We start from the raw sequence: 44,755 nt of genomic DNA, 5'->3' as shown, positions 1-44,755 counted from the left end.
CAAATGTATGTGCTTTTTTATATTTTAATTGATTTTAAGAAATGTCATTAAATTGAAATTATTAAATATGTTTAAAACTAATTAAATATATCATTCCCAACCAATAAGCACGTTTTATATATCAATATAATGTGCTATAATAATAGTGTTGATTAATCTAAATGGAGATATTATGTGTGATATTGAAATAAAAATTAAAAATTTAATAGAGCGTATTAAGGAGCTTAATTATCATTATTATACACTTGATGAACCTTTAATTTCTGATAAGGAATATGATAAATTGTATGATGAACTTAAGAAATTGGAAGAGGAAAGTGGGCTAATTTTTGAAGATTCACCAACTCAGATTGTTGGGGATAAGGTTCTGGAAAAATTTGTAAAACATGAGCATTTGGGAAGATTGTATTCACTAGATAAGGCTCAATCTTTTGAAGAAATTGAAGATTGGATGAATAGAGCTGAAAAGTTGAGATTACAATATAATGCCGGGGCAAATGATATTCTTCCTGAAATTGAGTATATTGTAGAGCTAAAATTTGATGGACTTACAATAAATTTAACATATAAAGATGGGAAACTTGAAAATGCAGCAACTAGAGGAACTGGAGTAATTGGGGAGGAAATTTTACCACAGGTTTTAACAATTGATTCAATTCCTAGAACTATTGATTTTAAAGGAGTTGTTGAGGTTTCTGGTGAAGGAGTTATGCCTTTGTCATCTCTTGAAAAATACAATCAAACACATGATGATAAGCTTAAAAATGCAAGAAATGCCGCAGCTGGAGCTTTAAGAAATCTTGATCCAGCAGTTACTAGAAGTAGAAATTTAGAGTGCTACTTATATAATATTGGATTTATCGATCAAAATGTTATAAATTCACAGGACGAAGTGTTTGAATTTCTTGTAGATAACAAATTTAATACATTTCCATTTAGAAAAAAGGTTCATACTTTTCAAGAACTGGTTCAGGTAATTACAGAGATTGGAGAATATAGAAAGACGATTGATGTATTAACTGATGGAGTTGTTATTAAGATTAATGATTTTAGAACTAGGGATGTTTTGGGATATACAAATAAGTTTCCAAGATGGGCTATAGCATATAAGTTTGAAGCTGAACAGTATGTGACAAAAATTAAAGAAGTAATATGGAATGTAGGTCGTACAGGGAAAGTTACACCTGTCGCAATTTTAGAGCCTGTTGATATTGAGGGAGTTACTGTTTCAAGGGCAACATTGAATAATTTTGATGATATTCAGAGAAAAAAAGTAAAAATCGGGTCTGATGTATTGATTAGAAGATCTAATGATGTAATTCCGGAAATATTAACTGCAATAGATGAAGATAACAGCAATACTGTAGATATTGAAAAACCTTTATTTTGTCCGTATTGTCATTCAGAATTATTTTATGATAATGTTCATATATATTGTCAAAATTCATTAAATTGTAAACCACAGTTAAATGCCAGACTTACTCATTTTGCTTCAAGAGAAGCTATGAATATTGAGGGATTGTCTGAAAAGACCATTGACAAAATGATTGAAGTGCTTGATATTAGTGAAATTGACGAACTTTATGACATTACAAAAGATGATTTGTTTAAGTTGGAAGGATTTAAGGATAAGAAGGCTGATAATGTTTTGGAATCAATTGAAAAATCTAAAGAAGTTAAACTAAAATCATTCATATTTGCACTTGGAATCCCAAATGTTGGAGTGAAGACGGCATCTGATTTGGCAGATCAATTTGTAACTTTAGATAAGCTAAAAGAAGCTAAATTTGATGATTTGATTAATGTTTCAGATATAGGGGAAATTACAGCGAATGCTATTGTTGAGTTTTTTCATGATGAAAGGATAAAAAAAGGATTGGATGATTTAATTTCAAAAGGAATTAAATTTATTGAAATAAATGAGTCAAAAACTGATGAATTAAAAGATTTAGTAATGGTTGTAACGGGTACAATTGAAGGCTATAATCGAAAAGAAATAGAAGAAAAATTAAAGTTAAAAGGTGCTAAAGTTACATCATCCGTATCAAAGAGTACAGATATTTTACTTGCTGGAGAAAAAGCTGGTTCAAAATTGGCTAAGGCACAGCAAAATAATGTGAAAATTTATCAAGGTGAAGAATTAATAAAATTTTTAGAAGGATTAGAATAATGAATGTAGAAAGATATTATAAAAAAGCATATTTAGATTTACCAAGTGATGAATCTGAAAGAAAAATTGAAATTGAAAAATTTGAAAAAGTTGTGAAAATGGCAGATAAATTGCTAGACGTTGATACATCAGAAATGGAAACTTATGAAATTACATCAGAATTAGTTTCTCCACTTAGAGATGATGAAATTAAGGAATCAACGGATAGAGAGTTGATATTTGCAAATACACAACATAGAGAATATGGATATTTTAAATTAGACAATATTATGGAAGATTAGGTGAAGCATGGATATTAAGACATTACACAAAAAATATAGAGATGGTGAATTTACAGTTGAATCATATATTTTAAGTATTTATGATTTAATTGAAAAAAATAATTATAATACTTATCTTACATTAAATAAGGAAAAAGCATTAGAACAAGCTAAAGAATTAGATGAAAAGATTAAGAATGGAGCTGAAATAAAAGGGCTTTTTGGAGTTCCTGTAGCTATTAAAGATAATATTCTTACTAAAGATTTGAGAACAACAGCATCTTCAAAATCATTAAAAGATTTTGTACCATTTTTTGACGCTGTAATAATGGAAAGACTTAAAAGTACAGATGCAATTATAATTGGTAAGACAAATATGGACGAATATGCAATGGGTGGCTCATCAGAAACTTCGTATTTTGGGGCGACAATAAATCCATTTGACAACACCGTAACTCCCGGTGGTTCATCATCAGGCTCAGGTGCAGCACTTGCAGCTGAAGAAGCAGTAGTAGCTTTCGGTAGTGATACTGGAGGTTCTGTGAGAAATCCGGCTGACTTTTGTCACGTTATGGGATTTGCACCTACATACGGAGCAATTCCAAGATATGGAGTAATCTCAATGTCAAATAGTTTGGATAGAGTAGGAGTAATGGGTACTACAGTTTCAGATATTAGAGAATTATTTAATATTGCAAGAGGAAAATCAGAGCTTGATTTTACTTCATTAGATATTGAAGAATTTAATGGAAAAGTTGAACTTAATGATTTAAAAATAGCCGTTATAGAATTAAAGGATGAATATAATGTAAATCCACAAATTAAAGAATTATTTGATGAAACAATTGAAAAATTGAAATCCTTAGGGGCAAACATTGATATCGTGTCATTAAATTATTTGGATTTAATTAATGATGTATATACTGTAATCATGTCGATTGAAGTAGAATCAAACATTGCTAAGATTGATGGATTGAGATATGGACAAACTGTAGAAAAATACAATTCAACAGAAGATTTTTATGTGAAAAATAGAACAGATAATTTTGGGGAAGAAGTTAGAAGAAGGATTGCACTTGGTAATTTCTTTGCGTCAAAAGATAATGACCAAAAATACTATAAACAAGCTATGAAAATAAGAGGTGCTGTAAGAAGTCAAATTGATAAATTATTTGAAAATTACGATGCATTAATTACACCTACAACAATTGATTTACCTAAAAAAGTTGGAGAATCAAGTGCTGATTCGTACGCATCATTTGATGTAGGAATGTTTAATATGCTAACAAACTTATCTGATATTCCAGCAATATCCATTCCTATGAAAGAAGGGGTTTTAGGCTCAATTCAAATTTCAGGTAAGAGATATGATGATATGAGATTATTGGCAATTGCAGAGAAAGTAGAAGGAGGCTTAAAATGAGAACAATTGTAGGTTTAGAAATACATACAGAACTTTTAACAAAAACAAAAATGTTCTGTTCATGTAAAAATGAATTCGGACAAGCTCCAAATACTTTAGTATGTCCTACATGTCTTGGCGTTGTAGGTACATTCCCAAGAATTAACAAAAAAGCATTAGAATTAGCTATTAGGGCTGGTATCGCATTTGATTGTGACATCAGACAAGTTATGAAATTTGATAGAAAAAAATATTTCTATCCAGATTTAACAAAAGGTTTTCAAATTACTCAGCAAGATGAGCCATTTGCAGAACATGGATTTTTAGAAATTGAATCAGGTGAAGAATTAAAGAAAATTAGAATCCAAAGAATCCACGTTGAAGAAGATACAGGTAAATCAACACATACAGATGATGGAAAGACACTTTTAGACTTTAACAGAGCAGGTGTTCCACTTATAGAAATAGTTACTGAACCTGACATTTCAAGTGCTGAAGAAGCAAGAGCTTTCTTGGAAAATCTAAGACAAAGACTTAGATATATCGAAGCATCCGATGGGAAAATGGAAGAAGGTTCATTGAGATGTGATGTTAATGTAAATATTAAAGATGATGAAGGAAATAGACATGCAATCGTAGAAGTTAAGAATCTTAACTCATTTAGATCTGTTGAAAGAGCTATTCAATATGAAGAAAAAAGACAAGCCGAAAACTTGAAAAATGGAATTACATCTTCAAAAGAAACAAGAAGATGGGATGAAGCATCAGGTACAACAATACTAATGAGAAAGAAAGATGAAGAAAATGATTATAGATTTACTGTTGAGTCTGACATGCCAAGAGTAAGCCTATCAGATGAATTTATCAAGGATATTAGAGATAATTTACCAGAATTGCCAAGAGCTAAGAAGGAAAGATTTATTAGAGAATACAAATTGACAGAATATGATGCAAATGTTCTATCTAAAGATAAAGAACTTTCAATGTATTTTGAAGATTTAATTTCTAAATTTAATGAGCCAACATTAGTTTCATCATGGATATTAACTGAGATGATGAGAAGACTTAAAGAATATGAAATTGAAATATCTGAAGTAAAACTATCTAAAGAAAATTTTGTGAAATTACTACAATTAGTAAAAGATGGAAAAGTTTCAAATAACTCAGGTAAAAAGATATTTAGAGAAATATTTGAATCAAATGAAGATCCGGAAAAAGTTATGATTGAATTGGGATTAGAGCAAAATAATGATTCTGATTTCTTAGTAAATTTAGTTAATGAAGTACTTAATGCAAATCCACAATCAATCGAAGATTTTAAGGCTGGTAAAGATAGAGCATTAGGATTCTTAATGGGGCAAGTTATGAAGAAATCAAAAGGAAAAGCTAACCCACAAGAAGCAAGCAAGATGATTAAAGAGGAGTTAGAAAAACGATGAAATTAATTCTTTCAAGTTCAAACAAAGATAAAATTAAAGAAATAAAAAAAATAATTGGAGATAATCACGAACTTCTTTTGAAGTCAGATCTTAATTTAGAAGATTTTGATGTTGAGGAAACTGGTGAAACTTTAAGAGAAAATGCATACATCAAGGCAAAAGCGTTATTTGATTTAACTCATGAAAATGTAATTGCTGATGATACAGGACTATTTGTAGAAGCATTGGACTGGAATCCAGGCGTTTATACAGCTAGATTTGCAGGAGAAAATGCAACATATGATGATAATAACGAAAAAATGCTTAAAGAATTAAGTCATTTGGAAGACTTAAATGATAGAAGAGCATATTTTATGACAACAATTTGCTTGATTACAAAGGATGAAGAAGTATATTATGTTGAAGGAAAGTTAGAAGGATTTATTTCCCCGGAAAAAAGAGGAGATAATAAATTTGGCTATAATCCAATATTCATCGTAAAAGATTTTAATAGAACTTTAGCTGAAATGAGTGATGAGGAAAGAACGACTATAAATCACAGAAGACGAGCAATTGAAAATCTTAAAGTAATTCTTGAAGAATTGGAAGCGTAATATGAAAGTCATAATTGTTTCAGATACACATGGGAGAGTAGATTCATTTATAAATGAACTTGAAAAACATGAAGATGCTGAACTAATAATTCATTTAGGTGACATGGTTGATGATGCAAGATATATTAAAAATCATACTGATATACCAGTTGAGATGATTAGAGGTAACAACGATTATAATGCAACATCTGTTCCTTATCATAATTTAATAAGATTAAAAGGTCATAGAATTCTTTTAACTCATGGACATCTAGAAAAAGTATATTTTGGACATACACATTTATTGTACAAAGCGATGGAATGTGAAGCGGATATCGTAATATATGGGCATACGCATGTATTTACCAACAAAATTGTAGATGGAATAAGAATTCTAAATCCCGGCTCTGCAGGATATGACAGAGGCGGCGAATATGAATCATATGTCGTTATGAATATTAGTGAAGAAAATATAGAATTTGAAAGAGTAAAATTATAATTATGATCCAGATTAGGCTTGACCTTTTCTGGATTTTTACATAGGAGATATTATGTCAGAAATAAAAAAATTTACTATTAAAAGTGACAGGTTAAAACTAACTGTTTTGAATATTGGGGCAAGTATTTACGAACTAGAATACAACAAAGTTAATTGTGTATTAAGCTATGAAAATATAGAACAATATATTGAAAATCCAATATGTTTAGGGGCAATGGTTGGTAGAGTTGCAGGTAGAATTTCAAATGCAAAATTTGAACTTAATGGAAAAACATATCAATTAGACAATAATGAGAGTGATTACAGTATTCATGGAGGATATATTAATTTAACTAAAAAATATTGGGATTTAGTAGAAATTAATGAAAAAGAAGTAAATCCATACATTATCTTAAAAACAACGCTTAAAGATGGAGATTCAGGATATCCTGGAAATGTTGATATAAAAGTAAAATACATAATTGTAAATGCAACACTTAGAATAGAAATATTTGCAGTATCAGATAAAGATACAATATTAAACATTACAAATCACGCATATTTCAATTTAAATGCAGATAAAACAAAGAGTATTAAAAATCATGAATTAAGAATAAATTCAAATAAATTCTTAGCTGCAGCTGATAATTGTGTACCGATTTCAATCGAAGACACAAAAGATACAGATTTTGATTTATTACAATCTAAATCTTTAAGTCTTTTAGACAATTTAAAACATGAACAAACATTAAAATTTGGAGGATACGATCATACATTCATATTAAATGGTAATCTTCCATATGTTACACTAAAAAATCCATCTCAAAAAATTTCCATGGAAGTATACACATCATACCCCTCAGTAGTAGTATATTCCGGAAATGCAATAGGAAATAACATTAATATGATTGGCTCAAAATCCTTTAATCATCAAGGAATTTGTTTCGAAGCACAATACGAACCGGATTTTATAAACAAAGACTTTTTACCAAATTACATTTTAAGAAAAGATGAAGAATATATGAATGTGATTGAGTTTAAATTTAATTAAAAAATCAAAAACTTCTTCTTACGTCACTAGTCCTCGGATTTTATCCTGCAAAGGTGGCTACTAAGAAGTTTTTGATTTTTGTATTTATATAGTAGGTATTCATGTATATAACAATATATTTACATAAAAAATAAAAAGATCCACTTAGGCACCTCCGCAGCTCCATAGGAGCGAGGACTAGTGCCGCAAGTGGATTCTCTTTATTTTTTATTTTCTTACTCTATTTGAGTTTTTAGTATATCTGTATAATCTATCTTTTAATTCGTTTGAAGGCAATTCTTTAGCTCTCCATTGCCAGTTTGTGCCTAATGTTCCTGGTAGATTCATTCTTGCCCAGTTTCCTAAGTCTAATAAATCTTGTAATTGAAATATTGCTGTATCTGCAACAGATGTCATACAAAGTCTAATTATACCCCAGTTGTAACCTTCTTCTTCGGTTAAACCTGCGTATTCTTTAGCTCTTTGTAATAGAGCTGGATCTTGATTATCAATCCATCCACGAAGTGTTTCATTATCGTGTGTGCCAGCGTACACTACATAGTCTGTTGTGTAGTTGTGAGGCATGTGTTCGCTGTTCATTTCTTCGTTGAATGCGAATTGGATGATTTTCATTCCTGGGAATGCTGTTTGTTGTCTAAATTCATAAACTTCTTTAGTCATGTAACCTAGATCTTCGGCAATGATTGGTAAATCGCCTAAAACTTCTTTAATTTGTCTGAATAGGTCATAAGCTGGACCTTTTTGCCATGAACCATTTTTAGCTGTATCATCACCAGCGGGTATTTGCCAAAATGATTCAAAACCTCTAAAGTGGTCAATTCTTACACAGTCAAACATTTTGAATGATGATCTGATTCTTTCAATCCACCATCTGTAGTTTTCTTTTTTGTTTTCAGCCCAGTTATATACAGGATTTCCCCATAATTGACCTGCATCAGAAAATGCATCCGGAGGACATCCTCCTACAAATGCAGGTGTTAAATCAGGTTTTAGTAAGAATAATTGTGGATTTGCCCATACATCTGAGCTATCTTCAGCAACATAAATTGGAATATCACCAATTATTTTTATTCCTCTTGAATTTGCATATTCTTTTAATGCTTCCCATTGTTTATAGAAAATGTATTGAATAAATAGGTGGAAGAATACATCTTCTTTATTTGATTCTTCAAATTCAGCAATAGCTTCTTTATTTCTTGATTTATATTTTTCATCCCATTGCGTCCATGAATTTCCACCATTGGCATCTTTTAATGCCATGAATAATGAGAAATCATTTAACCAAAATGATTCTTGTTTACAAAAACTTGTAAAATCAATTGAAGATAAGTCAAATCTTTCAAAAGCTTTTCTTAAGATAGCATATCTTTCATGATATAGTCTGCCGTAGTCAATTCTTTCTATATCTACATTTTCATTTAATGGATTTAATTCTTCTTGAGTGATTAACCCATCATTTTTTAGGTATTCTAAATCTATAAAATATGGATTACCTGCAAATGTTGAAAAAGATTGATAAGGACTGTCTCCATAACTTGTAGGGCCAATTGGAAGTACTTGCCAATAAGTTTGCCCTGCGTCAACCAAAAAGTCAACAAATCTTCTTGCGTTTTCTCCCATTGCACCGATTCCATAAGGACCAGGTAGGGAAGATATGTGCATTAAAACACCAGAAGTACGATTTTCGTTTACTTTTTGAAAATTGTATTTTTCATCTAACATATTTAACTCCTAACTATTAATTTTGTATCTACTAGAGTGTGTTTCTTTGAATATTCTGGATTCATCATTAAATCAACAGCTTCTTTACCTAGTAGTTTAGCGTTTATGTCTACGCTTGAAAATGGTAAATTTGATATCTTTGATAAATAAGTATTGTTGAAACTTATTATTTTGATAAACCTACCTAATTCATTATATCTTTTTGCAATACCATATGCAATTAAATCATCAGTACAAGCAACTGAGTCGTAATTTTTTTCTATTAATTTATCTGCAATTTCATATCCTGCATCAATAGAAAAATCTGTGTAAAATATATCTTTAAGAGTATATTTTATCATGTGCTTTTTCAATGCTGTTTCAAAACCTTCTTGTCTATCTATTGTAACTATATATTCTTTGTTACCACCTACAAATGCTGTTTTTTTAGCACCTTTTTTTATTAAAAAGTTTACAGCGTTTTGCATCGCTTTTGAATTATCATTATTTACACTTAAAATATTTTTACTATCTGGACGGCCAACTACAACAGTTGGCTTTCCAGATTCTTTCAAATATTCAATAGTTTTATCATTTTTTTGAACTGACAATTTTATTACACCATCAATTTTATTTGATTGGATTAATGATTTAACTTTGCTATATTCTGTTGAATTTTTACCATCAGAAAAGACTAAAAGCATATCTTTACTATAAAAATTTAGTCTAGTTGCAATCGCATCAAGTATATCAAGAAAAAATGAATTACCAAAACCTTTACTTGGTGTTCTATCTATTATAACGGCGATAGTATCAGTATTTTTAGTTGCAAGAGCTCTAGCTGTATAGTTTGGTTCATAACCTGTTTTATCAATTGCTCGTTGAACTTTTTGTCTTGTAGCTTCATTTACATTTACCTTATTTGAAACTACTCTAGATACTGTAGAAATACTAACTCCAGCTAGATACGCTACATCTCTAATTGTAACTTTTCTTGTCATATATTTTTCCTTTAATTAATTCTATTTGTTGTTTCTCCATCAAAGAAATGTAAAGCATCTAAATCAAATGTAAAATTGTGAATTTCATCAACTTCATATTTGAAGTGACCTGGTTGAGAAATAACAACTTCTGTACCATCATTTAATTTTACATAAAGAATTTTTTCTTTACCTAAGTTTTCAACAACATCAACTCTACCATTTAAGGCATTATCAGAATCTTTTGCTAAAAATCTCTCTGCTCTGATTCCTAAATAAACTTTTTTATCATTATGAGATTTTAATTTTTCTTGATCTCCAGCTTTAGGAGTAACTTTAATCAAACCATTTTCTGAAACAAATTGACCATTTTCATATTTTCCTTTGAAAATATTCATTGTTGGAGAACCGATAAATCCTGCAACGAATAAGTTTGCTGGTTCATTATAAAATTCTTCAGGTTTACCAAATTGTTGGATTTTACCTTTATCTAAAAGAATAATTTTGTCGGCCATTGTCATAGCTTCTGTTTGGTCGTGTGTTACGTAAATTGATGTTGTACCTAATTGTTTGTGTAATCTTACAAGCTCAACTCTCATGTGTTCACGTAGTTTTGCGTCTAAGTTTGATAATGGTTCGTCCATTAGGAATACTCCTGGTTTTCTTACCATAGCTCTACCTAAAGCAACTCTTTGTCTTTGTCCACCGGAAATATCAGATGGTTTAGAATATAGATATTCTTTTAATTGTAATATTTCTGCTGCTTCCATAACTCTCTTATGGATAACTTCTTTTCTTTCATTTTTCATTTGTAAAGAAAATGCCATATTATCATATACAGTTAAGTGAGGATATAGGGCATATGATTGGAATACCATAGCGATATCTCTGTCTTTTGGAGCAACTTTATTCATTAGTTTATCACCAAAAATTAATTCACCTTCTGTTATTGAGTTTAGTCCAGCAATCATTCTTAATAATGTAGATTTACCACATCCTGAAGGACCTAAAATAGCGCAAAATTCTTTATCTTCGATTGTTAAATCGATATGTCTAATTGTAAATTTATCTCTACCTTCGTATTTTTTACCTAAATTATTTAATGTAACTTTCATTTTCATCTCCTAACCTTTTACTGAACCTTTACTTAATCCAGATACTAATTGATTTTGTAAACTTATAAATAATACTACGATTGGAATCGCTGTTAATAGTCCACCTGCAGCAAAAGCAGGAGCATTCATTGTTCTCATATCTTGTATTAATGTAAATAGACCTGTAGCCAATGTGTATTCTTCATTACTTGTTAATAATACAGCTGGCAACATATAATCCATAAATGGACCTATAAATGACCATAATGCTATTATAGCTAACATTGGTTTTGCAATAGGCATAATGATTAATCTATATACTTGGAAGTTTGAACATCCGTCAATTCTTGCAGCTTCGTCTAATTCACTTGAAATAGAGTCGATATATCCTTTTAGTATAAAGGTGTTACCTGCAATACCACCAGCAGAATAAATTAAGATTAGCATAGCAGTTCTACTAAATACTGGTACAATACCTGAAATTATAGAATGTATTGCATAATATGCTGTTATACCAGCGAAAGCTGGGATTGTTTGAATAAGCATAATCCCCATTAAACTAGCTTTTTTACCTTTGAATCTATATCTTGAATACGCATATCCTGTGAATGATACAATTAATAAAGTAAATAAAGCTGTTGCAATTGCGATAAGTATTGTATTTTTTGTCCAAATTAAAAAGTTTGTTTTTTCAAATAAGTATGTGAAATTTTTAAGTGAGAAGGAGAATGCACCTGAAAGTGAGATGTATTGTCCTTGATTACCGTTAAAGCTTGATATTACCATTACTGCTAAAGGCCAAATAATAGCTATTGCCCAAGCAATTAAAATTGCATAGGAAAGCACAAGAAGTATTTTACCAACAGTGTTTAATGGCTGTTTATCAGATAAATATAAACCGTTATTTTTATTTTTTTTCTTAAACATATTAGTTCCCCTTAAATGCTTTTGTATTTCTAAATCCTAACCATGAGAAGAACATGATTACAAGTGAAATTACAATTGTTACAGCAGCTCCTAGAGCTTGATAGTTACTTGTTATAGTTAATTTATATATATATGAAATTAGTAAGTCTGTTGAACCAGCAACATTTCCATATACTGAAGGGTTAAATGGACCACCACCATTAAACAAGTGAATAATTGAAAAGTTATTAAAGTTAAATGTGTATTGTCCAATTAGAAGTGGGGCAGTTTGGAATAACACTAGAGGAATAGTAATTCTCCATGTTTTCTTAAATCCAGTTGCACCATCAATTTCAGCAGCTTCATATAAATCTGAAGGAATTCCTTGTAAAATACCTGTTGATAATAAGAATACATATGCTGAACCTAACCAACCTTGTAATAAGATTAATACTAATCTTGTTTGGAATGCATTATTTTTAACATCTAATGCTATTCCGAAAGTTTTTTGAAACATTTCAGTTATTGGTCCGCCTTTTGCAAACATTTGTGAGAAGAACATTATTGTTATAAATGCTGGAACAGCCCATGGTAACAAGTAAATTGTTCTAAATAATCCCTTAAATTTAATTCTTTCTTGATTTGCAATTAATGATAAAATAAATCCTATTGCTATAGCTAGTGTAGTTGCAGCAAATGTCCATATTAATGTCCATAATACAATTGGCCAGAATGCTTTACCAGCTACACCTTGTCCTAATGCAAGTAATTTATAATTTTGTAATCCAATCCAAGTAAATTTAGCTTGATTGTTTGGATCATAATTTGTAAATGAAATTAAAATTGTTGTAAATATTGGTACTAAAACTATGAATATGATTGCAATTGAAGCAGGGGATATTACTAAATAAGGGAATCCATCTGTTAAAATTGATTCTTTAGTTTCAAACCAAACACTTCTTCTTACACCTTGAATTTCTTTTTTTTCTACATTATATACATCTGAAAATGAAGTATAGTAGATTAAAATGGATATTAGTAGTAAGAATATCGAAATTATACCTTCAATCATAAATATAATTGATTTATCTAATCTTTTCCCACCTTCTGCAAGACTTATAAGTCCAGATATACCTTCACCTTGATAATTTCCAAAACCAAGAGCATATGGTATTGCAATAAAGTAAATAAACAAGGTACCGATAAAGAACAACAAAGATTTTACATATTGTTTATTTATCAACTGACCTAATCCCGGAATAGGTAATGTTAAATAAGATAAAATAGGATGTTTCTTTTCTACTTCTATAGGAGTTTTTCTTCTTACATCAGATATATCAGAATTTAATACATTCATTTTTGATTTATAATCAATATTTAGATGATGTTTAATATTTTTTATGTCTTCTTCTGTAGCTTTTTTCTTATCGATATAAGAAAGAGCTGTTATATCTTCTTTTGCTGATCTTTTCCTAATTTTTTCTTCAGTTGCTAATGCTTTTTTAGAAATTAATCCATCAGAATATTTTTTCTTTAATTCTACAAGTTCGGCTTGTAGTTGTTTGTTTCTTTCTTCTGTTTTTTCTTGAATTATTTTTTTAGCTTCCTTAGTTTCCTTTTGAGTAATATTAGCTAATTTTTGTTCTTTTGATTTTAATTCCTTCTTTAGATTTTTATCATTTTTGATCATGTCTGGAATATGGCGAAGTTCTCTTTCTGCAAAATGATAATTAAATTCTGCATCATATGAAAAATCAACATATTTTTTGTAAAAATCTAATTTTTGATTTGCCTTAAATTCTCTTTCTTGTAGGTCTGCAATTTTTTTATCTTTTACATCTTTGAATCTGTTTTTAGCGTCGCTTTCAATTTTTGATAGAAAAGCTTTTTCTTTTTTTAAATATTCATCTAATTTTTTAATATATGGATGATTTTTTCTATTAGATTCAATTTTCTTTCTTTCAGAAGGAGATGCATTTAGTAAATCAATTATGTATTGATTTTTTCTTGGGTATTCACGTCCTACACTATCTTTAATGGTTTTTGAATAATCCATAGTTTACCTTCCTTTTTGTTATTGGTGCTTGTATTAAAACTAGAAGATAGGTTATATATAATAAAACTATCAAATAGTAAAAAATAGAATTTGTTTTAAAAGAAATAATAATATTAATAGTTTTGATTAAAATTATTAAAGAAAATATTATCTTAAATAATTTTGATATGCCATATTTTTTATATGAGAAAAATGTGAAAAGTGTTATTAAAATTACTTCAAATATATTAAAAAAGTAATTTGTGATAATTATTCCCATATAATCGGATGGGGTATTATTCTTATTTAAATCTAAAAAAACTTTTAATAAATCTTGATTTTTACCAAGAGTAAATGCTTCTAGAGAAGCTATAAAAATTATTAGTGCAGTTATTATTAATAGTCTATTAACCGTCTTTTTTTCTTTTATATATTTAATATTTTTATTTTCCATAGTTACCTGTAAATATAGGAATAGCCAAAACTTAAGTTTTGGCTATTAACTATATTTTATTTGCTTTTAATTACTTAAGTTGTTCTAACATTGATGTAAATGCTGCGTTTAATTCTTTGTATGCTGCAGCTGGATCAGCTGGTTTTACAGAGTTCCATGATAATACTGCATTTTTCCATGTATCCCAAACTTGTCCGTATTCTTTGAATAATGGTCTTGCAGGAGATACGTTGTATGATTCGATTACGTTTGTTACAACTTTCTTATCGATTTCTGATAAATCAGATGCTTTATAAACATCAGCTTTTACATTTCCTAAAATCTTACCTGTTGATTTATATAAATCAATAGCATTTGCTGGGTTAACAACTTCTTTAATAACTGCTGTTGCCAAAGCTACTTTATCTTTGTTTTCTTCAATTCTAGAGTTTATTGCTAATGCCCAACCACCTTTCCAGTGTGCAAATGGTTTGCCAGCTACAGTAATGTGGTTAATTGGATAAACTTCAACATTTCCAGCTTTGATTTCTTTAGCTATAACGCCGTTACCTGCTGTTGACCAAGGTCCGTCTAATCTGATAACACCTTTCCCGCCTGTTGTAAATTCTTTATCAATATATCCCCAACCTGCTTCAGTATCAAATAATGGGGTGCCAGCATCTTTGTTTAATTTCCAGTATCCATAAATTCCATCAAATACAGCTTTTTGATCTGCATTTAATTTATCATAAGGATTTGCATATGTTGAAGCAAATTTTCCTTCATTTTTTGCTAATAAATCTAAACCACCAGCATTATTTGGTGCTACACCAAACCATGCATCAAAGAATGGTAATAAAACTGTAGCAGCATCTTTTTGAGCAGTCATTTCAAATGGTTTTGTATGATCAATTTTTAATGCTTCAGCGTTTTTTGTGTTTACAAATGTAACTAATGATTCAATATTGAATGGGAATGCTAGATAATCTTTATCTTTTTTGAATTGTCCACCTAATCCGTTATCAAAATCATCAAATCCACCTAATTCTTTTGCCATTTCAGCTGCAGGAATTGCACCTAAAACATTGTTATCTGCTAATTCTGTAAATTTATCAGCAGGAATTGCAAATACGTCAGCAACATCTTTATTTGTTGCATCTGTTTTTGTAATTACTTCTAGATGTTCAAAAGCACCTGTTTCTTTTAAAGTAATTTTTGCATCTGGATTTGCTTTTGTGATTTTATCTACTGCTTTTTTGTAGTATTCCATCCAACCTTTTTCAGCTTGAACTGTTATTTCACCTTTTAGTTTTCCATCTGCTGGTTTGTCAGCATCTTTTTGAGCTGGTTTAGAAGTACCACAAGCACTTAAAACCAATGTAAATGCTAGCATTGAAGCTACTAGACTTTTTAAATTTTTTTTCATGTTTCCTCCTATATTTTTTGCAACCGAATGAAAACGGTTGCGTTTATACCTATAGTATATATATTAATTTTGAAAGTGTCAAATTTTATTTGATTAATTTTTAAAATATAAAAAACTAAATATTAATAATTTATCATGCAAATGTTTGCTGTGCTGAAATGGAATAATAGAACAATATAGCTTAAAATCAATATTTAGAAATGAAAGATTTTATTTTGTTTTTATTTATTTAGATAATAAATTCATAAACATGTAATAATATTTAAAACTACATTTTCAAATATTAAGAAAAAGTAACAATTAACAAATTAAACCTTTAATATTTAATTAAATATTAAAATTTTAATTTGTAATATTATATTAAATTTAATAAAAATATTACAAATAAACAAATATGTGGTAAAGTATTAATGTATAAAATTATATAGGAGCAATTATGTTTTTTAAGAGAAAAGATGGTTACAAGATAGAAGTTGATCCGTTTTCAAGATTTATACCTTTAATAATGAAAGAAAGAAATGATGCATTGGTAGCATTAAATCAAGAAATTTCTTTAGAGCCATTTGATATTTATATTAGAAAAGTATATGAGAAAACAGGTGTTAGATTGTCATATATGCATATAATTTATGCAGCTATGGCGAGAACATATAAAGAAAAACCAAAAATTAATCAATTTATTATAAACGGAAGATATTACATGAGAAATGAAATAATCATTTCAATGGTTGTAAAAAAGGCAATGACAGAAGATGCGGCTGAAACTACTCTTAAATTTAAATTTAAGGGAGATGAAACACCACTTCAAGTTAGAGATATTTTAAATAAAGAGATACAAGCTGAAAAAGATACAAAAACAGATGTTAAAAATGCTACAGATTTATTTGTTAAAGGGCTTTCCAAAACACCTTTATTTATTTTAAAATTTTTAGTTGGAAGTATTAAATTTTTGGATAAGATTAATATGATACCAAGCAGTGCGTTAGAAGCAAGTCCATTTCATGCTTCAGCATTTATTACTAATTTGGGATCTATTGGTTTGGATGCAGCATTGCACCATATTTATAATTTAGGTACAATAGGAGCATTTCTTTCAATTGGTAAAAAAGGTAAAAAAATTGTTAAGAAAAATAATGAATTTATTGAAGAAAAAATTATGAATATCGGGTTTGTAATAGATGAAAGAATTTGTGATGGATTTTATTATGCTGCAGCGATGAGAAGATTCTTTAGATATTTAAACAATCCTGAAAAATTAGAAGAACCTGTAAATTTAGAAGATTAATTTGAAATTATTTATTATGTTGATGCAAAATTTAATTGGTTTTGTTTCAACATATTTTTTTATCAAAAATAGATTTTAAGGAGAAAAAAATGAAATCAAAGTATTTAGTTGTATTATCTTTTGATGCATTGTCAAAAAAGATTTTGAATTTTTTAAAACATTACCAAATTTTAAAAAATTGATAGAAAATTCATCTTATTCAATTAATGTTAAATCTGTTAATTCTACATTAACATATGTATGTCATTCTTCTATAATTACTGGATGTTATCCAATAAATCATAAGGTTAATACAAATACATTATTACAAGAAAATAGAATTGATAGTCCGGATTGGTATAGAAAATATATTAAAAGAGAAACTGTATATGATTTAGCTATAAAAAATAAAATGAAGGTTGCAAATTTGTTGTGGCCGGTTACTGCTAAATCGAAAATAACATGGAATATGCCTGAAATATGGGCAAATAGAAAGTGGAAGAATCAAAAAATAATTTCAGCATTTAGTGGGAATTTGAGGTATCAATTAGAATTAGATAAAAATTTTGGACATATACGTGATGGTAAAAATCAACCTAATCTTGATCATTTTACTACTGCAGGGATTTGTTATACTATAAAAAAAATAGACCAGACTTACTTTTATCTCATTTAATCGATCTAGATTCCATGAGACATTATTATGGACATGATTCAAAAGAAGCTAAAGATTCAATTGTCAGATTAGATAGAAGACTAGGGGAATAAAAGAAGAAGGAATTTATGACGACACTACATTGGTTGCTTTAGGGGACCATGCATAAATACCTGTAGACAAGATAATAAGTATAAATACATTATTTGCAGAAAAAGGATTTTTAGAAAAACGTGGAAATAATGTAAAATCATGGCAGACTATAACAAAGGCAAATGATGGATATTATTTTACTGATAAATTTTTGGATAAAGTGATTGAAAATATACCGATGAAAGATGGAAAGGTTGAAGATGGATATCTTATTTCTTCTCATGGGTACTTAAATGATCATAAAGATTATGAAACTGTATTTTTTGCTTCTGGTCTAAATATTAAGAAAAATTTTGAAATTTTAGATATGAGTTTGGTTGATGAATGACCAACATTTGCTAGAATATTAGGATTGGAAATGAAAAATGTAGATGGAAGGGTAATAAATGAGATATTTATTTAAGTAAATATTTAAATTATACCCAAAGAATGATATTATTATATAGATAGATTAAAATAAAGGGAGGAATTATGTTTTCAAAATTGTTTAAAAAACAAAACATGATGAGAACAGTACTTACCGCAGTGTCACCTATAATTATTTATGGGATTTATGTATTTGGATGGAGAACATTAGCATTATTGGTTTTCAACATCATTGTGGCATGTGCAGTAGAGTACTTTTCAGAAAAATACATGTATAAAAAAGCCCAAATTACAGAAGCAGCTTTTGTAACAGCGACTTTATTTACATTAACATTATCTCCAGGATTGCCATTTTGGATGTCTGGAGTGGGGGTAGCGTTTGGTATCTTCTTTGGTAAAGAAGTATTTGGTGGATTTGGTAAAAATGTTTTCAATCCAGCAATTGTTGGTAGAGCATTCATATATATAAATTTTCCAACACCAATGCTTACATTTAATCAAGCTGCAAATTCAGAAAGATTAATTAGTGGTTTAGGCGGATTTACAAAATGGGTAACACCTGTTTTAGATCATACAGCAAGTCCAACACCATTACTTGATTTAAAAATTAATGGGACTACAGTAGATATATTAAATTTATTTTTAGGAAATATTGCTGGTTCAATTGGTGAAATATCTGCTTTATTAATTATTCTAGGTGGAGCTTATATGATTTATAAAAAAGTTGCATCATGGGAAATTATGGTATCATCGTTGATTGGTTTTGTAGTTTCATCATACGCATTGATTTTAATTGGTGTTGAAGGAGATGTTTTACCACCATTACAAGGATTATTAGTTGGTGGATTTATGTTTGGTACTGTATTTATGTCTACTGATCCAATATCTGCTCCAAAGCAAGTCCAAGCAAAATGGATTTATGGTATTATGATTGGTGCTATAGTAGTTATTATAAGAGGATTCTCATTATTCCCAGGGGGAATGATGTTTGCTATTTTAATCGCAGAAGTATTTGCTCCAATTATTGATTATATATTTAAAGAAGTAAATAGAAAGAAGAGATTAGCAAAAAAAGCAACAGTGGCTAAAAAGGTGGTGGCAAATGGTTAATAAAAAGAAAAAATCATTAGTTTATCCAGCAGTTTTTATGCTTGTTTTAGCAGCTGTATTAACATTCTTATTAGCTATGCTAAATGAACAAACTAAACCAATCGTAGCTAAAAATGCCGAATTTGAACTAAGAAAGAAAATATTATACGTTTTTTCAATAGAAAATGATGGTACACAAAAGGACGTAGATAATAAATTTACTACAAATGTTAAAGAAACAGATAAAAAATATAATAATAAACCTATATTTGAATACGAAAAAGATGGTAAAAAAGCATATGCAGTTTCTTTACAAGGACCTGGATTATGGGGGCCAATTGAAGCTTATGTTGCATTGAGTGAAGATTATAATACAATTTTAGGAATTGATTTTATAAAGCAATCAGAAACACCAGGATTAGGTGGACGTATTGAAGAACCATTTTATAAAGAGCAATATAGAAATATTGGATCAAAAGATGTATTCAAGAAAGTAGATTTTATTTCTGGAGCTACTATGACATCTCTATCAGTTGCAAGATTAGTTTCTGGAGATTTGGCAAAATTTGTTAAAACAATGGGAGGAAGTAATTAATGAATAAATATATTAAAATATTTAAAGATCAATTATTATATGATAACCCTGTTTTATTACAAATTATAGGTATATGTTCAGCATTAGCAGTAACAAACTCAGCTAAAAATTCATTAGTAATGGGATTAGCTTTGATTTTTACAACAGGATTATCATCATTTATAATTTCAATTATAAAAGATATTACACCAAAGCATATCAGAATGGTTGTACAAGTATTTATTATTTCATTCTTCGTAATCATAGTTGATATGTATCTAAAGGCTTTTATGCCAGAAATGAGTAAAACATTAGGACCATATGTAGGTTTGATTATTACAAACTGTATCATAATGGGTAGAGCGGAAGGTTTTGCAATGGCGAATCCTCCAGTTGCATCATTAATAGATGGTATGTCAGCAGGTGCAGGATATACATTAGTATTATTAGCGGTTGCTGTAATAAGAGAATTATTAGGTTTTGGTACATTATTCGGATTCCAAATTTTACCAAAAACTGCAACAGCATGGACATTGATGATAATGCCTCCAGGAGCATTTTTCATTTTACCAATTATTATGTGGATAATGTATAACTTTATTAATAAAGATAAAAAGGGGGCTAAATAATGTATATTAATCCTTTAGTTATATTTTTTGCTTCCATATTTACAAGCAATATGATATTTAGTAACTTTTTAGGAATGTGTTCATTTATCGCAGTAAGTAAGGAAGTTGAAACAGCAACAGGTTTAGGGATTGCTGTAACATTCGTATTATCAATTACAACAGTTCTTAACTACTTTATGAATAAGTTAATGGTGTCATTAGGTATTGAATACTTAAACTACATTATCTTTATCGTTGTTATAGCTGCATTTGTACAAATTTTAGAAATGATTTTAGAAAGATATATTCCAAATCTATACTATGCATTAGGTATTTTCTTACCACTTATAACAGTAAACTGTGCTATCTTAGGGGTAACACTATTTATGGTTACAAGACAATATGATTTCTTACAATCATTATTATTTGGTATTGGTTCAGGTATTGGTTGGGCGTTAGCTATTATTTCAATGGCTGGCATAAGAGCTAGAATGAATGAAAATGGATTACCAAAAGGTCTTCAAGGTGCACCTATAACCCTTATTATTACAGGAATTATGGCTATGGCATTTATTGGATTCTCAGGTATGGTTTCAATTTCATAAGAAAGAAGGGGAGATTTTATGAATCACGTATTGACAACAACTGGTATAGTTGCGATAATCTCCGCAGCTTTCGCAGTAATATTGACAATAGCAGATAAATTTTTAAATGATTATGGTATTGTTGGATTAAAAATTAATAAAGAAAAAGATTTACAAGTTGAAGGTGGTCAATCTTTATTAAATGCTTTGAAAAATGAAAAGATATTTTTACCATCAGCATGTGGTGGTAAAGGTACATGTGGATATTGTAAATGTAAAGTAAATAGTGGTGCTGGTCCTGTTTTAGCAACAGAAAAACCATTATTAAGTAAATCAGAATTAGATTCAGATGTAAGATTATCTTGCCAAGTTAAGATTAAAAGTAATATTGACATTGAAATTCCAGAAGAACTATTTAATGTTCAAGAATTTGAAGCAACACTTGTTGAAAAAATTCCTATGACTGATAGAATTGTTAAAATTAGAATGGAATTACCAGAAGGAAAGACAATTAACTTTAAGCCGGGACAATTTTTACAATTACAATCTAAACCTTATCCAAAAGGTGAGGGATATAATGCTCAAGATGAATCTTGGGATAGAGCTTATTCAATAGCATCATCAATTAAGGATGATAAACATGTTGAATTATTAATTGGTCAAGTTCTAGAAGGAAGAGTTTCAACATATGTACACAAAGTATTAAATGTTGGGGATAAGATTACTTTAGTTGGACCATTTGGTGATTTCTATTATAATGATGATGAAAATGATGAAATAGTAATGGTTGCTGCAGGTACAGGGTTTGCACCTATTAGATCTATTTTATATCACATGTTAGATAATGACATTAAAAAACCTGCAAGATTTTATTTCGGAGCAAGAACAAAGGCTGACTTATTCTTGTTAGATGAAATGAAAATGTTTGAAGAAAAATTACATGATTTTAAATTTATGCCTACATTATCAAAACCTTCTGAATCAGATAATTGGGAAGGTGATACAGGTAGAGTAAATAACTCAATAGATAAATACATTGAAGAAAATAAAACATATACAGCTTATTTATGTGGCTCACCAGTCATGATAAGTGGTATAGTAAAATCATTAACGGCAAAAGGTGTAAATGTGGATGATATTCATTTTGATGAATTTTAGAAAATATAACTGAGATTAAACTTTAAGTTTTTTCTCAGTTTTTTTCTTAAAAAATTCTCTATTTTTTAATTATATGATAAGAAATAATTTAAAACATTAGATACAATAATTATGTCGAAAGACGAAAGATAAATACCAAGTGTTTAAATAAACGCACAAAAAAAAACATTATCCCTCTTTTTTTTGTGCGTTTGTTTTTTTGAAATTATTGTTAATAATTAATATAATATATATTAGTTAAATAAAAAGGGGAATATATGATTATAAATTTTTATCATACAAATGATATACATTCAAATTACAATTTTTTACGAAAAGTACATAAGTACATGATGGATAACAAAACTGAAAATGACATTTATTTAGATGGGGGAGATTATTGTGATTTAATGAGTATTGTTGTAGATTCAGATAAAGGAGAGTCAGCATTAGACTTATTAATGCAATGTAAATTAGATTTGATGGGAATAGGAAATAATGAAATAGATTTAGAATTTGATAATTTATCAAAGCTTGTAAAAAAATATCCTATGATATGTTCTAACTTAACCGATGCAAATGATAAAGAAATACCTGGCTTAAAAAAATCAGTAATATTAGAAAAATTTGGAAAGAAATTCTTAATATTAAGTTCTGCACCTTATTATGATTATAAAGGGGAGCATGGAAAGTATAATAAATTTTTTGTATTAGGAAATCTTAAAACACAGGATTCAATTAAAGCCTTAAAAATTGAACTTGAAAAATATGAAGGTCAATATGACTATATAATATATCTTTCACATAGTGGACATGTAATTGACGAAATGATACTTAAACAAATACCTGAGATAAATTTTATTTTTGGAGCTCATACTCATATTATTAAAAGTGAAGGAAATTATTCAATGTCAGGGCGTGGAGAAACATTAGGTAAAGTTTCGTTAGATATATCAGGAAATGAAATAAAAGTAATAGAAAATAAACAAATTTATTTAGACGAAGTTAATAATCTTATATTTGATGAAGTATTAGATAAAAAAATTAAACTTGCAGAAGACTTAATGTCAAAAGAATTGTTAATTAATTCGGAATTAAAATTTAATGCTTTTGAAGAAAATCAGTTAATAAATTTTATATGTGATGCTTTAATGAAGTATAAAAAAGCAGATTTAGCAATAATGCATAATGGTATTGCAGAAAATGATTTAGTAAGACCTGTATCGAAGAAATCTTTATTAAAAACTTTTCCATCAAAGTTAAATCCAACAATATTCCCCGTTAAGGGCATAAACATTAAAGAAGCAGTTAAGCAATCCTTTGATAAAAGTTTTATTTCTCAATCAGGAAAAGGAGCAGGATTTAGAGGAAGTATTTTGGGAACATTAGGATTTAGCAAAAATGTTAAAATACAAAAAAGTCCATTTAATATATTTATTAATGATGAAATGATTGATGAAGATAAGTATTATAAAGTTGTAAGTGATGATTATATGCAAAGAGGTACTTGGTATAAAACTATTTTTGCATCAGATGATGATGCTGAATTTGATAAATTTTTTATAAGAGATTTAGTTAGAAAATATTTAACTGATGAAGAATTATTTATTAGCTCAAAAATTAAAAGAATTTATTAAAAATGTTTTATAAAAAATTTAATGAAGCATCAGTTTTTATTTTACACAATGATTATATGTAAGAAGAAATTGATTACGAATCAACTCATGATGATGTTAAAGAAATTCCTAATTTAAAACGTTTTGAAATTGAAGATTCTAAAATTAAATCAATAGTTGATGAGATTAAAAAAGTAAATAATCCTATGTTTTATTTAGGTTGTGGGGTAGATGGATATAAGGATTTAGCAATTGAAGTATCTGAAAAATTTAACTTACCAGTTGTAACATCAGCTTCATCAGTAGGAATGGCATTTCAAATAATATGGGAATATTTTGTAGATTAGGTACAAAATCAGTAAGAATGTTACCATTAAATGGGATACAAAAATACATAATGAGTGGATGGTTTGCAACATTGGGTTATTCTACTCCAGCGGCTATAGGTGGAAAATTATAATACACTGAAAGACAAGTTTGTTTTATAGTAGGAGATTGTGGTTTTGCGATGAATAATCAAGAAATATTAACACAAGCAAAATATAAGTTGCCAATCATTAATGTTGTTGTGACAGATATGACATATGGATTTATAAAATATGCTCAATTAGAAGAATTTAAGGATGAATTTGGTGTTTATATTCAATATGCTGATTGGGCAAAATCTTCAGAAGGATTGGTAGCAATTTCGTTTAAGGCATCTAATAAAGAAGAATTAGATTATGCATTTGCAGAATCATAGAGATTGTATGATGAAGGAATTGATAAACCTATAGCTATAGATGCTCATGTTGTTTATGAATATCCATTGGACACAGCTATTATGAAACTTGATACTAGAATATATTCAAGATCAGAAATTGAACAATATATGAAGGAAAATAATATTGAAGATCAAACAATATTAGCTGATTTAATTGAAGAATTTAAGTAAAAAAGAGGCTGTTGCAAAATAATTTTTTGAATTATTTGCAGCAGCACTTTTTAATTTTAAATAATTAAACTTAAAACTACTCCTAAAACAGCTCCAATGCTTATGATTTTTACAATTCCAACTTTTTTTACATATAAAATTCCACCTATTACAAAACAAACAACAGCAACATAACTTATTTGTGAAAAATTGTAATTTGTATTATTAAAAATTGATCCTTTAATCATATCTAAAGTTGCTATAAAAATTAAACCTGCAATCGCAGGACGTAAGGCTCTAATTATTTTTTCCATAAAATTAATTTTTTTATTTCCAAAATAAAGTTTACCTAATAGAACCATTATTATCAATTGAGGTAAAATAATAGCAGTAGTTGCAATTATTGATCCTACAAGTCCAGATATTTTTGTGCCTACAAAAGTTGCTGCATTAAGAGCAATAGGGCCAGGAGTCATTTGAGATATAGTAACAACATCAGTCATTTCTTTTGCAGATAGCCATCCATGATTTCTAACTACTATATCTTGAATAAATGGTAATATCGCATATCCACCTCCAAAAGCAAGAATACCTATTTGGAGGAATGCAATAAATAATGATAATAGTATCATGGAATTTTGTCCTCCTCTACAATTGAAAATACTGTTATTCCTAGAAGACCTACAAATAAAATTATTAATCCAGTATTAATTTTAAATATAAATGATGCTATGAATGCAGAAATCATGATTAAAATACCAAATATTAGATTTGTTTTTAAAGCTTGTTTTGCCATTTCATATGTTGTGAAAAGTAATATTGCTGCAATCATTCCTCCCATCCCTAATAAAGCAGATTTAACATAAAAATTTTGGGAAAATTCTTTATAAAAATAGGATATTACTGTGATTATTGCTAAACTTGGTAATGTCGCAGCGATTGCCGCCATAATAGCTCCTTTTAGATTAAATAATCTATATCCAGTAAGTATAGAGCAATTTATTGCCATTGGTCCAGGTCCAGAAGTAGAAATAGAAACTATATCCATCATCTCGTGTTCACTAATTAAATTTCTTTTTATAGAAAATTCATCTTTGATTACTGGGACGATTGTATATCCTCCACCAAAAGTAAAACTTGAAATCTTTAGGAAGATAATAAACATTTCAAATATTGAAAAATCTTTTTTTTTCATATTAATCTTCTTTTATATATAAACTAGCAGCTTCTTCATCCATGATTATAACTACATTTTTGTGAAGTTTTAGGAAACTTGCAGGGATTAATGGTGTTATTATGCTATCTTTAAAAGTGTTCATGATTTTAGCCTTTTTAGCTCCAGATGCTAATAGAATAATTTTCTTTGCCTTAAAAATACTACCCATTCCCATTGAAATAGCAGTTGTAGGAACATCTTCAATTTTTTCAAAAAATCTTGAATTAGAATTTATTGTAGATTCTTGTAAATCTTCAATATGAGTATACAGTTCTAATTTACTTGAAGGTTCGTTAAATCCAATATGACCATTTTCTCCAATTCCAAGAATTTGAATATCTTGCCCACCTAAATCATTGATGATTTTTTCATATCTTTTTCCTTCTTCAGAAAAGTCTTCGGCTTTTCCATTTGGGACATATGTATTATTTTTATCTATATCAACATGATTGAATAAATTTTCGTTCATGAAATATCTATAACTTTGATCGTGTTCACCTGAAAGACCTATGTATTCGTCTAAATTTACAGATTTAATGTTTTTAAATGAAATTTCTTTATTTTCATTTTTCTTTATTAATTCTTTATATAATCCTATTGGTGTAGATCCAGTAGCTAAACCTAAAACAGCGTTAGGATTTTCTTTTATAGTATTTGCAACTATATCAGCAGCTTTTTTACTCATCTCATCATAATTTTTTGTGATAATAATTTCCATTTTAACCTCCAAATATTTCTTAACTTAAATTATAACATATAATAATAAAAAAATTAATTTCAAAACATAAGGTTTATTAAATTTTTAATAGGGTATAAAAAATAAGAATTTTTATTTTGGAGGAATATATGAATAATTTTTTAGAAAACTTTTTGAAGATTAGTACAGTTCCAACATTAATATCAATAATATTTTTATTATTTGGTGTTATTATTATGAAAGTATTAAAAGATAAAAAAGTAAGTTTTTCATCGAGAATGATGATAGCACTTGTTATAGGTGTGATTATAGGAGTAGGAATAGATTTAATATATGGAAATAATGCTATATATAATGAAATTGCAAGAAAACAAATTTCACTTTGGTACGGGCTATTAGGAGGCACTTTTGTAAGATTGATTCAATTGATGGCCATACCTGTAGTATTTCTTTCACTATTTTTTGTAATATTAGATTTTGAAGGGAAAAATATTAAGGGATTCACATTTAAGACTTTACTTATGCTGTTGGGAACAACAGCAATAGCAGCGTTTTTGGGTATACTTGTTGTAAATATTTTTGGATTAACAAAAAATCCATTAAATGGTGCAATTAGTGAGTCAATGACTGAAAGAATTTCAGGTATTTCAAGCTCGTCATTTCCTGAATATTTTGGAAATTTAGTGCCAAGTAATATTGCTCAAGCATTTTCATCAAATGGAGGTATTATTTCAGTAGCAATAATATCTGCATTATTTGCAACTTCAGCAAAATTTTTAATGAGTAAAGGTAAGCAAGAAATTATACCGGTTATTGAATTTTTAAGAGGATTTAACAAATTAATCAATTCAGTTTTGATCAATATAATTAAAATAATGCCATATGCAATTATTGCCTTAGTTTCAAGCACGATAATCTCAAATGGTATAGAATCTATAAAATCTTTATTTAGCTTTATTGTTGCATTATATATTGCTGTGATTTTACAATTAGTAGTTTACTCAATTATATTGATATTATTTGGATTAAATCCAATACAATTTTACAAAAATGCATTTCCAACAATGATATTTGCATTTTCATCTAGATCAAGTGTTGGAACTTTACCACATACATTAAATACATTGAAAAATAGAATGGGTGTATCAGATAAGACTGCTAACTTTATTGGACCATTATCTACAACAGTAGGCTCTAACGGTTGTGCTGGTGTATTTCCAGCAATGTTAGGTGTACTTGTAGCTGCATCAGCAGGAGTTACCATTAATTTTCCATTTTATGTATTACTTGTAATAGTTGTTACTTTAGGATCAATTGGTATTGCTGGAGTACCAGGTACAGCAACAGTAGCTGCAACAGTTACATTAAACGGAATCGGATTAGGACATTATTTTGATAGAATAGGTCTAATATTTGGGATCGACCCTATAATTGACATGGGAAGAACAATGTTAAACGTTACAGGAGGAATGGTTTCGGCTGTAATAGTTGATAGATGGGAAAAAACTCATAATATTGAAATTTTCAATTCTACAAATACCGAAATTAACGAATAAATTATTTTACAGAATTGTTATAATAAAAAATTTGAACCTTTGATATAATTACGATATCTATTTTAAGGAGAGGTTTATGGATTTTTTAAAACATTTTTTTAGAAATAATTTAGATGATCATTCATTTGGATTGTTTAAAACATTTCATACAGGGGCGATAATACTTTTAATATTATTAACTTTGTTTGTAATAAGTTTTAGAAATAAAGATAAGAAAAAACAAGAAAATTTACTTAAAGTAATGGGATCATTACTATTACTTGATAAGATTATAATGTTTATATGGATGATTTCTTCAGGATTTTATACACTTGAAGCATCATTACCAATCTATAATTGTAGAATTGTAGCATGGTTTTTCATATATGATATATTTATTGGAAGTAAAACTTTAAGGAAAATAGGAATTTATTGGGGACTGATGGGAGGTATACTTGCGATACTTATGCCAGAGCCATACGCATTTAGATTCCCACATTATACAAATTTTCAATTTTTCATTTTCCACTATTTAATATTTTTAATTGCAATTTATAATATAGTAATAAGAAAAGAAAAGTTAGTAAAAAAAGATTTGTTATTTGCAGTGAAATTTACTGCAATATATAATTTGTGTGTAATGATATTTACTTTATTATTAAGAAATTATTACCCAAAGGCAAACTACGGATTTTTAGCTGAATCGCCAAATGTTGTAAAAAGTTTAGTATCACTAGAAGGTTTTCCATATTATGTATTTGTTCTATTTTTATATTCAGTTATAATGATTGTTATGCATTTTGTTGCCAAGTTATTTTACAAATTATCATGGAAATAAATAATATAAATTTCATAAAATTAGGAGTATAATAAATTTGTAGATGAGTCATATTTAATTATGACAAAGGAGGAAAAATGAATTATTTAAATAGGGCAAGAGAGCTATTTAACGATGTTATTAGTGTAAGAAGAGATTTACATCAAAATCCAGAAGTTGGGTTTGAATTACCTAATACCGTTAAAACGATAAAAAATAAATTGGACGAATTTGGAATAAGTTATGAAATGCTTGAAGATACCTATGCTATAATAGGGTCTTTAGGTGATTCTAAAAAAGGAAAATCTATTTTATTAAGATCTGATATGGATGCTTTAGCTATTGAGGAAAAGTCAGAGCATAAATATAAATCAAAAAATGATAATGGTCATTTGTGCGGTCATGACATGCATGCAAGTACTCTTATTTTAACCCTAAAGATGCTAAAAGAAAATGAAGAAAATCTTGAAGGACAGGTGCGCTTTTTATTTCAACCTGCTGAAGAAACGTTGAATGGTGGCAAGTTAATGCTTGAAAAGGGGATTTTAGATAAACTGAAAGTAGATGCTGGTTTGGCTTTACATATGTGGCCAAATGGAGAAGAATTAGGTGTATTGATTTCAAAAGGACCTGCTCTTGCTTCAGCATTAAATTTTAGAATTACTATTAAAGGGGTGGGAGCGCATGGTGCTATGCCTTTTACAGGTGTTGATCCTGTTTTTGTAGCAAGTCAAATTATAAATGGATGTAATGGAATATTAGCTAGAGAATTACCTTCAAGCAAGGGAGCGTCTTTATCAATGGGATATATAACAGCTCCTGGGGGTCAAGTTAATGTTGTACCAGATACGGTTATTATTGAAGGTACATCGAGATCTTTATATGGAGAAAGCTCAAAACATGTGGCTAAAAGACTCCCAGAAATTGTTGAACATATTGGTAAAGCTTTTAGAGCTGAAACAGAGTTTGAAGTTTTAGCAAATGTTCCACCATTAGTAAATACAGATAAAATAGCAGATTTAGTTAAAGATTCTGCAACATCAGCTTTGAATGGAGAATATATAGTAGAGTTTATAGAGCCTGGATTGGCATCTGAAGACTATGCACATATTGCTAGCAAGCTTCCTGAATCTTGTTATTTCTTTGTTTCTTGTCCGCTGCCAGATGAAAATGGGAAGGTATATGCTGTGCATCACCCATATGTACAATTCAATGAAGAAGCATTGATAATAGGCTCAGCTTCAATGGCACAGTCTGCTGAAAATTGGTTAAGAGAAAATAAATAATATAATTTTATATAAAAATATAACCACCAATTTTAATGATTTGAACTAAAAGGTTGATAAAATAAATATCAACTTTAATATTCCTTCATTATTTGGTGGCTATTTTATAAAATGACAATTTAAATTATTCTAAAAATGCATTTAATATAGATTGAACTCCATCAGTGATTACTGACAAACCAACTAATATATTTAAAGCAAATAATGCTCTAATAGGATCTATAGCTAGTGAAAGTCCGTATATTATAAGTAGTATGGAAATTATAATAGAAAACCATTTAAATTTATTATTTAATTTTAATCCTACAGATAATCCCGTTATACCATCAACAATAAACCAGGCACTAACCAAATACAGTACAAGAGTTGACGAAATTTTAGGGTTAAATAATAAAATCAAACCTAAAATTACAAAAATTATTGAATTTAATAATAATATCCAATTAGTATTATTTGAAGATTTATTTTTGAAAAATACAACTCCTGTAAATATACCTCTAATAAGTATAGTAAAAGCTAAAAGTGTAGCAATACTTAGTAATGTTAATATTGGTGTGCTTAAAAGATAAATACCAAGTATAACTAAAGCAATACCAATACCAATTGATAAAAATTTATTTTCACTTTTTTTCATATTTTCCTCCTTTTTAATAAATTAAAATAATTATATCATAAAATAAGTTATATTAATTATTTTTTATATTTTATTTTCCAATCAGCGACAAATCTCTATACATCATTTCAAAAGTTGTTAAATCAAGCAATGAACAGTTGATTATGTGGTTTCCTATAAGTATATTCATGTCTGAATACCCTATAATACCTTTATTTAGCTCTTTTTTAATTTTAAATTTACTAATATCATATTCAAAAATTAATTTTTTTGCTTTATATTTTCTAAAAATATTCCTTTCTAATGTAAAGTAGTAATTATTTATAACAAAATTAAAAAACATTAAAATTGAATATATTACAAATGTTGAAATAATCGCATAAGTTAGATCTATAAAGTTAGCTATTAAAATAAAAAATACAAAGCATGCAATAATATTTAAAAAAAATGATATTATAAATGATGATAATTTTCTTTTATATATTTTCATATTTCACCTCAAATAAAGTATATTTTATTAATAGAAATTCTGCAAGTGTTGATTATTTTTATAGTCATATATATAATTGATAATGAGTAAGTGTTATTTAAGGAGTTAAGATGATTACAGTTAATAATTTAAGTTTAATATTTCCTGATAAAAAATTATTTGAAGATGTAGATTTAATTTTTACACCAGGAAATTGTTATGGAATAATAGGGGCAAATGGAGCAGGTAAATCAACATTTTTAAAGGTTTTATCTGGAGAAAAAGAACCAACGAAAGGAAATGTTTCTTATCCTAAAAATGTTAGATTAAGTAAACTAAACCAAGATCACTATGCATTTGAAGAATATCAAGTGTTAGATACGGTGTTAATGGGAAATGCGAAATTATATGAAATTGCAAAAGAAAAAGAAGCTATTTACATGAAGGAAGATTTTTCTGATGAAGATGGAATGAGAGCAGCAGAATTAGAAGCAGAATACGCTGAAATGGGTGGATATGAATCAGAATCAGAGGCATCAACATTATTACAAGGATTAGGAATAGATGTTTCAATGCACTATATGTTAATGAGCGAATTGAAAGAATCTGATAAAATTAAAGTTTTATTAGCTCAAGCATTATTTGGAAAGCCAGATGTACTTTTACTTGACGAACCTACAAATGGTATTGATTTGAGGGCAGTATTATGGTTACAAGAATTTTTAATTAATTTTGAGGGGATAGTTATAGTTGTATCTCACGATAGATATTTCTTAAATGAAGTATGCACAGTAATGGTAGATATCGACTTTTCAAGAATTAAAATGTTTACAGGTAATTATGATTTCTGGTATGAATCATCACAATTAGCATTAAAGATGGCTAAGGATGAGAATAAGAAAAAAGAAGAAAAAGTTAAAGAATTAAAAGAATTTATTCAGCGATTCTCTGCGAATAAATCAAAATCAAAACAAGCAACATCTAGAAAAAAATTATTAGATAAAATTACACTTGATGACATTCAACCTTCAACAAGAAGATATCCATTTGTTGGATTTACATTGTCTAGAGAACCAGGAAATGAAATTCTTAATGTTGAAAATCTTTCAATAGAAGAAAATGGTAAAAAATTGATAGATAATATGTCATTTAGAGTAGAAAAAAATGATAAAATTGGTTTCATAGGAAATGAAATAGCTATAAGTAAATTCTTTGATTTAATTGCAAAAGGAAATATTGATGGAGATGATTCATTTAAATGGGGACAAACTATTACTACAGAATATTTTCCAAAAGATAACTCAGAATATTTTGAAGAAAATCCATATAATTTAGTAGACTGGTTGAGGCAATATTCAAAAGACCAATCAGAATTTTTTATAAGAGGATTTTTAGGGAAAATGCTATTTTCAGGTGATGAAGTATACAAACAATCTTCAGTTTTATCTGGGGGAGAAAAAGTAAGAATGATGTTTGCTAAGATGATGGTTGAACCAGCAAATTTAATTATTTTAGATCAACCAACTAATCACTTGGACTTGGAAAGTATCGAATCAGTTAATAATGGATTAATAAGCTACAAAGGTAACTTGTTATTTACTTCATTAGACCATCAATTTGTAAATTCTATTGCAAATAGGATTATTGAAATTTTTGATGATGGATCATATAGAGATGAAAGAATAACATATGATGAATATATTGAAAAATACGTAAAATAAGAATGGGGATATTTTGATAGAAAAAAATATTTTAGATCATAATGAAAAGATTATTTTGATATATGGTATAAAAAATAAAAGATATAAATCACTTATAGAACAGGCAAATAAATACAATTACAGAGTTATAGAAGTTTTGGATAATCAGCTTAATTGTGAAATAGAAAATCTTTTATCAAATAATATTTCTAATTGTATAGATGAAAAATTGGAAAAAATTGATATAGAATTTTTATTATTTGTAAATATTATAAAGGATGAACTTTATAAATTTATTGATGAATTAAAACGTAAAAAACTATATTTTGCAAATAAAGCCATACTAACTCAAACAAATTTAAAATGGAAATTGAGGACCCTTCTTGTTGAAAATAAAAAAGAACATTTAGTTATGACATTATTTACAAATCTTAGAAGATCTATGAAAAAAGCTGAAATTCTTAGAGAAAATGGGATTTTTGATGATGAATTACTTGAAATTATGGTGCAGGCAAAAAAATTTATGAATCCTCAAGAATTTGATTTTAGTGAAATTAAGGAAATTCATAATAAATTATCAATTAAAGTTAATAGTTTAGAAGGTAAACATGAATAATGATCTTAATAAAAGAAGAAGACAATTAAATAGAAAAAAAACAAGAAAACATTTTATTATAATAAAACTGATTTTGATATTTTTATTATTTATTTCTGTTGTTTTTGCTGTAAGGACATTATTTTTAAGATTTTCAAATAACGAAAATAGTAAAAATAATGAAAGGGTTGAAACGAAATTGGAGAACAAAACAGAAAGTTCTAAAGAAAATATTAAAAATTTCAATAATAAAAATTCTAAAAAAGATGGAGAAACAAGAAAATTAGGAAATATAAATATCGAGAGTATAAATGGGACAGTTAGAACAAATAAAGGTAAAATAATAAATCCATTTGCAGATATTACATTTTCTGAAAAAGATTTAAATGATAGAATAAAGAATCTTGATGAAAGCTTAAAACGAAAGATTGAACTATATCCTGAGTCAAGAACAACAGTTTTGCAATATCAAGATTATAAAAATGATGATTCAGAAATAAAAGACGTATCTAAAGATTTAGAAAATTCTAAAGAATTTGATAGAAAAGTTAAGTTAAATTACTTAAATCAATGGGATATAAGATGGGGATCAGATAAAGTGGATAATCAATATATTGCTTTATCAGGTTGTGGACCTACAACTTTATCAATGATATATTCTTCATTCACTGGAGATTCTTCTATTACACCTTTTGAAATGGCGCAAAGAATGAATAAACTTGGATTATATACAAGATCAGGTGGAGAATATGGACTATTTACACAAGGAAGTTCTGATTTAGGATTATCTGGTTTTGAAATTCCTTTAAGTAAAGAAAGTGTTGAATCACAATTGGAAAAAGGAAGAGTTATAGTAGCCCTTGTAGTGAATAATGAAATAGGAGATTTTACACAATCATCAGGACATTATATCGTAATATCAGAAAAAAAAGAAAATGGTAAGTTTTTGATTTATGATGTTAATTCATATGAAAATACAAATAAAGAATGGGATTTTGATAGGATATTTTCACAATCAAAATTATTCTATTCAATAGGGAAAAATTAATTAGTTATAATGAATGGGTTTATTTAATGAAAAGTAAACTCATTTATTTTTTTCATTCCTTTTTTCTTATTTAAAAATATGTTAAAATATAAAGATGAAAGGTGGTGTAATTTTGGAATTTTTAAATGAATTAAAAATAGCTTTTATGACTATAAAGATAACTGATATTATCGATGTTCTAGTTATGACGTTTATTATTTATAAAGTTATTATGTTAGTTAGAGAAACTAGAGCAGCGCAGCTATTAAAAGGATTATTTTTAATACTTATTTTTTCTAGAATAAGTATATTATTAAATTTATATACTGTTAATTGGTTGATTTCAAGTGTATTTACAGTAGGGGTTGTATTAATAATTGTAGTATTCCAACCTGAATTAAGACGAGCATTTGAAAAACTTGGTAGATCAAATAGTATTTTTACATCTATAGTGAAATTGAAAACTCAGCAAATTAATTTTAAAACTGAAGAGATAGTAAATGCAGTGGCATCATTATCAAGGCAAAAAATAGGAGCATTGATTGTTATAGAAAATGGAGTTGGATTAGCAGATATTGTAGAAACGGGTACAATGCTTAATTCAGAAATGTCAAGTGAATTAATTATAAATTTATTTTTCCCAAATTCACCTTTACATGATGGAGCTGTTATTATAAAAGATGAAAAAATAGTTGCTGCAGGATGCTTTTTACCACTTTCATCCAATAATTCCATTTCTAAAGAATTAGGTACAAGACATAGAGCTGCACTTGGAATGAGTGAAAAATCTGATGCATTTATAATAGTTGTTTCTGAAGAAACAGGTATTATAACAACAGTTCAAAATTCAAGTATATCTAGACATATAGATAGTGAAACACTAAAAAATACACTTAATAAATTATTCGTTGAAAGTGATAATACTATATTTAAAAAAATAACAAGTGGAGATGAAAATGGAAATAATTAAAAAAAATTGGAAAATAAAATTATTATCTCTTTTTATAGCTATAGTTTTATGGGCGTTTATAATTGCAAATGAAAATCCGACAGTAAGTACAAGAATAAGTAGTGTTCCGATTATATATGAAAACTTAGGAAAATTAGATCAAAAAGGATTGATTTTAAATCAGGATATAGTGAAAAATTTAGATGTATCTATTTCTGGAAAAAGATCAAATATAATTAGTATTACACCACAACATATAATTATTTCAGCTGATTTAACAAATATGAAAGAAGGGCGTAATAAAGTAAACTTAAGTTACACATTACCAGAGGGGATAAAAATTGATGAGGCTCCTAGAACTTTAGATGTAAATGTAGAAAAAATTATTACAAAAGATTTTATTGTTAAGGTTAAAAATGAATCTAAGTTGCAGTCTGATTATATTTTGGAGTCAACTAAAGTAACCCCTGAAAAAATTACTGTTAGAGGGTCAAGAGCAAATGTTGATAGTATAAGCAATGTTTATGTTAAACTAGACTTGTCAAATTTAGAAAATGATATTACACTTAATAAGGAAATTTATGCTGAAAATTCAGAAGGAAATAAAGTAGAAGGATTAATTTTTGGACAAGAATTTGTAAATATTAATGCCATGGTTTCTAAACAAAAAGAAGTATCCATAATTATTTCTAATAAAGGGAATCTACCTAATGGATATAAATTAATAGATGCAAAATTAAGTAAAAGTAAAGTATATATAAAAGGACCTAAAGACGTTATCGACAATATTGAAAGTGTTAAAACTCAAGATATAGATTTGTCAAATATTACTGGAAGTAGAAAAGTTAATGTAGATCTTAGCTTGCCTACGGATGTTGTATTAGTAGATTCAACAACATCTTACACAGTTGATTTAGAAATAAAAAAAATTGAAACCACGAAAGAAGTAAAAGAATAAAAATAGGAGTTTAAAATGAAAGAGGTTAGAGTAAGATTTGCACCAAGTCCAACAGGATATGTTCATATTGGAGGACTTAGAACAGCATTATATAATTATTTATTTGCTAGACATGAAAAAGGCAAATTTATTTTAAGAATTGAAGATACAGATAGAACAAGATACGTAGACGGTGCATTGGAAAATCTAATTGAAGTATTGCAATGGGCAGGATTAGATTATGATGAAGGTGTATTCTTAGATGAACATAGAAATCTTTACGAAAAAGGACAATATGGTCCATATATTCAATCTGATAGAGTTAAAGAAGGAATTTATGATAAGCATATAAAGAAATTAATCGAAGAAGATAAAGCTTATTATTGTTTCTGTACAGCAGATAGACTAAACAACTTAAGAGAACAACAAAAAGCTGATGGTAAAATGCCAAAATATGATGGATTATGTAGAGGTATATCAAAAGAAGAAGCTCAAAAAAGAGTTGATGCAGGAGAACCTCATGTAGTAAGACTAAAATTACCAGCAAATAAAGATATTCAATTTAATGATGCAATTAAGGGACATTTAAGCATTAATACAAATGACATGGATGACCAAGTTTTAATTAAAACTGATGGATTCCCAACATACCACTTTGCGGTAGTAGTTGATGATCATGATATGAAAATTACACACGTTGTAAGAGGTGATGAATGGGTTTCATCAACACCAAAACACGTTTATCTATATGAGGCATTGGGTTGGGAAGCTCCAACATATGTTCACCTTCCAACAGTTTTAGGAAGAGATAAAAAGAAATTATCAAAGAGAAATGCTGATGTATCAGTTGAAGACTTTAAGAAAAAGGGATATCTAAGAGATGCTTTAATAAACTATATTGCTTTAGTTGGTTGGTCTCCAGAGACAAATCAAGAAATACTTTCACATGATGAATTAGTTGAACAATTTAGTTTTGAAAGAGTTTCAAGATCAGGTGGGGTATTCGATGAAGATAAACTTGATTGGGTAAACAGCCATTATATCAAAGAATTATCAGATGCTGAATTAGCTGTAGAATTAAAACCATATTTAGTTGAAGCTGGTTACATTTCAGAAGATAAATCAATTGAAGAATTAGAAGAAATAGCAGCTACATTTAAGACATCATTAAATAAATTCTCAGAAATTGTAAATCAAACAGAATTTATTTTCGCAGATTACGATAATGGTGTATTTTATGATGAAGTTAAAGAAAATATAAATTCAGAAGATGCAAAGAAAGTTTTAACAGCATTAAAAGAAATCGTTGAAAATGAAGGGATGAACGAAGAACTAGCAAAATCTGTTATGAAGAGGATCCAAAAGGAAACTGGAATAAAAGGAAAATTATTATTCTTCCCAGTAAGATCAGCATTATCAGGTTCAGAACATGGACCAGAAATGATTCACATCTTTATGATTTTAGGAAAAGAAGGTATCTTAAATAGATTAAACTATGTTTTAGAAAATTATTAATATGAAAATTTATAATACATTATCAAGACAAAAAGAAGAATTTAAGACAATTGAAGAAAATAAAGTAAGAATGTATGTTTGTGGCCCTACAGTCTACAATTACATTCATATTGGAAATGCCAGACCGCTTGTATTTTTTGATACAGTGAGAAGATATTTAGAATATAAAAAATATGATGTGAAATTTGTAATGAATTTGACTGATATTGATGATAAGATCATAAATAGAGCAAATGAAGATGGCGTCGAATTTACAGATATAACAAAGACTTATATTGCAGCATTTTTAAAAAATGCTAAAGATTTTAATGTTGATGTTGATAAAATTATAAAGCCACAAGCAACAAACTATATAGATGATATGATTAATTTTATTTCTGATTTAGAAAAACAAGGAGCAGCATATGATGCTTCAAGTACTGTTTATTTTAATGTTGATAGTGCTAAAAACTATGGTAAACTATCAAAGAAAAATATTGAAGAATTAGAATTAGGTGCAAGAATCGATGTAAGTGGTGACAAAAAAAATCCTATGGATTTTGCATTGTGGAAAAAACAAAAAGATCCTAATGAACCAGCATGGGACAGTCCATGGGGAAAAGGGAGACCAGGTTGGCATATTGAGTGCTCTACAATGGCGAAATCTGTATTAGGTGAAACAATTGATATTCATGGTGGTGGAGAAGATTTACAATTTCCACATCATGAAAATGAAATCGCACAATCAGAAACATTAAACCACAAACCATTTGCAAATTATTGGATGCATAATTCTATGATAACTGTTGATAAAGAAAAAATGAGCAAGTCAAAAGGAAATTTCTTTACAATTCATGATATAGAAAAAGAATTCGATTTGATGATAGTAAGAATGTGGTTATTGTCAGGTCACTATAGAACACCAATTGATTTTTCAAGAGAAAATTTATTAGCAATCAAAAATGGTTATGATAGATTAAAAAATACAAATGATGAATTAAATAGATTTATTTCAAACTCTAATAATCATTCTGAATTTACTACAGAAAAAATTGATGAATTTGAAATTAAATTTTCAAATGCAATGGATGATGATTTTAATACTGCAAATGCTCTAGCAGTTATTTTCGACTTTTCAAGATATATCAATGCAAATTATAGTGAAAATTCTTCAAAAGAAGAATTAGAATATATAAAATTAAAATTTGATAAATTAATAAATATATTAGGTATTAAATTTAAAATTGAAATTCTTGAAGAAGAAATTGAAAAATTGATATCTGAAAGAACAGAAGCAAGAAAAAATCGTGATTTCAAGAGAGCTGATGAAATTAGAGATTTACTAAAAGAAAAAGGAATAGAATTAAAAGACACATCTACAGGAGTTGTGTGGAACAAAATTAGGTAATTATATGTCAGATTATATTTTTGGAAGAAATTCCGTAATAGAATATTTAGAAAATATGAATGGTGCTGAAAAATTATATATTCAAAATGGTAATCAAAAAGGTGCTATTTCAAAAATAATTAAATTAGCAAATGAAAAAAAAGTTTCAATAGTGTGTATAAATAAGAGTGAATTAGATAAATTAACAAACTTTTCTAATCATCAAGGGGTTTATTTACAAACTAAAGATTATGAATACTCTACGCTATATGAAATAATTGATTATGGTAAAAAACAAGATAGAGATCCTTTAATAGTTTTATTAGATGAAATAACAGATCCACATAATCTTGGAGCAATTATTCGTACTGCTGAAGCAGCTGGAGCAACAGGAGTTATTATAACAAAGCATAGATCTGCTGGAGTAAATAATACTGTGCATAAGACATCAGCTGGAGCAACAGTACATATGAGAGTTGCTATGGTGACTAATCTTAACCATACAATAGATATATTAAAAGATAATGGATATTGGATATATGGTGCAGATGGACATACAGATACACTTTATAATCAAGTTGATTTTAGTGGTTCCGTTGGATTGGTAATCGGTAACGAGGGAAAGGGAATTTCAAAATTAACAAAACAAAAGTGTGATTATTTAATAAAAATTCCTATGTATGGAAAAACTGAGTCATTAAATGCATCAGTTTCAGCATCAATTCTTATATATGGAATTATAAATAGTAAACATAAGATTTAAATTTTAATAAACTTAAAAGCTATTATAAAATAATCTTTATGATTATTTTATAATAGCTTCTAAGTTTTTTATATTAATTTTTAAGTTATATAAAAAAACTCAGCCAATGACTGAGGAGTTCTAATTTGGAGGCGGTAACCGGATTTGAACCGGTGCTCGAGGTGTTGCAGACCTATGCCTTACCGCTTGGCTATACCGCCAAATTTACTACTTAACTATTATATCAAATAGATATAATTTTTCAAGTAGAAATAGAAAGTTTTAAAATTTTTAAAAGAATGTGAGGGAAAAAAATGATAAAATTAATGAAAAAACTTACAAAAAAACAAGTTATATTAATTATTTTATCTATTGTGTTGATTTTCGGACAAGTTTGGTTTGAACTTAAAATGCCTGATTATATGGCTGAAGTTACAAGACTTGTACAGACACCGGGAACACAGATGAGTGAAATATGGTATAATGGAATGTATATGCTTTTATGTACATTAGGTTCAATAGTGATTGCTGTAATTTCTGGATATTTAATTTCGTACATATCATCATTGTTTTCATACAATATTACAAAAGAATTATTTAAGAAAATACAATCATTTTCATTTGAAAATATTGAAAAGTTTTCTACAGCAAGTTTAATAACCAGAAGTACAAACGACGTAACTCAGATAGAGATGTTTCTTGGATTTGGGATGATGATATTTATAAAATCACCCATTATGGCTTTATGGGCTATAAGAAAAATATTAAATAAAGGTATAGAGTGGACAATAGCAACAGGTATCGCTGTTATAATTATGCTAATTGTATTATCATTTCTAATTTTTATTGTAATACCTAAAATTCAAGTGTTACAAACTCTTATAGATAAATTAAATTTGGTTTCAAGAGAAAATATAACAGGGATAAGGGTTATAAGAGCCTTCAATGCGGACAAATTTCATGAAGATAAATTTGCAAGTGTTAATGAAAAATTAACATCTTTGCAAAAATTCATACAAAAATCATTTGCGATAATGCAACCTATGATGATGACTATAATGTATATTCTTACATTAGTTATTTATATAATAGGGGCTAGATTAATATCTGAGGCTATACTTCCTGATAAAATTAATATTTTTGGTAATATGATAGTATTTTCAGCATATTCTATGCAAGTTATTATGTCATTTTTGATGATGGCGTTTTTAATGGTAATGTATTCAAGATCTCAAGTATCCGCAGAACGTATCAATGAAGTTTTTGATACTGAAGAAACTATATATTCGGGTAGTTTTAGTGGAGAAACTCAAGAAAAGGGTATTATTGAATTTAAAAATGTATCGTTTAAATACCCTGATGCTTCAGAATATGTATTAAACAATATTTCATTTAAAACTAAAAAGGGAGAAACTTTAGCATTTATAGGAACAACCGGATCAGGAAAGTCAACTTTAATAAATTTGGTTACAAGATTTTATGATGTGACGAGTGGTGAAATTTTAATTGATGGAATAAATGTTAAAGAATATGATTTTAAAACACTTTATAATAAGATTGGTTATGTACCTCAACAGGCAGTAATGTTTAATTTATCTGTAAAAGAAAATATTGCTTTTGGAAAAGGTGGGACAAATGTGGATGAAAGTATTATAGATGAAGCTATATCTATATCACAATCTAAAGAATTTGTTGAAAAAATGGATGAAGGCAAAGATTCCATGATAGCTCGAGGAGGTACTAATGTATCCGGAGGTCAAAAACAAAGACTTTCAATTGCAAGAGCTATAGCTAGAAGGGCGGAAATATTTATTTTTGATGATTCATTTTCAGCATTAGATTTCAAAACAGAATCAACCCTTAGAAAGCAATTAAAAGAAAATACAAATGAAGCAACTACATTGATTGTAGCATCAAGAGTAGGTTCGATAATGAAAGCTGACAAAATTATTTTACTTGACAATGGTGAAATTTCCGGAATAGGAACACACAAAAAATTATGGGAAAATAATGAATTATATAGAGAGATAGTTAGATCACAATTATCAGAGGAGGAAATTAATGAGTCAATCAAATAGTAAAACAAATACTTCTTCTCAAAGACATAGACGTGGTCGTGGTGAAGAATTGGCAGAAAATCCTAAAAATTTTGGTAAAGCAATAAAGAGAATGTTGAAAGAAATGAAAGGGCAAAAAATATTTTTGTTAATTTCAATTATACTTGCTTTGTTTTCTTCAATTATAACAATTTATTCTCCGACAAAATTATCGGAGTTAACAGATGAAATAACAAAATCTATTAAAATTGATAATAATAAGTTTGCTGAAATTGCAAAGAAAGTTTCTGAAAATTTAAAAATTGATAGTCAAAAAAGTATTTATATTGATGGTGTTGAGGTTTCTTCAAATGATCAAATAAAATATTTAGAATTAATGAAAAATTTAAATAAAGAAGCGAAAGATAAAAATATTAAAAAAGATTCACCAAAAGATCAACAAAAAAGCATTTTAGCTTTTTATAAAAAATTACCAAATTCTATTAGAGGAATAGTTGAACCTAAATTAAATCTTAATGTTATATGGAATATTGCAAAAATTTTATTGCTTATTTATATAGTTTCAGCAATATTAAGTTACATACAAGCTATAATAGTATCAGAAGTAACTAATAATTTTTCAAGAGATTTAAGGAAAAGTGTTGGAAACAAAATTAATAAATTACCATTAAATTTTTTCGATACACATCATGTTGGAGATATTTTGTCTAGAATTACCAATGACGTAGACACTATTTCAACAAGTTTAAATCAATCATTGGGGCAAATGGCAACATCTATAACTTTAATTTTGGGTTCAGTAGTAATGATGTTTTATACAAACTTGATTTTAGCATTAGTAGCTATTTTATCCAGTTTAGCGGGATTTGCAATGATGGGAATAATATTATCGAAATCTCAAAAATATTTTAATGATAGACAGATTGAGTTGGGGAAGTTAAATGGACATATTGAAGAAGTATTTTCCGGATTAAATATAGTTAAGGCATATAATGCTGGAGAAGAAACATTAAATAAATTTAATGAATTAAATTACAAATTATATGATTCAAATCTGAAAAGTAAATTTTTATCGAGTTTAATGTATCCTATAATGACATTTGTTGGAAATTTAGGATTTGTATCAGTTTCAATAGTTGGAGCTGTTTTAGCGAAAAATGGTACAATAACATTTGGTGTAATAATAGCATTTATTACATATGTAAAATTATTTACAAATCCTTTAACAAGTATTGCACAGTCTGTATCTTCATTACAGTCTTCGGCAGCATCAAGTGAAAGAGTATTTGAGTTTTTAGATGAATCGGAAATGGATGATGAATCATCAAAAACATCAATACTAAATCCTAATGAAGTAAAAGGAAAAATTGAATTTAGGGATGTTGTATTTAAATATCCAAGTAACGAAAAACCAACTATAAAAAGTTTTTCTGCAGTTGCATATCCCGGACAAAAAATTGCCATAGTTGGGCCAACAGGTGCAGGAAAATCAACAATGGTAAATCTATTAATGAAGTTTTATGATATTACAGATGGTGAAATACTAATTGATGATGTACCTATAAAAAACATTAAAAGAGAAAATATCCATCAGTTATTTACAATGATTCTTCAAGACACATGGTTATTTAAGGGAACAATAAGAGAAAATATAGTCTACAATATGCCAAATGTAACGCAAGAAGAGCTCGATTCTTTAACAGAATTCATAGGATTGAAGCATTTTATTAATACTTTACCTGAAAAATATGAAACTGAAATTAGAGATAATGATTCTGTTAGTGCAGGTCAAAGACAATTACTTACAATTGCAAGAGGTATGATGAAAAATTCTCCATTTTTAATTTTAGATGAGGCAACATCAAACGTTGATACTCGTACTGAAGAATTGATTCAAATAGCAATGGATAAACTTATGACAGGTAAGACATCCTTTATAATTGCACATAGACTTTCAACGATTGTGAATGCTGACTTAATCTTAGTTATGAATGAAGGAAACATCATAGAACAAGGAACACATGAAGAGTTATTAGCTCAAAATGGTTTCTATGCAGACCTTTATAATTCACAATTTAGTTTATAAAAAAATTCCACTTAGAAAACTTTCTTGGAGCAATATTACTCCTAGTTTTCAAAGTGGAATTTTTTATTATTCAAAATCTGATAAATTTATAGGTGCTAATTCACTATTTGGTAATTTTAATGCTTTCGTGCCATCTTCTAAGAAAATGGTTCTTTGTCAAATACCTATAGGGCACAAGTAGTGAAGGTGAATTTTATCCACCAACACTACTTATTGTAGAGCCAGAAAAAAGAGCTAGATTG

The 44,755-nt window shown here is 28.1% G+C and carries 45 protein-coding genes, 1 tRNA gene and 1 pseudogene; 34 read left to right on the top strand and 13 right to left on the bottom strand.

Going from position 1 to position 44,755, the window contains the following annotated elements; genetic code table 11:
- The first annotated feature begins 172 nt into the window (after nt 1-172).
- The 7 genes from ligA to ABGF48_RS06015 are packed head-to-tail and all read left to right on the top strand — an operon-like array spanning nt 173 to nt 7,372.
- Nucleotides 173-2,170, top strand: a complete 1,998-nt coding sequence (ligA, locus tag ABGF48_RS06045; RefSeq protein WP_408105440.1) for an NAD-dependent DNA ligase LigA — start codon at nt 173-175, stop codon at nt 2,168-2,170.
- Nucleotides 2,170-2,451 carry an Asp-tRNA(Asn)/Glu-tRNA(Gln) amidotransferase subunit GatC gene (locus ABGF48_RS06040; RefSeq protein ID WP_408105439.1) on the top strand — a complete coding sequence of 94 codons (282 nt, stop codon included), beginning with the start codon at nt 2,170-2,172 and terminating at the stop codon, nt 2,449-2,451. The genes ligA and ABGF48_RS06040 overlap by 1 nt, the downstream gene beginning before the upstream one ends.
- Before the next feature lie 7 nt (nt 2,452-2,458).
- Nucleotides 2,459-3,853 (top strand): amidase family protein, encoded by a 1,395-nt coding sequence (locus ABGF48_RS06035; protein ID WP_408105438.1) that lies wholly within the window; start codon nt 2,459-2,461, stop codon nt 3,851-3,853.
- Nucleotides 3,850-5,271 (top strand): Asp-tRNA(Asn)/Glu-tRNA(Gln) amidotransferase subunit GatB, encoded by a 1,422-nt coding sequence (gatB, locus tag ABGF48_RS06030; protein WP_408105437.1) that lies wholly within the window; start codon nt 3,850-3,852, stop codon nt 5,269-5,271. The genes ABGF48_RS06035 and gatB overlap by 4 nt, the downstream gene beginning before the upstream one ends.
- A complete protein-coding gene (gene rdgB / locus ABGF48_RS06025) occupies nt 5,268-5,864 on the top strand; it encodes an RdgB/HAM1 family non-canonical purine NTP pyrophosphatase (protein WP_408105436.1) in 597 nt (198 codons plus the stop codon). The genes gatB and rdgB overlap by 4 nt, the downstream gene beginning before the upstream one ends.
- 1 nt (nt 5,865) lies before the next feature.
- Nucleotides 5,866-6,342 carry a metallophosphoesterase family protein gene (locus tag ABGF48_RS06020; RefSeq protein ID WP_408105435.1) on the top strand — a complete coding sequence of 159 codons (477 nt, stop codon included), beginning with the start codon at nt 5,866-5,868 and terminating at the stop codon, nt 6,340-6,342.
- Nucleotides 6,343-6,394: 52 nt separating this feature from the next.
- On the top strand, nt 6,395-7,372 hold the full coding sequence (locus tag ABGF48_RS06015; protein ID WP_408105434.1) for an aldose epimerase family protein: 978 nt from the start codon (nt 6,395-6,397) through the stop codon (nt 7,370-7,372).
- Between the two features lie 207 nt (nt 7,373-7,579).
- On the opposite strand, the gene malQ is transcribed toward ABGF48_RS06015, so the two are convergent.
- The 7 genes from malQ to ABGF48_RS05980 form a co-directional block, all read right to left on the bottom strand.
- Entirely contained in the window at nt 7,580-9,094 is a 1,515-nt protein-coding gene (gene malQ / locus ABGF48_RS06010) for a 4-alpha-glucanotransferase (RefSeq protein WP_408105433.1), read from the bottom strand.
- Nucleotides 9,095-9,096: 2 nt separating this feature from the next.
- Nucleotides 9,097-10,074, bottom strand: a complete 978-nt coding sequence (locus ABGF48_RS06005) for a LacI family DNA-binding transcriptional regulator (protein WP_408105432.1) — start codon at nt 10,072-10,074, stop codon at nt 9,097-9,099.
- A gap of 11 nt (nt 10,075-10,085) precedes the next feature.
- A complete protein-coding gene (locus ABGF48_RS06000; protein ID WP_408105431.1) occupies nt 10,086-11,168 on the bottom strand; it encodes an ABC transporter ATP-binding protein in 1,083 nt (360 codons plus the stop codon).
- 9 nt (nt 11,169-11,177) lie between these two features.
- Nucleotides 11,178-12,074 (bottom strand): sugar ABC transporter permease, encoded by an 897-nt coding sequence (locus ABGF48_RS05995; RefSeq protein WP_408105430.1) that lies wholly within the window; start codon nt 12,072-12,074, stop codon nt 11,178-11,180.
- A 1-nt stretch (nt 12,075) separates the two neighbouring features.
- Entirely contained in the window at nt 12,076-14,109 is a 2,034-nt protein-coding gene (locus tag ABGF48_RS05990; protein ID WP_408105429.1) for a carbohydrate ABC transporter permease, read from the bottom strand.
- Nucleotides 14,087-14,542: a hypothetical protein gene (locus ABGF48_RS05985; RefSeq protein WP_408105428.1), complete on the bottom strand. Its 456-nt coding sequence runs from the start codon at nt 14,540-14,542 to the stop codon at nt 14,087-14,089. Before ABGF48_RS05985 ends, ABGF48_RS05990 begins: the two co-directional genes overlap by 23 nt.
- A 70-nt stretch (nt 14,543-14,612) precedes the next feature.
- Nucleotides 14,613-15,947: a sugar ABC transporter substrate-binding protein gene (locus ABGF48_RS05980; protein WP_408105427.1), complete on the bottom strand. Its 1,335-nt coding sequence runs from the start codon at nt 15,945-15,947 to the stop codon at nt 14,613-14,615.
- 436 nt (nt 15,948-16,383) lie between these two features.
- Between ABGF48_RS05980 and ABGF48_RS05975 the strand changes: the two genes are divergently transcribed.
- The 14 genes and pseudogenes from ABGF48_RS05975 to ABGF48_RS05910 all read left to right on the top strand — a co-directional run bounded on the left by ABGF48_RS05975 (nt 16,384) and on the right by ABGF48_RS05910 (nt 24,927).
- Nucleotides 16,384-17,232, top strand: a complete 849-nt coding sequence (locus ABGF48_RS05975) for a 2-oxo acid dehydrogenase subunit E2 (RefSeq protein ID WP_408105426.1) — start codon at nt 16,384-16,386, stop codon at nt 17,230-17,232.
- A 127-nt stretch (nt 17,233-17,359) separates the two neighbouring features.
- Nucleotides 17,360-17,887, top strand: coding sequence for an alkaline phosphatase family protein (locus ABGF48_RS05970; RefSeq protein ID WP_408105442.1), 528 nt, complete (start codon nt 17,360-17,362; stop codon nt 17,885-17,887).
- A 14-nt stretch (nt 17,888-17,901) separates the two neighbouring features.
- A complete protein-coding gene (locus ABGF48_RS05965) occupies nt 17,902-17,979 on the top strand; it encodes a hypothetical protein (protein ID WP_408105441.1) in 78 nt (25 codons plus the stop codon).
- A gap of 191 nt (nt 17,980-18,170) precedes the next feature.
- Nucleotides 18,171-18,347, top strand: coding sequence for a hypothetical protein (locus ABGF48_RS05960; protein ID WP_408105425.1), 177 nt, complete (start codon nt 18,171-18,173; stop codon nt 18,345-18,347).
- 143 nt (nt 18,348-18,490) lie between these two features.
- A complete protein-coding gene (locus ABGF48_RS05955) occupies nt 18,491-19,495 on the top strand; it encodes an RnfABCDGE type electron transport complex subunit D (protein ID WP_408105424.1) in 1,005 nt (334 codons plus the stop codon).
- The gene (locus ABGF48_RS05950) at nt 19,488-20,069 is read left to right on the top strand and encodes an FMN-binding protein (RefSeq protein WP_408105423.1); all 582 of its coding nucleotides are present in this window, start codon (nt 19,488-19,490) and stop codon (nt 20,067-20,069) included. The genes ABGF48_RS05955 and ABGF48_RS05950 overlap by 8 nt, the downstream gene beginning before the upstream one ends.
- Nucleotides 20,069-20,677: an NADH:ubiquinone reductase (Na(+)-transporting) subunit D gene (locus tag ABGF48_RS05945; protein ID WP_408105422.1), complete on the top strand. Its 609-nt coding sequence runs from the start codon at nt 20,069-20,071 to the stop codon at nt 20,675-20,677. Before ABGF48_RS05950 ends, ABGF48_RS05945 begins: the two co-directional genes overlap by 1 nt.
- The gene (locus ABGF48_RS05940; RefSeq protein ID WP_408105421.1) at nt 20,677-21,261 is read left to right on the top strand and encodes an NADH:ubiquinone reductase (Na(+)-transporting) subunit E; all 585 of its coding nucleotides are present in this window, start codon (nt 20,677-20,679) and stop codon (nt 21,259-21,261) included. Before ABGF48_RS05945 ends, ABGF48_RS05940 begins: the two co-directional genes overlap by 1 nt.
- An 18-nt stretch (nt 21,262-21,279) precedes the next feature.
- Nucleotides 21,280-22,398: an NADH:ubiquinone reductase (Na(+)-transporting) subunit F gene (locus ABGF48_RS05935; protein WP_408105420.1), complete on the top strand. Its 1,119-nt coding sequence runs from the start codon at nt 21,280-21,282 to the stop codon at nt 22,396-22,398.
- Between the two features lie 257 nt (nt 22,399-22,655).
- Complete coding sequence (locus ABGF48_RS05930) at nt 22,656-24,014, top strand: 5'-nucleotidase C-terminal domain-containing protein (protein WP_408105419.1); 1,359 nt, start codon at nt 22,656-22,658, stop codon at nt 24,012-24,014.
- 185 nt (nt 24,015-24,199) lie between these two features.
- On the top strand, nt 24,200-24,340 hold the full coding sequence (locus ABGF48_RS05925; RefSeq protein WP_408105418.1) for a hypothetical protein: 141 nt from the start codon (nt 24,200-24,202) through the stop codon (nt 24,338-24,340).
- Entirely contained in the window at nt 24,319-24,453 is a 135-nt protein-coding gene (locus ABGF48_RS05920) for a thiamine pyrophosphate-dependent enzyme (RefSeq protein WP_408105417.1), read from the top strand. Before ABGF48_RS05925 ends, ABGF48_RS05920 begins: the two co-directional genes overlap by 22 nt.
- Nucleotides 24,454-24,471: 18 nt before the next feature.
- Nucleotides 24,472-24,735 (top strand): annotated as a pseudogene (locus ABGF48_RS05915) (thiamine pyrophosphate-dependent enzyme); the annotation flags it as partial.
- Between the two features lie 3 nt (nt 24,736-24,738).
- Nucleotides 24,739-24,927, top strand: coding sequence for a hypothetical protein (locus tag ABGF48_RS05910; protein ID WP_408105416.1), 189 nt, complete (start codon nt 24,739-24,741; stop codon nt 24,925-24,927).
- Nucleotides 24,928-24,983: 56 nt separating this feature from the next.
- Here ABGF48_RS05910 and ABGF48_RS05905 read toward each other — a convergent pair whose 3' ends face one another.
- From ABGF48_RS05905 to nagB, 3 genes are read right to left on the bottom strand one after another with little or no spacing between them, the layout of a single operon-like run.
- Nucleotides 24,984-25,538 carry a chromate transporter gene (locus tag ABGF48_RS05905; RefSeq protein ID WP_408105415.1) on the bottom strand — a complete coding sequence of 185 codons (555 nt, stop codon included), beginning with the start codon at nt 25,536-25,538 and terminating at the stop codon, nt 24,984-24,986.
- Nucleotides 25,535-26,101 carry a chromate transporter gene (locus ABGF48_RS05900; protein WP_408105414.1) on the bottom strand — a complete coding sequence of 189 codons (567 nt, stop codon included), beginning with the start codon at nt 26,099-26,101 and terminating at the stop codon, nt 25,535-25,537. The genes ABGF48_RS05905 and ABGF48_RS05900 overlap by 4 nt, the downstream gene beginning before the upstream one ends.
- Before the next feature lies 1 nt (nt 26,102).
- Nucleotides 26,103-26,840, bottom strand: a complete 738-nt coding sequence (nagB, locus tag ABGF48_RS05895; protein ID WP_408105413.1) for a glucosamine-6-phosphate deaminase — start codon at nt 26,838-26,840, stop codon at nt 26,103-26,105.
- Between the two features lie 128 nt (nt 26,841-26,968).
- On the opposite strand from nagB, the gene ABGF48_RS05890 reads away from it, so the two are divergent.
- From ABGF48_RS05890 to ABGF48_RS05880, 3 genes are all read left to right on the top strand, one after another.
- Nucleotides 26,969-28,375 carry a cation:dicarboxylate symporter family transporter gene (locus ABGF48_RS05890; RefSeq protein WP_408105412.1) on the top strand — a complete coding sequence of 469 codons (1,407 nt, stop codon included), beginning with the start codon at nt 26,969-26,971 and terminating at the stop codon, nt 28,373-28,375.
- A 76-nt stretch (nt 28,376-28,451) separates the two neighbouring features.
- Entirely contained in the window at nt 28,452-29,192 is a 741-nt protein-coding gene (locus ABGF48_RS05885) for a TMEM164-related integral membrane acyltransferase (RefSeq protein WP_408105411.1), read from the top strand.
- A 77-nt stretch (nt 29,193-29,269) separates the two neighbouring features.
- The gene (locus tag ABGF48_RS05880; RefSeq protein WP_408105410.1) at nt 29,270-30,457 is read left to right on the top strand and encodes a M20 metallopeptidase family protein; all 1,188 of its coding nucleotides are present in this window, start codon (nt 29,270-29,272) and stop codon (nt 30,455-30,457) included.
- Between the two features lie 124 nt (nt 30,458-30,581).
- On the opposite strand, the gene ABGF48_RS05875 is transcribed toward ABGF48_RS05880, so the two are convergent.
- A complete protein-coding gene (locus ABGF48_RS05875; RefSeq protein ID WP_408105409.1) occupies nt 30,582-31,091 on the bottom strand; it encodes an HdeD family acid-resistance protein in 510 nt (169 codons plus the stop codon).
- Nucleotides 31,092-31,161: 70 nt separating this feature from the next.
- Nucleotides 31,162-31,560: a hypothetical protein gene (locus tag ABGF48_RS05870; RefSeq protein WP_408105408.1), complete on the bottom strand. Its 399-nt coding sequence runs from the start codon at nt 31,558-31,560 to the stop codon at nt 31,162-31,164.
- 110 nt (nt 31,561-31,670) lie between these two features.
- Here ABGF48_RS05870 and ABGF48_RS05865 point away from each other — a divergent pair, with 110 nt between their 5' ends.
- From ABGF48_RS05865 to rlmB, 8 genes are all read left to right on the top strand, one after another.
- Entirely contained in the window at nt 31,671-33,260 is a 1,590-nt protein-coding gene (locus ABGF48_RS05865) for an ABC-F family ATP-binding cassette domain-containing protein (protein ID WP_408105407.1), read from the top strand.
- Between the two features lie 13 nt (nt 33,261-33,273).
- Entirely contained in the window at nt 33,274-33,855 is a 582-nt protein-coding gene (locus tag ABGF48_RS05860) for a DUF3783 domain-containing protein (protein WP_408105406.1), read from the top strand.
- On the top strand, nt 33,848-34,882 hold the full coding sequence (locus tag ABGF48_RS05855; protein WP_408105405.1) for a C39 family peptidase: 1,035 nt from the start codon (nt 33,848-33,850) through the stop codon (nt 34,880-34,882). The genes ABGF48_RS05860 and ABGF48_RS05855 overlap by 8 nt, the downstream gene beginning before the upstream one ends.
- A gap of 112 nt (nt 34,883-34,994) precedes the next feature.
- Nucleotides 34,995-35,831 carry a diadenylate cyclase CdaA gene (gene cdaA, locus ABGF48_RS05850; protein WP_408105404.1) on the top strand — a complete coding sequence of 279 codons (837 nt, stop codon included), beginning with the start codon at nt 34,995-34,997 and terminating at the stop codon, nt 35,829-35,831.
- Nucleotides 35,818-36,768, top strand: coding sequence for a CdaR family protein (locus tag ABGF48_RS05845; protein ID WP_408105403.1), 951 nt, complete (start codon nt 35,818-35,820; stop codon nt 36,766-36,768). Before cdaA ends, ABGF48_RS05845 begins: the two co-directional genes overlap by 14 nt.
- 15 nt (nt 36,769-36,783) lie before the next feature.
- Complete coding sequence (gene gltX / locus ABGF48_RS05840) at nt 36,784-38,262, top strand: glutamate--tRNA ligase (protein ID WP_408105402.1); 1,479 nt, start codon at nt 36,784-36,786, stop codon at nt 38,260-38,262.
- Between the two features lies 1 nt (nt 38,263).
- Complete coding sequence (gene cysS, locus ABGF48_RS05835; protein WP_408105401.1) at nt 38,264-39,649, top strand: cysteine--tRNA ligase; 1,386 nt, start codon at nt 38,264-38,266, stop codon at nt 39,647-39,649.
- 4 nt (nt 39,650-39,653) lie between these two features.
- Entirely contained in the window at nt 39,654-40,391 is a 738-nt protein-coding gene (gene rlmB, locus ABGF48_RS05830) for a 23S rRNA (guanosine(2251)-2'-O)-methyltransferase RlmB (RefSeq protein WP_408105400.1), read from the top strand.
- Between the two features lie 126 nt (nt 40,392-40,517).
- Here the strand turns inward: rlmB and ABGF48_RS05825 are convergent.
- Nucleotides 40,518-40,591 (bottom strand) — tRNA-Cys (locus ABGF48_RS05825).
- A gap of 93 nt (nt 40,592-40,684) precedes the next feature.
- Here ABGF48_RS05825 and ABGF48_RS05820 point away from each other — a divergent pair.
- Together ABGF48_RS05820 and ABGF48_RS05815 are read left to right on the top strand one after the other, a co-directional pair.
- The gene (locus ABGF48_RS05820; protein WP_408105399.1) at nt 40,685-42,448 is read left to right on the top strand and encodes an ABC transporter ATP-binding protein; all 1,764 of its coding nucleotides are present in this window, start codon (nt 40,685-40,687) and stop codon (nt 42,446-42,448) included.
- Entirely contained in the window at nt 42,432-44,513 is a 2,082-nt protein-coding gene (locus tag ABGF48_RS05815; protein ID WP_408105398.1) for an ABC transporter ATP-binding protein, read from the top strand. Before ABGF48_RS05820 ends, ABGF48_RS05815 begins: the two co-directional genes overlap by 17 nt.
- Nucleotides 44,514-44,755: the final 242 nt, after the last annotated feature.

Source organism: Helcococcus bovis (assembly GCF_046035835.1).
Classification (GTDB): Bacteria; Bacillota; Clostridia; order Tissierellales; family Peptoniphilaceae; genus Helcococcus; species Helcococcus bovis.
The sequence above is the reverse complement of the archived record's forward strand: the minus strand, read 5'-3'. Positions and strand labels throughout refer to the sequence as shown.

Bases quoted from the DNA above. Each gene is read 5' to 3' on its own strand.
- ligA (WP_408105440.1), top strand. From the start codon at position 173: ATGTGTGATATTGAAATAAAAATTAAAAATTTAATAGAGCGTATTAAG.
- ABGF48_RS06040 (WP_408105439.1), top strand. From the start codon at position 2,170: ATGAATGTAGAAAGATATTATAAAAAAGCATATTTAGATTTACCAAGT.
- ABGF48_RS06035 (WP_408105438.1), top strand. From the start codon at position 2,459: ATGGATATTAAGACATTACACAAAAAATATAGAGATGGTGAATTTACA.
- gatB (WP_408105437.1), top strand. From the start codon at position 3,850: ATGAGAACAATTGTAGGTTTAGAAATACATACAGAACTTTTAACAAAA.
- rdgB (WP_408105436.1), top strand. From the start codon at position 5,268: ATGAAATTAATTCTTTCAAGTTCAAACAAAGATAAAATTAAAGAAATA.
- ABGF48_RS06020 (WP_408105435.1), top strand. From the start codon at position 5,866: ATGAAAGTCATAATTGTTTCAGATACACATGGGAGAGTAGATTCATTT.
- ABGF48_RS06015 (WP_408105434.1), top strand. From the start codon at position 6,395: ATGTCAGAAATAAAAAAATTTACTATTAAAAGTGACAGGTTAAAACTA.
- malQ (WP_408105433.1), bottom strand. From the start codon at position 9,094: ATGTTAGATGAAAAATACAATTTTCAAAAAGTAAACGAAAATCGTACT.
- ABGF48_RS06005 (WP_408105432.1), bottom strand. From the start codon at position 10,074: ATGACAAGAAAAGTTACAATTAGAGATGTAGCGTATCTAGCTGGAGTT.
- ABGF48_RS06000 (WP_408105431.1), bottom strand. From the start codon at position 11,168: ATGAAAGTTACATTAAATAATTTAGGTAAAAAATACGAAGGTAGAGAT.
- ABGF48_RS05995 (WP_408105430.1), bottom strand. From the start codon at position 12,074: ATGTTTAAGAAAAAAAATAAAAATAACGGTTTATATTTATCTGATAAA.
- ABGF48_RS05990 (WP_408105429.1), bottom strand. From the start codon at position 14,109: ATGGATTATTCAAAAACCATTAAAGATAGTGTAGGACGTGAATACCCA.
- ABGF48_RS05985 (WP_408105428.1), bottom strand. From the start codon at position 14,542: ATGGAAAATAAAAATATTAAATATATAAAAGAAAAAAAGACGGTTAAT.
- ABGF48_RS05980 (WP_408105427.1), bottom strand. From the start codon at position 15,947: ATGAAAAAAAATTTAAAAAGTCTAGTAGCTTCAATGCTAGCATTTACA.
- ABGF48_RS05975 (WP_408105426.1), top strand. From the start codon at position 16,384: ATGTTTTTTAAGAGAAAAGATGGTTACAAGATAGAAGTTGATCCGTTT.
- ABGF48_RS05965 (WP_408105441.1), top strand. From the start codon at position 17,902: ATGAGACATTATTATGGACATGATTCAAAAGAAGCTAAAGATTCAATT.
- ABGF48_RS05955 (WP_408105424.1), top strand. From the start codon at position 18,491: ATGTTTTCAAAATTGTTTAAAAAACAAAACATGATGAGAACAGTACTT.
- ABGF48_RS05950 (WP_408105423.1), top strand. From the start codon at position 19,488: ATGGTTAATAAAAAGAAAAAATCATTAGTTTATCCAGCAGTTTTTATG.
- ABGF48_RS05945 (WP_408105422.1), top strand. From the start codon at position 20,069: ATGAATAAATATATTAAAATATTTAAAGATCAATTATTATATGATAAC.
- ABGF48_RS05940 (WP_408105421.1), top strand. From the start codon at position 20,677: ATGTATATTAATCCTTTAGTTATATTTTTTGCTTCCATATTTACAAGC.
- ABGF48_RS05935 (WP_408105420.1), top strand. From the start codon at position 21,280: ATGAATCACGTATTGACAACAACTGGTATAGTTGCGATAATCTCCGCA.
- ABGF48_RS05930 (WP_408105419.1), top strand. From the start codon at position 22,656: ATGATTATAAATTTTTATCATACAAATGATATACATTCAAATTACAAT.
- ABGF48_RS05925 (WP_408105418.1), top strand. From the start codon at position 24,200: ATGTTTTATTTAGGTTGTGGGGTAGATGGATATAAGGATTTAGCAATT.
- ABGF48_RS05920 (WP_408105417.1), top strand. From the start codon at position 24,319: ATGGGAATATTTTGTAGATTAGGTACAAAATCAGTAAGAATGTTACCA.
- ABGF48_RS05905 (WP_408105415.1), bottom strand. From the start codon at position 25,538: ATGATACTATTATCATTATTTATTGCATTCCTCCAAATAGGTATTCTT.
- ABGF48_RS05900 (WP_408105414.1), bottom strand. From the start codon at position 26,101: ATGAAAAAAAAAGATTTTTCAATATTTGAAATGTTTATTATCTTCCTA.
- nagB (WP_408105413.1), bottom strand. From the start codon at position 26,840: ATGGAAATTATTATCACAAAAAATTATGATGAGATGAGTAAAAAAGCT.
- ABGF48_RS05890 (WP_408105412.1), top strand. From the start codon at position 26,969: ATGAATAATTTTTTAGAAAACTTTTTGAAGATTAGTACAGTTCCAACA.
- ABGF48_RS05885 (WP_408105411.1), top strand. From the start codon at position 28,452: ATGGATTTTTTAAAACATTTTTTTAGAAATAATTTAGATGATCATTCA.
- ABGF48_RS05880 (WP_408105410.1), top strand. From the start codon at position 29,270: ATGAATTATTTAAATAGGGCAAGAGAGCTATTTAACGATGTTATTAGT.
- ABGF48_RS05875 (WP_408105409.1), bottom strand. From the start codon at position 31,091: ATGAAAAAAAGTGAAAATAAATTTTTATCAATTGGTATTGGTATTGCT.
- ABGF48_RS05870 (WP_408105408.1), bottom strand. From the start codon at position 31,560: ATGAAAATATATAAAAGAAAATTATCATCATTTATAATATCATTTTTT.
- ABGF48_RS05865 (WP_408105407.1), top strand. From the start codon at position 31,671: ATGATTACAGTTAATAATTTAAGTTTAATATTTCCTGATAAAAAATTA.
- ABGF48_RS05855 (WP_408105405.1), top strand. From the start codon at position 33,848: ATGAATAATGATCTTAATAAAAGAAGAAGACAATTAAATAGAAAAAAA.
- ABGF48_RS05845 (WP_408105403.1), top strand. From the start codon at position 35,818: ATGGAAATAATTAAAAAAAATTGGAAAATAAAATTATTATCTCTTTTT.
- gltX (WP_408105402.1), top strand. From the start codon at position 36,784: ATGAAAGAGGTTAGAGTAAGATTTGCACCAAGTCCAACAGGATATGTT.
- cysS (WP_408105401.1), top strand. From the start codon at position 38,264: ATGAAAATTTATAATACATTATCAAGACAAAAAGAAGAATTTAAGACA.
- rlmB (WP_408105400.1), top strand. From the start codon at position 39,654: ATGTCAGATTATATTTTTGGAAGAAATTCCGTAATAGAATATTTAGAA.
- ABGF48_RS05820 (WP_408105399.1), top strand. From the start codon at position 40,685: ATGATAAAATTAATGAAAAAACTTACAAAAAAACAAGTTATATTAATT.
- ABGF48_RS05815 (WP_408105398.1), top strand. From the start codon at position 42,432: ATGAGTCAATCAAATAGTAAAACAAATACTTCTTCTCAAAGACATAGA.